This window comes from Streptomyces sp. 5K101, assembly GCF_046506645.1.
Lineage (GTDB): Bacteria > Actinomycetota > Actinomycetes > Streptomycetales > Streptomycetaceae > Streptomyces.
On sequence record NZ_JBKFFO010000013.1, the window covers coordinates 169642 to 226072 of the forward strand.

General features: G+C 72.6%; 51 protein-coding genes (2 of these 51 running past the window's edge). 14 read left to right on the forward strand and 37 right to left on the reverse strand.

Going from position 1 to position 56431, the window contains the following annotated elements; all coding sequences use genetic code 11:
* Positions 1 to 9: the final stretch of a protein kinase domain-containing protein gene (locus tag ACLB9X_RS24615; protein ID WP_410362555.1), read on the forward strand. The gene continues 1206 nt to the left of window position 1, outside the view; only the last 9 of its 1215 coding nucleotides appear in the window; the start codon falls outside the window, past its left edge; the stop codon is at positions 7 to 9.
* Between the two features lies 1 nt (position 10).
* Here ACLB9X_RS24615 and ACLB9X_RS24620 read toward each other — a convergent pair whose 3' ends face one another.
* The 9 genes from ACLB9X_RS24620 to ACLB9X_RS24660 all read right to left on the reverse strand — a co-directional run bounded on the left by ACLB9X_RS24620 (position 11) and on the right by ACLB9X_RS24660 (position 12661).
* Positions 11 to 829, reverse strand: coding sequence for a TrmH family RNA methyltransferase (locus ACLB9X_RS24620; protein ID WP_410362556.1), 819 nt, complete (start codon positions 827 to 829; stop codon positions 11 to 13).
* Positions 830 to 893: 64 nt separating this feature from the next.
* Complete coding sequence (cobA, locus tag ACLB9X_RS24625) at positions 894 to 2129, reverse strand: uroporphyrinogen-III C-methyltransferase (protein WP_410362557.1); 1236 nt, start codon at positions 2127 to 2129, stop codon at positions 894 to 896.
* Between the two features lie 362 nt (positions 2130 to 2491).
* Positions 2492 to 6235 (reverse strand): nicotinate-nucleotide--dimethylbenzimidazole phosphoribosyltransferase, encoded by a 3744-nt coding sequence (gene cobT, locus ACLB9X_RS24630; protein WP_410362558.1) that lies wholly within the window; start codon positions 6233 to 6235, stop codon positions 2492 to 2494.
* Positions 6236 to 6597: 362 nt separating this feature from the next.
* A complete protein-coding gene (gene cbiE / locus ACLB9X_RS24635) occupies positions 6598 to 7830 on the reverse strand; it encodes a precorrin-6y C5,15-methyltransferase (decarboxylating) subunit CbiE (RefSeq protein ID WP_410362559.1) in 1233 nt (410 codons plus the stop codon).
* Between the two features lie 251 nt (positions 7831 to 8081).
* A complete protein-coding gene (locus ACLB9X_RS24640; RefSeq protein ID WP_410362560.1) occupies positions 8082 to 8711 on the reverse strand; it encodes a GNAT family N-acetyltransferase in 630 nt (209 codons plus the stop codon).
* A gap of 252 nt (positions 8712 to 8963) precedes the next feature.
* Positions 8964 to 9824, reverse strand: coding sequence for a MetQ/NlpA family ABC transporter substrate-binding protein (locus tag ACLB9X_RS24645; protein ID WP_410362561.1), 861 nt, complete (start codon positions 9822 to 9824; stop codon positions 8964 to 8966).
* A 75-nt stretch (positions 9825 to 9899) separates the two neighbouring features.
* Positions 9900 to 10571 (reverse strand): methionine ABC transporter permease, encoded by a 672-nt coding sequence (locus tag ACLB9X_RS24650; protein ID WP_410362562.1) that lies wholly within the window; start codon positions 10569 to 10571, stop codon positions 9900 to 9902.
* The gene (locus ACLB9X_RS24655; RefSeq protein ID WP_410362563.1) at positions 10568 to 11629 is read right to left on the reverse strand and encodes a methionine ABC transporter ATP-binding protein; all 1062 of its coding nucleotides are present in this window, start codon (positions 11627 to 11629) and stop codon (positions 10568 to 10570) included. The genes ACLB9X_RS24650 and ACLB9X_RS24655 overlap by 4 nt, the downstream gene beginning before the upstream one ends.
* 384 nt (positions 11630 to 12013) lie before the next feature.
* Complete coding sequence (locus ACLB9X_RS24660; protein WP_410362564.1) at positions 12014 to 12661, reverse strand: HAD-IA family hydrolase; 648 nt, start codon at positions 12659 to 12661, stop codon at positions 12014 to 12016.
* 85 nt (positions 12662 to 12746) lie between these two features.
* Here ACLB9X_RS24660 and ACLB9X_RS24665 point away from each other — a divergent pair, with 85 nt between their 5' ends.
* Positions 12747 to 13106: a hypothetical protein gene (locus ACLB9X_RS24665; RefSeq protein WP_410362565.1), complete on the forward strand. Its 360-nt coding sequence runs from the start codon at positions 12747 to 12749 to the stop codon at positions 13104 to 13106.
* A 2-nt stretch (positions 13107 to 13108) separates the two neighbouring features.
* Entirely contained in the window at positions 13109 to 13537 is a 429-nt protein-coding gene (locus tag ACLB9X_RS24670; protein WP_410362566.1) for a hypothetical protein, read from the forward strand.
* Here the strand turns inward: ACLB9X_RS24670 and ACLB9X_RS24675 are convergent.
* The 3 genes from ACLB9X_RS24675 to ACLB9X_RS24685 form a co-directional block, all read right to left on the reverse strand.
* Positions 13534 to 14037, reverse strand: a complete 504-nt coding sequence (locus tag ACLB9X_RS24675; RefSeq protein WP_410362567.1) for a GNAT family N-acetyltransferase — start codon at positions 14035 to 14037, stop codon at positions 13534 to 13536. The genes ACLB9X_RS24670 and ACLB9X_RS24675 overlap by 4 nt on opposite strands.
* Before the next feature lie 36 nt (positions 14038 to 14073).
* On the reverse strand, positions 14074 to 14619 hold the full coding sequence (locus ACLB9X_RS24680) for a sigma-70 family RNA polymerase sigma factor (RefSeq protein ID WP_410362568.1): 546 nt from the start codon (positions 14617 to 14619) through the stop codon (positions 14074 to 14076).
* Between the two features lie 270 nt (positions 14620 to 14889).
* Complete coding sequence (locus tag ACLB9X_RS24685) at positions 14890 to 16041, reverse strand: glycerophosphodiester phosphodiesterase (RefSeq protein ID WP_410362569.1); 1152 nt, start codon at positions 16039 to 16041, stop codon at positions 14890 to 14892.
* A 247-nt stretch (positions 16042 to 16288) separates the two neighbouring features.
* Here ACLB9X_RS24685 and ACLB9X_RS24690 point away from each other — a divergent pair, with 247 nt between their 5' ends.
* On the forward strand, positions 16289 to 16960 hold the full coding sequence (locus ACLB9X_RS24690; protein WP_365991265.1) for a lysophospholipid acyltransferase family protein: 672 nt from the start codon (positions 16289 to 16291) through the stop codon (positions 16958 to 16960).
* Between the two features lie 431 nt (positions 16961 to 17391).
* Here ACLB9X_RS24690 and ACLB9X_RS24695 read toward each other — a convergent pair whose 3' ends face one another.
* Together ACLB9X_RS24695 and ACLB9X_RS24700 are read right to left on the reverse strand one after the other, a co-directional pair.
* The gene (locus ACLB9X_RS24695; RefSeq protein WP_410362570.1) at positions 17392 to 18936 is read right to left on the reverse strand and encodes an MFS transporter; all 1545 of its coding nucleotides are present in this window, start codon (positions 18934 to 18936) and stop codon (positions 17392 to 17394) included.
* The gene (locus tag ACLB9X_RS24700) at positions 18933 to 19484 is read right to left on the reverse strand and encodes a TetR/AcrR family transcriptional regulator (protein ID WP_410362571.1); all 552 of its coding nucleotides are present in this window, start codon (positions 19482 to 19484) and stop codon (positions 18933 to 18935) included. The genes ACLB9X_RS24695 and ACLB9X_RS24700 overlap by 4 nt, the downstream gene beginning before the upstream one ends.
* A gap of 402 nt (positions 19485 to 19886) precedes the next feature.
* Here ACLB9X_RS24700 and ACLB9X_RS24705 point away from each other — a divergent pair, with 402 nt between their 5' ends.
* Both ACLB9X_RS24705 and helR read left to right on the forward strand, forming a co-directional pair.
* Positions 19887 to 21134: a glycosyltransferase gene (locus ACLB9X_RS24705; RefSeq protein ID WP_410362572.1), complete on the forward strand. Its 1248-nt coding sequence runs from the start codon at positions 19887 to 19889 to the stop codon at positions 21132 to 21134.
* 89 nt (positions 21135 to 21223) lie between these two features.
* Positions 21224 to 23407: an RNA polymerase recycling motor ATPase HelR gene (gene helR, locus ACLB9X_RS24710; protein WP_410362573.1), complete on the forward strand. Its 2184-nt coding sequence runs from the start codon at positions 21224 to 21226 to the stop codon at positions 23405 to 23407.
* 123 nt (positions 23408 to 23530) lie between these two features.
* On the opposite strand, the gene argH is transcribed toward helR, so the two are convergent.
* Both argH and ACLB9X_RS24720 read right to left on the reverse strand, forming a co-directional pair.
* On the reverse strand, positions 23531 to 24964 hold the full coding sequence (gene argH / locus ACLB9X_RS24715; protein WP_410362574.1) for an argininosuccinate lyase: 1434 nt from the start codon (positions 24962 to 24964) through the stop codon (positions 23531 to 23533).
* A gap of 145 nt (positions 24965 to 25109) precedes the next feature.
* Positions 25110 to 26306, reverse strand: coding sequence for an argininosuccinate synthase (locus ACLB9X_RS24720; protein WP_410362575.1), 1197 nt, complete (start codon positions 26304 to 26306; stop codon positions 25110 to 25112).
* A 1610-nt stretch (positions 26307 to 27916) separates the two neighbouring features.
* Between ACLB9X_RS24720 and ACLB9X_RS24725 the strand changes: the two genes are divergently transcribed.
* A complete protein-coding gene (locus ACLB9X_RS24725; RefSeq protein WP_410362620.1) occupies positions 27917 to 28504 on the forward strand; it encodes a pyridoxamine 5'-phosphate oxidase family protein in 588 nt (195 codons plus the stop codon).
* Between the two features lie 61 nt (positions 28505 to 28565).
* Here the strand turns inward: ACLB9X_RS24725 and ACLB9X_RS24730 are convergent, their stop codons facing one another.
* From ACLB9X_RS24730 to ACLB9X_RS24765, 8 genes are all read right to left on the reverse strand, one after another.
* On the reverse strand, positions 28566 to 29111 hold the full coding sequence (locus ACLB9X_RS24730) for an arginine repressor (protein WP_410362576.1): 546 nt from the start codon (positions 29109 to 29111) through the stop codon (positions 28566 to 28568).
* A 7-nt stretch (positions 29112 to 29118) separates the two neighbouring features.
* The gene (locus tag ACLB9X_RS24735) at positions 29119 to 30315 is read right to left on the reverse strand and encodes an acetylornithine transaminase (RefSeq protein WP_410362577.1); all 1197 of its coding nucleotides are present in this window, start codon (positions 30313 to 30315) and stop codon (positions 29119 to 29121) included.
* A gap of 1 nt (position 30316) precedes the next feature.
* A complete protein-coding gene (argB, locus tag ACLB9X_RS24740; protein WP_410362578.1) occupies positions 30317 to 31216 on the reverse strand; it encodes an acetylglutamate kinase in 900 nt (299 codons plus the stop codon).
* Positions 31213 to 32364, reverse strand: a complete 1152-nt coding sequence (argJ, locus tag ACLB9X_RS24745) for a bifunctional glutamate N-acetyltransferase/amino-acid acetyltransferase ArgJ (protein ID WP_410362579.1) — start codon at positions 32362 to 32364, stop codon at positions 31213 to 31215. Before argJ ends, argB begins: the two co-directional genes overlap by 4 nt.
* A 118-nt stretch (positions 32365 to 32482) precedes the next feature.
* On the reverse strand, positions 32483 to 33511 hold the full coding sequence (gene argC, locus ACLB9X_RS24750) for an N-acetyl-gamma-glutamyl-phosphate reductase (protein ID WP_410362580.1): 1029 nt from the start codon (positions 33509 to 33511) through the stop codon (positions 32483 to 32485).
* A 219-nt stretch (positions 33512 to 33730) separates the two neighbouring features.
* Entirely contained in the window at positions 33731 to 34306 is a 576-nt protein-coding gene (locus ACLB9X_RS24755; RefSeq protein ID WP_410362581.1) for a histidine phosphatase family protein, read from the reverse strand.
* A 40-nt stretch (positions 34307 to 34346) separates the two neighbouring features.
* Entirely contained in the window at positions 34347 to 34778 is a 432-nt protein-coding gene (locus ACLB9X_RS24760) for a GNAT family N-acetyltransferase (protein WP_410362582.1), read from the reverse strand.
* Positions 34779 to 34810: 32 nt separating this feature from the next.
* Positions 34811 to 36271 (reverse strand): PLP-dependent aminotransferase family protein, encoded by a 1461-nt coding sequence (locus tag ACLB9X_RS24765; RefSeq protein ID WP_410362583.1) that lies wholly within the window; start codon positions 36269 to 36271, stop codon positions 34811 to 34813.
* On the opposite strand from ACLB9X_RS24765, the gene ACLB9X_RS24770 reads away from it, so the two are divergent.
* Complete coding sequence (locus tag ACLB9X_RS24770; protein ID WP_410362584.1) at positions 36270 to 37166, forward strand: DMT family transporter; 897 nt, start codon at positions 36270 to 36272, stop codon at positions 37164 to 37166. The genes ACLB9X_RS24765 and ACLB9X_RS24770 overlap by 2 nt on opposite strands.
* Positions 37167 to 37256: 90 nt before the next feature.
* Positions 37257 to 37448, forward strand: coding sequence for a DUF1918 domain-containing protein (locus ACLB9X_RS24775; RefSeq protein ID WP_410362585.1), 192 nt, complete (start codon positions 37257 to 37259; stop codon positions 37446 to 37448).
* A gap of 36 nt (positions 37449 to 37484) precedes the next feature.
* Here ACLB9X_RS24775 and ACLB9X_RS24780 read toward each other — a convergent pair whose 3' ends face one another.
* Complete coding sequence (locus ACLB9X_RS24780; RefSeq protein ID WP_410362586.1) at positions 37485 to 38777, reverse strand: glycoside hydrolase family 10 protein; 1293 nt, start codon at positions 38775 to 38777, stop codon at positions 37485 to 37487.
* Positions 38778 to 38950: 173 nt separating this feature from the next.
* Here ACLB9X_RS24780 and ACLB9X_RS24785 point away from each other — a divergent pair, with 173 nt between their 5' ends.
* Positions 38951 to 39811: a 3-hydroxybutyryl-CoA dehydrogenase gene (locus tag ACLB9X_RS24785; RefSeq protein ID WP_410362587.1), complete on the forward strand. Its 861-nt coding sequence runs from the start codon at positions 38951 to 38953 to the stop codon at positions 39809 to 39811.
* A 161-nt stretch (positions 39812 to 39972) separates the two neighbouring features.
* Complete coding sequence (locus ACLB9X_RS24790) at positions 39973 to 40230, forward strand: hypothetical protein (RefSeq protein ID WP_410362588.1); 258 nt, start codon at positions 39973 to 39975, stop codon at positions 40228 to 40230.
* 16 nt (positions 40231 to 40246) lie between these two features.
* Here ACLB9X_RS24790 and ACLB9X_RS24795 read toward each other — a convergent pair whose 3' ends face one another.
* The 9 genes from ACLB9X_RS24795 to infC form a co-directional block, all read right to left on the reverse strand.
* The gene (locus ACLB9X_RS24795) at positions 40247 to 40777 is read right to left on the reverse strand and encodes an NUDIX hydrolase (protein WP_410362589.1); all 531 of its coding nucleotides are present in this window, start codon (positions 40775 to 40777) and stop codon (positions 40247 to 40249) included.
* A gap of 51 nt (positions 40778 to 40828) precedes the next feature.
* Positions 40829 to 42169, reverse strand: coding sequence for a transcriptional regulator (locus ACLB9X_RS24800; RefSeq protein ID WP_410362590.1), 1341 nt, complete (start codon positions 42167 to 42169; stop codon positions 40829 to 40831).
* 708 nt (positions 42170 to 42877) lie between these two features.
* Positions 42878 to 45406: a phenylalanine--tRNA ligase subunit beta gene (gene pheT / locus ACLB9X_RS24805; RefSeq protein ID WP_410362591.1), complete on the reverse strand. Its 2529-nt coding sequence runs from the start codon at positions 45404 to 45406 to the stop codon at positions 42878 to 42880.
* Positions 45406 to 46527, reverse strand: coding sequence for a phenylalanine--tRNA ligase subunit alpha (pheS, locus tag ACLB9X_RS24810; RefSeq protein ID WP_410362592.1), 1122 nt, complete (start codon positions 46525 to 46527; stop codon positions 45406 to 45408). The genes pheT and pheS overlap by 1 nt, the downstream gene beginning before the upstream one ends.
* A 137-nt stretch (positions 46528 to 46664) precedes the next feature.
* Entirely contained in the window at positions 46665 to 47798 is a 1134-nt protein-coding gene (locus ACLB9X_RS24815; protein WP_410362593.1) for an ATP-binding protein, read from the reverse strand.
* 97 nt (positions 47799 to 47895) lie between these two features.
* A complete protein-coding gene (locus tag ACLB9X_RS24820; RefSeq protein ID WP_410362594.1) occupies positions 47896 to 48744 on the reverse strand; it encodes a TrmH family RNA methyltransferase in 849 nt (282 codons plus the stop codon).
* Positions 48745 to 48985: 241 nt separating this feature from the next.
* Complete coding sequence (gene rplT / locus ACLB9X_RS24825) at positions 48986 to 49369, reverse strand: 50S ribosomal protein L20 (protein WP_410362595.1); 384 nt, start codon at positions 49367 to 49369, stop codon at positions 48986 to 48988.
* A gap of 103 nt (positions 49370 to 49472) precedes the next feature.
* Positions 49473 to 49667, reverse strand: coding sequence for a 50S ribosomal protein L35 (gene rpmI / locus ACLB9X_RS24830; RefSeq protein WP_018848956.1), 195 nt, complete (start codon positions 49665 to 49667; stop codon positions 49473 to 49475).
* A gap of 121 nt (positions 49668 to 49788) precedes the next feature.
* Positions 49789 to 50430, reverse strand: a complete 642-nt coding sequence (gene infC / locus ACLB9X_RS24835; protein ID WP_410362596.1) for a translation initiation factor IF-3 — start codon at positions 50428 to 50430, stop codon at positions 49789 to 49791.
* Positions 50431 to 50783: 353 nt separating this feature from the next.
* Here infC and ACLB9X_RS24840 point away from each other — a divergent pair, with 353 nt between their 5' ends.
* Positions 50784 to 51161, forward strand: coding sequence for a DUF1844 domain-containing protein (locus ACLB9X_RS24840; RefSeq protein ID WP_410362597.1), 378 nt, complete (start codon positions 50784 to 50786; stop codon positions 51159 to 51161).
* 13 nt (positions 51162 to 51174) lie between these two features.
* Here the strand turns inward: ACLB9X_RS24840 and ACLB9X_RS24845 are convergent, their stop codons facing one another.
* The 3 genes from ACLB9X_RS24845 to ACLB9X_RS24855 all read right to left on the reverse strand — a co-directional run bounded on the left by ACLB9X_RS24845 (position 51175) and on the right by ACLB9X_RS24855 (position 54305).
* A complete protein-coding gene (locus ACLB9X_RS24845; RefSeq protein ID WP_410362598.1) occupies positions 51175 to 51909 on the reverse strand; it encodes an SseB family protein in 735 nt (244 codons plus the stop codon).
* A 297-nt stretch (positions 51910 to 52206) separates the two neighbouring features.
* Positions 52207 to 53454 (reverse strand): type VII secretion-associated serine protease mycosin, encoded by a 1248-nt coding sequence (mycP, locus tag ACLB9X_RS24850; protein WP_410362599.1) that lies wholly within the window; start codon positions 53452 to 53454, stop codon positions 52207 to 52209.
* Complete coding sequence (locus ACLB9X_RS24855; protein WP_410362600.1) at positions 53451 to 54305, reverse strand: hypothetical protein; 855 nt, start codon at positions 54303 to 54305, stop codon at positions 53451 to 53453. The genes mycP and ACLB9X_RS24855 overlap by 4 nt, the downstream gene beginning before the upstream one ends.
* Before the next feature lie 238 nt (positions 54306 to 54543).
* On the opposite strand from ACLB9X_RS24855, the gene ACLB9X_RS24860 reads away from it, so the two are divergent.
* Both ACLB9X_RS24860 and ACLB9X_RS24865 read left to right on the forward strand, forming a co-directional pair.
* Positions 54544 to 55302, forward strand: a complete 759-nt coding sequence (locus ACLB9X_RS24860) for a hypothetical protein (RefSeq protein WP_410362601.1) — start codon at positions 54544 to 54546, stop codon at positions 55300 to 55302.
* Between the two features lie 98 nt (positions 55303 to 55400).
* A protein-coding gene (locus tag ACLB9X_RS24865; protein WP_410362602.1) for an amino acid deaminase/aldolase crosses the window boundary here: on the forward strand, positions 55401 to 56431 show its 5' portion. 172 nt of this gene lie beyond the right edge of the window; only the first 1031 of its 1203 coding nucleotides appear in the window; the start codon lies at positions 55401 to 55403; its stop codon lies beyond the right edge, outside the window.

Below are 56431 nucleotides of genomic sequence, written 5' to 3' on the forward strand. Positions count from 1 at the left end.
CAGCTGTAGGTCAGGCTCCGGGGCGCCCGGTCGCCACCGCGTAGAAGGCGACTGCGGCCGCCGCGCCCACGTTGAGCGAGTCGACGCCGTGCGCCATGGGGATGCGCACCCACTCGTCAGCGGCCCGCAACGCCTTGGCCGACAGGCCCTCGCCCTCGGCGCCCAGCATGAGGGCGACCCGCTCCAGCCGGTGCGGGGCCGCCTCGTCGATGGAGGACGCCTTCTCGTCGGGAGTGAGCGCGAGCAGCGTGAACCCGGCCTCGCGGACCGTTTCGAGGCCCTTCGGCCAGCTGTCGAGGCGGGCGTAGGGGACCGAGAAGACCGCGCCCATGGACACCTTCACGGACCGCCGGTAGAGCGGGTCCGCGCAGTCCGGGGAGAGGAGCACGGCGTTCATGCCGAGGGCCGCGGCGCTGCGGAAGATGGCGCCGATGTTGGTGTGGTCGTTGACCGACTCCATGACGGCCACCCTGCGGGCCTCGCCGAGCAGGTCCGCGGCCGTCGGCAGGGGCTTGCGCTGCATGGAGGCGAGCGCGCCCCGGTGCACGTGGTAGCCGGTGACCCGTTCGGCCAGGCCCGGGTCGATGGCGTACACGGGCGCGGGGACCTCGTCGATGACGTCGCGCATGACGTCGACCCACTTGGCGGACAGCAGCATCGACCGCATCTCGTAGCCCGCCTGCCGGGCTCTGCGGATCACCTTCTCGCCCTCGGCGATGAACAGCCCCTCGGCGGGCTCGCGCCGGCGCCGCAGTTCGACGTCGGTCAGGCCCGTGTAGTCGGCCAGGCGCGGGTCATCGGGGTCGTCGACGGTGATGAGTTCAGCCACGGGGTGATACTGCCTTCTCGGTGGTGCGGTGCCAACGGCTCGCGCGGACTTCTGTTACCGCTGGTTACTTGATCGGCGGGACACCGACGCCGACGCCGACGACGTCGCCGATGACGATGACGGCAGGCGGGCGCACCTCGTTCGCCCGCACGGCCTCGCCGACCGTGGCGAGCGTCGCGTCGACCCGGCGCTGGGCGGCGGTCGTGCCCTCCTGCACCAGGGCGACCGGCGTCTCGGCCGCCTTGCCGTGGGCGATGAGCGCCTGGGCGATGGCACCGATCTTGTCGACGCCCATGAGGATCACGAGGGTGCCGGTCAGCTTGGCCAGGGACTGCCAGTCGACCAGCGACCGCGGGTCGTCGGGCGCGACGTGCCCGCTGACGACGGTGAACTCGTGGGCGACGCCCCGGTGGGTGACCGGGATGCCCGCCGCCGACGGCACCGAGATCGAGCTGGAGATGCCGGGCACGACCGTGCACGGGATGCCGGCCTCGGCGAGGGCCTGCGCCTCCTCCATGCCGCGCCCGAAGACGAACGGGTCACCGCCCTTGAGCCGTACGACGGACTTGCCGGCCTTCGCGTGCTCGATGAGCGCGTTGTTGATGGCCTCCTGGGCCATGAAGCGGCCGTACGGGATCTTGGCCGCGTCGATCACCTCGACGTGCGGCGGGAGCTCGTCGAGCAGGTCGCGCGGCCCGAGGCGGTCGGCGATGACGACGTCGGCGTCGGCGAGCAGACGCCGGCCGCGCACCGTGATCAGGTCCGGGTCGCCGGGGCCGCCGCCGACGAGGGCGACGAACGGGGCGCGGGTGCGACGGTGGGGCGCGGCGATGCTGCCGTCGCGCAGGCCCTCGACGATGGCGTCGCGCACGGCCGCCGAACGGCGCGGGTCGCGGCCGGTGAGCACGGCGACGGTGACGCCCTCGCTGCGGCCGGTGGCCGGGGTCCAGGCGGTGGCGGCCTCGGCGTCGTCGCTGCGGACGCACCAGGTCTTGGTGCGCTCGGCCTCGGCGGAGGCGCGGGCGTTGGCCTCGGGGTCGCTGGTGGCGACGAGGGCGTACCAGGCGTCGGCGATGTCCCCCTCCTCGTAGCGCCGCCGCGTCCAGGTGATCTCGCCGGACTCGGCCATCGCCTCGACGGACGGGGTCGCGGAGGGCGAGACCAGTGTGACGTCGGCGCCGGCCGCGACGAGGGCCGGGAGACGACGCTGGGCGACCTGGCCGCCGCCGATGACGACGACACGCCGCCCGGTCAGGCGCAGTCCGACGGGGTAGGCGGGATGCTCGGCGGGCTCGGGCATGGCGGTGCGGCTCCTCGTGCGGGTGGTGCGTGTACGGGGCCGCTGCGGCGGTGAAGCGGCTGGTGGGGGCGCTGCTGGCACCAGGGTACGGTTCCGCGGCCCGGTGCCGTAGCCGGCCCCGGAGCGCGCGTGGCCCTGGTGCGTCCTGCCGGTCCGGGGCCGGGTGCCGGTGGCCGTCCTACCGGTCCCGGGCCGGGGTTGGCTCGGTCCCGGCCGTCCGGGCAGGGGTGGGGCTCGTTCTCGGGCCACGGGCCGTGGCCCGTCCTGCCGGTCCCGGTCCCGGGTCACGGGCCCGGCTCGGCCGGCTGTGTGCCGGTGCCGGGCGTCCCGCGAAGATCCGCGGGGCGCCCGGGCGGGGTGCGCTACTTCTCCGTGACGCCGGCCGAGTCGAACGTGGCGACCTCGTGCATCGCGCGTGCCGCGCTCTGCACGACGGGGAGCGCCAGCAGCGCGCCCGTCCCCTCGCCGAGGCGGAGGTCGAGGTCGACGAGCGGGCGCAGGCCCAGCTTGTTGAGCGCGGCCACGTGGCCCGGCTCGGCGCTGCGGTGTCCGGCGATGCACGCGGCCAGCGCCTCGGGGGCGATGGCCCGGGCGACCAGGGCCGCCGCGCCGGTGCTGACGCCGTCGAGGACGACCGGCGTGCGCAACGACGCGCCGCCGAGGATGAGACCGACGAGTGCGCAGTGCTCCAGGCCGCCCACGGCCGACAGCACGCCGATGGGGTCGGCGGGGTCGGGCCGGTGGAGTTCGAGCGCGCGGCGCACGACGTCGACCTTGCGGGCGTGCATCTCGTCGTTGATGCCGGTGCCGCGGCCGGTGATCTCCGCCGGGTCGGCGCCCGTGTAGACGGCGATGACGGCCGCGGACGCGGTCGTGTTGGCGATGCCCATCTCACCGGTCAGCAGCGCCTTGTTGCCGGCCGCCACCAGGTCGCGGGCCGTCTCGATGCCCACTTCGATCGCCGCGACCACCTCGTCGCGGGTCAACGCGGGGCCCGTGGTGAAGTCGGCCGTACCGGGCCGGACCTTGCGCGGCAGCAGACCCGGGGTGGCGGGCAGGTCGGAGGCGACGCCCACGTCGATCACGCAGACCTCGGCGCCGACCTGGGTCGCGAAGGCGTTGCAGACCGCTCCCCCGCCCAGGAAGTTGGCGACCATCTGGCCGGTGACCTCCTGCGGCCAGGCCGTGACGCCCTGGGCGTGCACGCCGTGGTCGCCCGCGAAGATCGCGACCGCCGCAGGCTCCGGGATCGGGGGCGGGCACATCCGGGACAGGCCGCTGAGCTGCGCGGAGATGATCTCCAGCATGCCGAGCGCGCCGGCCGGCTTGGTCATCCGCTTCTGACGCTCCCACGCCTCGCCGAGCGCCTTGGCGTCCAGCGGGCGGATGGTGGTGACGGTCTCCTGGAGCAGGTCGTGCGGCTCCTCCCCGGGCAGCGCACGACGGCCGTACGTCTCCTCGTGGACGACCCACGACAGCGGACGGCGCTTGGACCAACCCGCCTGCATCAGCTCGGGCTCGTCGGGGAACTCGTCGACGTAGCCCACGCAGAGGTACGCGACGACTTCGAGGTGCTCGGGCAGTCCGAGCGTGCGGACCATTTCGCGCTCGTCGAAGAAGGAGACCCAGCCGACGCCGAGGCCCTCGGCGCGCGCGGCGAGCCACAGGTTCTCGACGGCGAGGGCCGAGGAGTAGGGCGCCATCTGCGGCTGCGTGTGGCGGCCCAGGGTGTGGCGGCCGCCGCGGGTGGGGTCGGCGGTGACGACGATGTTCACCGGGGTGTCGAGGATGGCCTCGATCTTCAGTTCCTTGAACTGCTTGGCCCGGCCCTTGGGCAGCGACTTGGCGTACGCCTCGCGCTGACGCTGCGCCAGTTCGTGCATGGTGCGGCGGGTCTCGGCCGAGCGGATGACGACGAAGTCCCAGGGCTGGGAGTGGCCGACGCTCGGCGCGGTGTGCGCGGCTTCGAGGACGCGGAGCAGGACCTCGTGCGGGATGGGGTCGCTGCGGAAGCCGTTGCGGATGTCGCGGCGTTCACGCATGACACGCAGGACGGCCTCGCGCTCGGCGTCGTCGTAGCCGGGCGCGGGAGCGGTCACGGCGTCGGCCTCGGGCTCGGCGGGCTCGTCCTCAGGGGCGGTGGACTCGGCGGCGACGGGCTCGACGGGAGGCTCGGCGGCGACGGGTTCGACGGTGTCGGGCTCGGCGGTGTCGGGCTCGGCATCGCCTTCGGCGGCGACGGGCTCGGCGGCGATGGGCTGGGTCTCCTGGGTCTCGGCGCTCTCCGGCGCGGGGGTGTCCGCGGGCGCGGGCGCGTGCTCCGGCGCGGCCTCGGCCGCGATCTCCTGAGCGGTTTCGGAAGCGGCCTCCGCGACGGCCTCGGTGGCGGCCTCGGGGGACGCTTCGGCCGAGGAGTCCGCCGGCTCGGGGGACGCCTCGGCCTCGTGTGCGGCCACCGGCTCGGCCTGCGCCGCCGGTGCGTGGGCACCGGCCACCGGCTCGGCCTCCGCCGTCGGCTCCGGCGCGACGACGGGCTCGTGCCCAGCCGGTTCGGCGGGCTGAGCGGCCTCGGCCTGCTGCGTCGCCGGCTCGTCCGTGACGGCGTCCCCCGCCGGCTCCGCGCCCTCGGCGGGGCCGGCCTCCGCGGGGATCACCGTCGCCGCCTCCGCGGTGTCCGCGGGCTGCTGCGGCTCGGATCCGCCGGCCCGCGGGGCGGGCACGGTGGCCTCCTGCGCGCTCGCGTTCACGGCTTCGTCGCTGGCTTCGGCAGTCCCCGCACCGGCGACAGCCTCCGTGGGCACCGACTCGGCGCCCGCTTCGGGGGCGACCGTTTCCGCCGGTGCGGCCGGAGCCTGGTGCGCCTGCTCCTGGGGCGGCTGCGGGTCCCAAGGGGCGCCGGCCTGCGGCGGGATGTCCGCGAGCTGCGGACCCGCAAGCCCGGCAGCGGCCTCCTCGCGCGGGACGTCGAGGTACTCCACACCCGTCGCGGCGGACTGCGCCGGGGCGGGCCGTACGACCATCGGGTGCGGCGGGGTCCCCGCGGGTCCCCGGTCGGCGAGCGAGCGCACCACGCCGCTGTTGGGCTCGGGCACCGGCGGTCCCATGTGGAGCGGGCGGCGCGCGGGCGGCGGAGTCGGCATGGCGGAGGTGGCGGCCGCGGGCAGCCGTACGGCTCCCAGGTCGACGGAGCCGGAGTCCCGGCCGCCGGCCTCGTGGGCGCCGGTCTCGTGCGGCGCCTGCCGCGCGGCGGCTGCGTGCTCCGGCGCGGACGCGGCGACGGCCGCCTGCGGAGCGGCGTGGGCGGCCTCCCCGGCCGGGGCGTCGACCATGACGGCGGCGTGGGCCTCGGCACCGAGCGGAGCGGCGTGGGCGGCCGCGGAAACGGGGTCGCCCGGCGCCACGCCGGGGACGACGGACATGGTGCCCTGGACCTGCGCCAACGGCTCCTGCTGCAGGGCCTCCTGGGACACCTGCTGCGACGGGACGCCGGACAGCGGAGCGCCCTGGGCCCCGGGCGCGTGGACGTCCTGTGCGGGGGCGTCCTGCGCGTGAACGGGCGCGGGCTGCTGGGCGTCGACCTCCTGGAACGCGGGCTGCTCCGGCTCCTGCTGCGCCTGGGGGTCGTGCGGCTGCGCCTGGTGCGCGTACGCGGCGGCGTCGGCCACCGGCGCGGGGGCGACCTCGACGAACTCCGGCGCGGGCGCCGGCTCGGTCACCGCCTCCTGCCCGACGGGCTGCGGTGCCCCGGGCGCGGCCGGGTACTCATGCGTGCCGTAACCGCCCGCCTGGTACTCCACCTGGTACTCGCCGCTTCCGTGCTGCGGAACGGCGCCCTGACGGCCCATCGGTTGAACGGAGACGGGCGCCGCCGCGTACTGGTCGGCGGCGGGTGCTCCGTGTGCCTGCGGCGCCTGCGCCATCGGCATGTGCTGCGGGTCGCTCCAGGCTCCCTGGGCTCCCGGCATCAGCAGGAGGTCGTCCTCTTCGGAGGCGTGCTCGGAGGGTTCGAGGTAGGTGTACGCGCCGGGGGCGGGGACGCCCGGCTGCTCCACCATGCCTGCGTTCTCCGGCAGCCCCTCGCCCGGGATCTGGCCGGTGTCAGTCATGCGTTCCCCTCGCCCATCGGTTTGCTCCTTCGCCCATCGCCGGGACGTCCGACCGGCACACCTGACGCCCGTGAACAACAACGAGCGTGTGCGCCGCGCGGCACGATCGACCCCGGACCCAAGCATTGTCGCCGTCGTTCGCCACCACGGCAGTAAGATCCGCCACGGTCCGCTGTGGGCTGCGCCACGTCGCGCGCCCCCCCGGTACCGACGTACCACAAACAGGAGCCAAAGTGACTCCCTTTTCCGGACATTGACGAACGATTCGACGAACGCCCGGCTGCGGTACGACGATCGTCCAGCCTACCCCCCACCGTCCGCGGCAGGAGGCGTGGGCCGGGGTTCGCCCGGAGCGGCCGGGTCTACGCGCGGGGCTCCGGGTGGCGGCCGCAGAGCAGGAAGACGACGGTGCGTTCGCGCTCCGTCCAGTCGGCGGTGTCCAGTTCGACGGCCTGGAGCAGTGCGCACTCGACGTCGTAGCCCCCGGCCGCCAGGGCCGCGCCGATCGCCTCCGCCTCGTCGCGGGTGGAGGCGTGGGTGACGATGCGCTGGGGCCTGCGGTCGGCGACGGCGGTGACGACGGGCACTCCTCCGCCGCCGATGCGTACGACGTCCGGTTCCGGCAGCCGTTCCAGTACGTGCGGGGCCCGTCCCTGGACGACCTGGAGCTGGACGCCGAGACGCCGTGCCTCGGTCACGCTGCGGCGGCAGGCGTCCGGGTCGGCGTCGACCGCGATGACCGCGGCGCCGAAGCGGGCGGCCTCGGCCGCGAGTGCGCCACCGCCGGAGCCGATGTCCCAGACGAGGTCGCCGACGCGGGGGCCGAGGCGGGCCAGCTGAGCGGCGCGCAGTCCCGCGTACTCGCCCTCGCCGGCCGGCGGTGCCTGCGGGTCGGCGGGCGGCAGGGCCCAGCCGCGCAGCTCGGGGGGATAGCCCGGTTCATGCCCGGCAATCCAGCCGGAACCGTTGCCGGAGGCGGCGGTGAGGCTGCCGGCGCCGCCGATGACGATGACGACGTTGGGGTCGCGCCACACGAGGTCGGCGACCTTGTCGGAGGTGAGGACGGTGACCTGTTCGCGGGTGGTGCCGAGCTCCTCGCAGATCACGAAGGTGCGGTGGACCCCGTCCAGGAGAAGGGCGAGTTCGGCGGGGCCCGCGCCCGGGGATGTGAGGACGGCGACCTTGGGGTGGGCCCGGCACACGTTGACGGCGCGGCGCAGTGTGCGGCGGTGGGCGACGACGATCCGGGCGTCGTCCCACGGCATGCCGGCCCGGGCGAAGGCGGTGGCGACGGACGAGACGGCGGGGACGACCTCGACCTCCAGGCCGTGCTCGGGTGCGCGCAGCGTGCGGACGACGCCGAAGAACCCGGGGTCGCCGTCGGCGAGGACGACCGCGCTGCCGCGGTGGCCGGCGATGCGCCGGGCGGCGAGGTCGACGCTGCCGAGGCGGATGCGTTCGGCGCGGAGCGGTACTTCGGGCAGGGCCAGGTGGTGGGCGGCGCCGGCGACCAGGGTCGCGGCCGACAGCGCGGACCTGGCCGCCTGGGTGAGCGGCGAGCCGTCCCAGCCGATCACCGTGACCCGGTCGGCCATCTCGTCAGTCTCCTGGAGTTGTTGCAGGTCGGGGATGCTTCCGCGGATGCGCGACGCCTTGTGGGGTCGCCTCGTGAGAGTACCCGGAGCGGTGCGCGGGCGATGAGGGTGTGTCCCCGTGTCCGGGCCGGCGGTCGGGTCCGGCGGCTTCGGCTTCCCGTCGGCCGGGCTCGCCTCCGGAGGGCGCGCCTCCGTTCCAGCCGGTCAGGCTCGGTTCCAACCGGCCGGCCTCGGCTTCACGCCCGCCGGCCTCAGTTCCAGTCGGTGTAGGAGGCGTAGCCCGCTTCGGTCATGCGGTCGGCCTCCAGGTCCTCGGGGAGCAGGCTCCACACGATCAGGTCGGTGCGGACGTCCGTCCAGCCGCCGTCGTCCGTCTGGGTGCGCACTATCCAGGCGTTGCGCAGGACGCCTTCGCTGATGCAGCCGATCTTCTGGGCGACCTGCTGGGAGGCGGTGTTGTCGGCGGCCGTGCGCAGTTCCATGCGCTCGAACCTCTGGTTGCGGAAGAGCCACTGGGCGACGGCGAGGACGGATTCGGTGGCGTAGCCCTCGCCCCGGGCCCAGGGCGCCGTGACGTAGGCGACCTCGGTGGCGAGCGTGCGCCAGTCGGTGTTCCGCAGGTGGACCGTGCCGACGAGCCGCTGGGTGAGGAACTCGGTGACGGCGAGGACGATGCCCCGGCCCGTGGTGCGCTCGGCAGGAGCGATCCTGCGCACCCAGTCCTGCGCGTCCTGTGCGGTGTACGGGTGGGGCACCGACGTCCAGGCCGTGGTCAGCTCGTCGTTCATCATCTCGGTGAAAGCCGGGATGTCGGCGTCCTCGAAGGGGCGCAGCACCAACCGCTCCGTGCTGATGGACACGTCCGGGAAGGTGTGAGTCATGCACTGCTCCATGCCGGGACCGTCGAAAGGGTCGTTGCCGTGTGGGCGTCGTAGTCGTAAAGGCACAGCATGCAACATCGGCTGCCTGCTGTGCATGGCCGGGTGCAGGCTTACGGGGTCGTGGATGACCGAGCCAGGAGGCGTTGGTGGTGGCTCCCGGTGGTGGGTTTCCACGGGGCTTGGCGGGTGCGACGCGGCCCCGCGCACCTTGGTAGGCGCCCGGGGCCGACGTCAAGGGGCGTGCTGCGGTGACTACTTGACCGTGCCGGAGGCGGCGACGACGGAGCCCTGGTAGGTGTCCTCGATGAACTTCTTCACCTCGGGCGAGTTCAGGAGCTTCGCGAGCTTCTGCACGCGCGGGTCGTCCTGGTTGCCGTCCTTGACGGCGAGGAAGTTGGCGTATGGGTTGCCCTCGGCCTTCTCCAGCACCAGGGAGTCCGAGGCAGGCTTGAGGTCGGCCTCGATGGCGTAGTTGCCGTTGATGACGGCGGCGTCGACGTCGTTCAGGGCGCGGGGCAGTGTGGCGGCCTCCAGCTCCTTGAACTTCAGTCCCTTGGCGTCCTCGATGTCGGAGAGCTTGGCGTCGTTGCCGGCGCCGTCCTTGAGGGTGATCAGGCCGTTGTCGGCGAGCAGCCTCAGCGCGCGGCCCTCGTTGGTGGTGTCGTTGGGGACGGCGACGGTCTGGCCGGCCTTGATGTCCTTGATGTCCTTGGCCTTCTTGGAGTAGAGGCCGAGGGGCTCGAGGTGGACGTCGACGACGGGGACGACGGTCGTCTTGTTCTTCTTGTTGAAGTCGTCCAGGTACGGCTTGTGCTGGAAGTAGTTGGCGTCGACCTGGCCCTGCTGGGTGGCGGTGTTCGGCAGTACGTAGTCCGTGAACTCCTTGACCTCCAGCGTGAGGCCCTCCTTGGCCGCGAGCTTGTCCTTGACGAAGTTCAGGATGTCGGCGTGCGGCGTCGGGGACGCGGCGACGACGAGGGCCTCGGACGCGTCGGCCTTGGCACCGGACTCCGTCTTGGCGCCCGGGTCGGAGGCCGTGCCGCAGGCGGTGAGGCCGAGGGCGAGGGCGGCGGTGGCGGCGGCAGCCGCGGTGAGCTTGATGTTCTTACGCACGAAAAGTGCCTCTTTCTGATGGGTGGAACAACGCCCGGACAAGGAGTGCGGGCTGTGTGGGTGGACGTCCGCGGCTCAGCCCGTGGTGTGTCCGCGCCGGGCCAGCAGCCGGACGACTCCGTCGCCGACGAGCTGCACGACGGTCACGATCGCGATCAGGATCACGACGGTGACGAGCATGAACTGGGTCTCGAAGCGCTGGAACCCGTAGGTGACGGCCTTGGAGCCGAGACCTTCGCCGCCGACCGCTCCGGCCATCGCCGAGTAGCCGACGAGGACGATCACGGTGGTGGTGACGGCCGCGACCAGGGAGGGCAGCGCCTGCGGGAGCAGCACCTTGCGGACGATGGTGGGGACCGAGCCGCCCATCGACTGGACGGCCTCGACGAGCCCGTGGTCGACCTCCCGGATCGCCGTCTCGACGAGCCGGGCGAAGAAGGGGATGGCTCCGACGGCGAGCGGCACGATCATCGCGGTGGGGCCGATGAAGGTGCCGACGACCAGGGTGGTGAAGGGGATCAGCGCGATCAGCAGGATGATGAACGGCAGCGAGCGGCCGATGTTCACGATCACGCCGACGACCTTGTTCACCGGAGTGTTCTGGAGCAGTCCGCCCTTGTCGGTGAGGACGAGCAGCACGCCGAGCGGGAGTCCGCCGGCGACGGTGACGAGGGTGGACCACAGCACCATGTAGAGCGTGTCGAGCGTGCCCTGGGTGAGCAGGGGCTGCATCTCGGACCAGGTCACTTCGCAACCTCCTCGACCAGTGCGGGGGCCTGGGCCGGGACGGCCGCGGCGGTGTCCGCGTCGACGACGTCGACCTGGAGGCCCTGTTCGCGCAGGAAGCCGACGGGCACGACGTTGTCCTCGTAGCGGCCGGGGAGTTCGATGCGCATCCGGCCGATCTGCTTGCCGCCGACGGTGTCCATGGCGGCGCCGAGGATCGAGATGTCGACGTTGTACGTGCGCGAGAGCTGGGAGATCACCGGCTGGGTGGCGGCCTCGCCGTGGAAGGTGACGTCGACGACGGTCCGGTCGGGGCCGGAGGCGTCGCCGCTCAAAGGGAACAGTTCGTGGGCGAGCTCGGAGCCGGGGGTCGCGAGCAGTTCGCTCACCGTGCCGGATTCGATGATCTTCCCCTTCTTCATCAGGGCGGCGGAGTCGCAGATGGTCTTGACGACGTCCATCTCGTGCGTGATGAGCAGCACCGTCAGTCCGAGGTGCCGGCCCAGGTCGCGCAGCAGCTGGAGGATCGACCGGGTCGTCTCGGGGTCCAGGGCGCTGGTCGCCTCGTCGGAGAGCAGCACCTTGGGGTCGCCGGCGAGGGCGCGGGCGATGCCGACGCGCTGCTTCTGTCCGCCGGAGAGCTGACCGGGGTACGCCTTGGCCTTGTCGGCGAGGCCGACGAGGTCGAGGAGTTCGAGCGCCTTGCGGGAACGCTCGGCGCCGGACACGCCGAGGATCTCCAGGGGCAGTTCGACGTTGTCCTTGACGGTGCGCGAGGACAGCAGATTGAAGTGCTGGAAGACCATGCCGATACGGCTGCGGGCCGCGCGCAGCTCCTTCGACGCGCGCGGGCCTCGGCCGGCGAGCGCGGTGAGGTCCTGGCCGTCGACGGTCACGGTGCCCGAGGTGGGTCGTTCGAGGAGGTTGACGCAGCGGATGAGTGAGGACTTTCCGGCGCCGCTGCGGCCGATGACGCCGAAGACCTCGCCCTCGCGGACGTGCAGGTCGACGCCGTCCAGAGCGGTGACGTCGCGGCCACGCGACGAGTAGACCTTGGTCAGGCCCTTGGTGGTGATCACAGGGTTTCCGTCACTGTCGAGTGCGCGGCGCGGTGTCCGCCGGGCACGGGGCATTCGGTTCAGACAGTTCTCCGCACCACGGCCTCCTCGGCTGGTGGCCGGGGGCAAGGCGTGCGCGGGGCAGGCTCGGTCCGGGGCGTTCTCCGTGGCTGCGGGGACGATCGGACGCGGCGCGGCTGTCGGTCTCGCTTCGGGGCGCGAGGCGCTCAGGGACCCTCAGAAGGCGCACATTCGACGCATACAACGAGCACCGGGCGTCGTGATCGCCTCGGTCGCAAGGGTGCGGCTGCTCGTCGTGGTCATGGCTGCAAGTAAAGCAGACACGTGCCTGAAGAAATCGGTGGTGTCCGCTATACGGACACCACCGACACATAATGTGGACGCTTACGCTCCGGTCCGGATCGTCACGCCGGCCGCCGTCACCTGCACGGACACCGCCGACAGGTCGGGGACGACCGTGTCGGCGACGAGCTCGTCGGCACGGTGCGTTGTGGTCAAGGCCACGGTGCGCATGCCGGCGGCACGCCCGGCGGCCAGCCCGGCCGGGGCGTCCTCGAAGACGACACAGCGCGCCGGGTCCACGCCGAGGCGCCGGGCCGCGAGCAGGTAGGGCTCCGGGTCGGGCTTGCCGCGGGTGACGTCGTCGGCGGCGACGGTCGTCTTGGCCGTGATGCCGGCCTCGTCGAGCCGCGCCTCGGCGAGCCGTCGGGTGGCCGAGGTGACGACGGCCCACCGCTCGGGCGGCAGCTGGGCGAGGAGCGCGAGCGTACCGGGCAGCGCGACCACCGACCCGGCGACGTCCTCGACCTCCAGGGCCTCGATACGGGCGACCGCCGCCGGCACCAGGTCGGCGGGCAGCAGGTCGGCGGCTATCTCGGCTGCGGTGCGGCCGTGCAGCCCGACGCGGGCGAAGTCCTCCGCCGTGATTCCGTACTCGTGCGCCCACGTGGTCCAGCAGCGGTCGACCGACTCCAGGGACGAGACGAGGGTTCCGTCGTTGTCGAACAGCAGGGCTTCGGCGTGGATCTCCATGGCCACGACCCTGGGTCCCGGTCCCGGGCGCCTCGGGCCGGGGTCGCGCGCGGGCCGCGCCTCACGCCGTAATACGCTCGAGCCCATGCTCGACGCCCTGACGGTCGCGGTCGCCGTGACCGCGCTCGCCCTAGCCTCCTGGTGCGGCTTCGCCGCGTACCGCGATCAGCCGACCAAGGACTGGCACTTCATCGGCATGGCCGTGGTGTCCGTCCTCACGCTCGCGCAGCTGGTCGTCGGAATCGTGCAGCTGGCGCGGGGGGAGAAGGCCGACGAGGGCACGGCCATCTTCCTGGCGTATCTGATCGGATCCGCGCTCGCGGTGCCCGCCGCCGGGTTCCTGTCGCTGGCGGAGCGCACCCGCTGGGGTTCGGCGACGGTGGCGGCGGGCGCCGTCGTGCTCGCCGTCCTCGAAGTACGGCTCCACGACATCTGGGGAGGCTGACGATGGCGGCGCCCACGACGGAGACCGAACGGACCCGGCTGGTGCAGGGCCCGGGGCTGCTGCTGGTGTGGCTGTACGGGGTGATGTCCGTCGGCGCCGTGTCGCGGTCCGCCTACCAGATCCTGACCGACTTCGGCAGTGCGCCGCTGGCGCATGTGCTGTCCGCCGTCGCCGCCGTGGTGTACGCGTTCATCACGTACACCCTGGTGCGCGGCGGGGAGACGGCCCGCAGGGCGGCGCTGGTGTGCTGCGCCGCCGAGCTCGCGGGTGTGCTGATCGTGGGGACCTGGACGCTGGCGGAGCCGTCCGCGTTCCCCGACTCGACGGTGTGGTCCGAGTACGGGATGGGCTACCTCTTCATCCCGGTGCTGTTGCCGGTGACGGGCATGCTCTGGCTGCGCCGTGCGCGCAGCCAGAGCGCGGCCGCCTAGGCGCTGGCGGCGTAGGCGGCCGGCGTCGGCGCCTTCTCCAGCGTGACGAGCGTCAGGCGCGGGCCGATCTGTTCGGTGGAGACCGGCACGTATCCGCGGCTGCGGTACAGGCGCAGGTTGCTCTCGCTGCGGTGGCCGGTGAAGAGCTGGAAGCGCTTGATGTCCGGATCACCGGCGAAACGGGCCTCGATGGCGTCGAGGAGCCGGCCGCCGAGACCGTGACGCTGCATCCGGGGGTGCACGATGAGCTTCGCGATCCTGGCCGTGCCGGACTCGTCGACCCGGGCGCGCACGGAGGCGACCACTTCGTCGCCGAGCCTGGCCACCAGCGCGTGGCCCTGGGAGATCTCGTCCCGCAAGCCGGCGAGGCTCTGCGTCAGGGGCTCGATGCCGTAGTCGCCGTAGAGCTCGGCCTCGGTCTGGTAGCACAGGTACTGGAGTTTGAGGATGTGCTCCGCATCGTGCTCACCCGCCGCTGAGATGGTCACGCTCATGCCCATGTGCGCATGCCTCCCGCTCACCTGTCCGCCGGTTGTCTACCGCTCCTTTCCCCGATGTTCAGGAGCTGCAACCTCTGCCGCGAGCATTCTGCGCAGACATCCCAGGCAACGGGAACGCATCGGCCCCAGACTCCCCTGTGAGATTCCCAACGTCCCTGCGATTTCCCGGTAGGTGGGGTCCTTCGGGGACAACATCGCGGTCAGCAGCCGGGGGCAGTTCCCCGGGGTGCGCGCGACGGCGGCGCGCAACGCGCGTCGGCGTTCCGCGCGCAGGGCGGCGCGCTCGGGGCCGCCGGACGGGTCGGCGGCGGGGCCGTCGGCGGGTTCGTGACAGTACGGCAGCTCCCGGGCGGCCGTGCGGCGGGCGCGGCGGGCCTCGGCACGGACCGCGGCCTTGACCCAGCGGGCGGCGTCCGGCGGCGGTCCGTCGTCGTCGAGCCGCTCCAGCAGCCGTACCCAGACGGCCTGTTCGAGATCGCCCGCCTCCAGGGCGGTGCCGGGCGCCTCCGCGGTGGCCTCGGCGCTGACGAGCGGGCCGAGGACGCTGACGACATGGGCGGGGGTTTCGTCGCGAACGGTCATGCCCGGCCTGACGTCCGCCCGCGGACGCGCGGTTTCGGGGAGCGGGCGGCATCACCCGTACGGGGCGGCCACCTGGGGCCGCGGCCGCCGGGCACCGGCGATCGGCCGTCAACGGGCGACGGTCGTCCGCCGCCGCGGCAATCGGGCGGGGGTGGAAGCGAAAGCGCGGGTACGACGGAAAGGACCCGGCAGCCCGTGACGGGCGACCGGGTCCGCGGGGTCCGGGTGTGGCGTGACCGGACCCCGCCGGCGTGACCGGCTGACCGTGCGTCAGCCGGTGAAGTCCGCCGCCGCGAGCAGGCCCGTGTCCGGATTGTCGGTGAAGATGCCGTCGATCCCGGTCGCCAGGTACGCCTTGTACGCGCCGAAGACGTCCCCGTAGGCGTTGGGGTCGGTGCCACGGCGGAAGTCGGCGGGCAGGAAGCTGTTCTCGTTGCGCATCGTGTACGGGTGCACCACCAGGCCCTTGGCGTGCGCGTCACGCACGAGCGTCGTGGGCTTGGTCAGGCGGCCGTTCGCGTCCTTGGGGATGACGAGGTCGAGCAGGGGGCCGATGCCCTGGGCGAACCCGGCGATCCAGGCCAGCCCCTCGGGCGTGACCAGGTCGGCGACGGTGCGCGGGTCGCCGGACTCCCGGAAGTCCCACGGGCGGTCGTCGGGGGTCCACAGCAGGACGACGCGCGGCGTGCCGACGAGCCCTGCCATGCGCCGCATGCTGGTCGGCTCGAAGGACTGCAGGAACGTCGGCGAGTCCGCACGGTGGCGCCCGTAGCGCCGCAGCAGCCTGGCCAGGCGCTCCTCCAGACCGAGGCCGATGCCGCGGAAGTAGGTGGGGTGCTTGGTCTCGACGTGCAGCCATACCGGGCGGCCCCTGCGTCGGCCCTCGTCCTCGGCCCAGCGCAGGACCTCCTCGAAGGTGGGCACGGTCCAGCGGCCGTCGTAGAGGGTGTTCTCCTGGCGGGTGCCGGGGATGCGCTCCTTGGCGCGGAGCGTCTTCAGCTCGGCGAGCGTGAAGTCCTCGGTGAACCAGCCGGTAATGCTGACGCCGTCGACGGACTTGGTGGTCCTGCGCGAGGCGAACTCGGGGTGCTCGGCGACATCGGTGGTGCCGGTGATGTCGTTCTCGTGACGGCATACGAGATGACCGTCCTTGGTGGGCACCAGGTCCTGCTCGATGACGTGCGCGCCCATGTCGAGGGCGAACTGGTACGCCCCGATGGTGTGCTCGGGCCGGTAGCCGCTGGCACCACGGTGCGCGATCACGGCGGGCACGGGCAGTCCCTTGTACGACGGGCGGCCGCCGGGGCGCTCTCCGGCCTGCGCCGCGCCCGCGCCCGCGCCGACACCAAGAGCGGCCGTACCCAGAACGGCGGCTCCCAGAAGCGTCCGGCGTGCCGGACTGCTGCTCGCACCCTGTGTCATGAAACGTTCCTCCATGTGATGTCCCGCACCTGTCGAGCGTCGCCCGATCGTAGGCAGCCGCCCCTTACCCGCGGCAGACCCTGGGCGAACACCGTGAAAACACGCGTCAACACCGCGTATCTCCTTCGTGAACCCGATGTGCGGTGGGCGCGAGCCGCGAGTATCGTCCTCACCTGCACAGACTCACGCATGCCACGCACCGGATGTACCGGCCATCACCTTCCGTCCCATGACACCGGAGGACCCGTTGTCCCGCTTGACGCTCATCAAGGCAGTGCTCGGGCCGTTCCTGCGCCTGATGTTCCGCCCCCGTGTGGAAGGCGCTGAGAACATTCCCGGAACGGGCCCGGTGATCCTCGCCGGGAACCACCTCACGTTCATCGACTCGATGGTGCTGCCCCTGGTGACCGACCGTCCGGTGTTCTTCATCGGCAAGGACGAGTACGTCACGGGCAAGGGTCTCAAGGGCCGCGCGATGGCGTGGTTCTTCACCGGCGTCGGCATGATCCCGGTGGACCGCGACGGCGCCAACGGCGGTGTCGCCGCGCTGATGACCGGCCGCCGGGTGCTGGAGGAGGGCAAGGTCTTCGGCATCTACCCCGAGGGCACCCGCTCCCCCGACGGCCGTCTGTACCGGGGCCGTACGGGCATCGCGCGCCTGACGCTGATGACGGGCGCGCCGGTGGTCCCCTTCGCGATGATCGGCACGGACAAGCTCCAGCCGGGCGGCGCGGGCCTGCCGCGCCCGGGCCGGGTGACGGTCCGCTTCGGCGAGCCGATGGAGTTCTCGCGCTACGAGGGGATGGACCGCGACCGCTATGTGCTGCGCGCGGTCACGGACTCGGTGATGGCGGAGGTCATGCGGCTGTCGGGCCAGGAGTACGTGGACATGTACGCCACGAAGGCGAAGGCGGCGTAAGCCTGGGGGGCGGTGGCGTGGCCCCTGCGGGGGCTGTTCCCCGCCCCGCCCCTTCCCCTAAACCGGGGCAAGCCCCGGCCCCCGCCCCGCGCTTCGCGCGGTGTCCTCAAAGCCCCCTACGGCCTGGCGGCCGTGGGACCGGACCCCCATCCAGGCCGTAAGGCCCCGGGGCTGGGGTAGCACCCCAACCGGCGCACCGCGCACACCCAACCGCCCGAGGCACCCCCACGGCCGCCAGGCCGTAGGGAGAGTGAGGCCCGGGGCATGTGCAGCGCCCCGAGCGGCGCGCCACGCAGAGCCAACCCCGCCGAGGCACCCCCACGGCCGCCAGGCCGTAGGGGGAGACTGAGGCCGGGGTCCGGGGGCGCAGGCCCCGGTTCGGGAAGGGGTGGGATGGGGTGGGGGAAGCAGCCGCCCGGTGGCACGCGGCGTCAGTGTTCTACGCTCTCCGCCAGCTTCTGGCCCCGCAGCAGGAACCACGCCGCGAGCGACGTCGCCAGGAGCACCGCCGCGCCCACGCCCGCCGCCGCCCGCAGGCCGTCGACGAACGCCTCCTGTGCCGCGGCCACCAGCGCCGCCGCCTCGGCGTGCGGCAGGCCCGCGGCCGCCTCCACCGCGCCGCCCAGTGACTCGTGCGCCGCGGACGCGGTAGCCGCCGGCACCCCGGCCGGGGTGGCGAACCCGCTGTAGACGCCGGTCAGGACGGAGCCGAGCAGGGCGATGCCGAGCGCCGCGCCAAGTTCGTACGCGGTCTCGGACACCGCGGACGCGGCGCCCGCCTGCTCCTTGGGGACACTGGAGAGGATCACGTCGGCGGTGACGGTGAACGAGAAGCCCGCCCCCACGCCGACGACCAGCAGCGCCGCACCCAGCAGCGGATAGCCCGTGGACTGGCCGAGGAACGTCAGTGCGGCCAGCGCGAGGCCGACGGCGGCGAGACCGCCCGCGACCACGGCCCGTACCGAGAAGCGCCGGGCCACGGAGCCCGCGACGAGTCCGGTGGCCACCGCGCCGATCGCGGCGGGCAACTCCGCGAGGCCGGCCTCGAACGGCTGCCTGCCCTGCACCAGTTGCAGGAACTGGGACAGGAAGAACACCAGGCCGGACAGGCCCAGAATGGTCAGCAGGTCGGCCAGGACCGCGCCGGAGAAGCCGCGGTTGCGGAACAGCCGCATGTCGAGCAGCGGTGCGGGCAGCGTCAGCTGCCGGCGTACGAAGCCGTACAGCGCGGCGGCACCGATCACCACGGCCGCGCCCGCGCCCAGGCCCGGCCCGTGGCTCGCCGCCTCCTTGATCGCGTACACGACGCCGACCATGCCGACGAGCGACAGCGCGACACTGGCCAGGTCCCACGGGCCGGCCATCGCGTTCCTGGACTCGGGCAGCAGCTTGACGCCGACGAGGACCAGGACCGCCATCACGGGCAGGTTGATCAGGAAGACGGAGCCCCACCAGAAGTGCTCCAACAGGAAGCCGCCGACCACGGGTCCGACGGCGGCACCGGCCGAGGCCATGGCGCCCCAGATGCCGATGGCGAGACTGCGCTCCTTCGGGTCGTGGAAGATGTTGCGGATCAGCGCCAGCGTGGAGGGCATCAGCGTGGCTCCCGCGACACCGAGCAGCGCCCGGGCGGCGATCATCAGCTCGGGGCTGGTGGCGTACGCGTTGAGCACGGACACCGCGCCGAACGCGACGGCGCCGCCGAGCAGGAGCCGCTTGCGCCCGATGCGGTCGCCGAGGCTGCCCATCGATACGAGGAGTCCAGCGATGACGAACGAGTAGACGTCGCCTATCCACAGGAGCTGGTTGCCGGTCGGTTCGAGGTCCTCGCTCAGGAACGGGGTCGCGAGGCCGAGGACCGTCGCGTCGACCGCCACCAGCAGGACGGCCAGCACCAGGACGGAGAGCGCCAGCCACCGCCCGGGGCGGTACACGGTCTCGTCCGCCCTGGTCGTGGGCCGAATGGTGCTGCTCATGTCCTCACACTCCGTCGGGCTCCGCCGAGCAGCAGCTCGGCGGTCATGTACTGGAAGTCCTTCTTGGCGACGCGGCCGTCCATGACGGCCCACGCGCAGGAGCCGATCAGCGCGTACAGCGCCTCGGTCAGCCATGCGGGCGAGAGGTCGATACGGAACTCACCCAGCTCCTGGCCGCGCCGGAAGAGCGCCGCGACCCGGGCGTCGAGCCGGGACCAGCCCTCGTTGACCTGGTCGCCCTCGAACAGCTGGTTCTCGGTGACCAGGAAGGCCAGCAGATCGGCGGCCGGCTCCATCTCGGCGATCAGTCGCCGCAGCCCGTCACTCGCGTAGCCCTCGTCGAGCCGCGCCCGGTCGAGCGCCGCCTCGAACTCCTGGATGCCCAACGCTTCGAGCGCCCTGACCAGCGCGTCGCGGCCGGCGAAGTGGCGGTGCAGCGTGGCGCGCCCGATGCCGGCGGCCCGGGCGACCTCGTCCATGGTGGCGGTCGACTTCCGGGACAGCAGGGCGGCGGCGGTACGGAGTACCTGTTCACGATCCATGGCCATGAGACGAGCATAACCCAAGTGAGACGTTGATGTCTCATTCCAGGCATGGGCGTCTCACAGGCGGTGTCGTGAGTCCGAGAAGGCAGCCGTGCGACGAGCAGCACGAGTGGAGGCGGCGGACAACCTCGGCGGGGCCGGCAGGAGGAGCCCACCCGGCCGCCGGGCGTCAGCGGCATCGGCCGCGATCGTCGGGCGGCCGTGCCCGCCAGGAGCACGCGGCCGAGCTCCGCGAACAGCGGGGTCGCGGCGGCGAAATCACGGGCGGCAAAAACAAAGGCAAGGAGTCACCCACTCCTTGCCACTCTCAACGTATAGCGCACTGGGGGGCTTGCGGCAAGGCCCTGGTCGTACCGCAGAATCTCCGGCCTGTGCCGGAATCTGCGGAAACGGGGAGTCGCAAGAATGCGTGTGCTGTTGTCGACGTATGGGTCACGCGGGGACGTCGAACCGCTGGTGGGACTCGCCGTGCGGTTGCGGGAACTCGGCGCCGAGGCCCGGGTGTGCGCGCCGCCGGACGAGGACTTCGCGCAGCGGTTGGCCGGTGTCGGCGTACCGCTGGTGCCGGTCGGCCGGTCGGCGCGCGCGCTGACGACCGGCGGACCGCCGCCGACGGCGGCTGATCTCCCGAGGCGTGCGGCCGAGTTGATGGCCAGTCAGTTCGACGTGGTCACCGAGGCGGCCGAGGGATGTGACGTGCTGGTGGCGACCGGCATGATGCCGGCCGCGGCCGGCGCGCTGTCGGTGGCCGAGAAACTGGGCATCCGCTCCGTGTCCGTGACGTTCCAGCAGCTCACCCTGCCGTCGCCGGGCCGGCCGCCGCTGGCGTACCCGGGCCGGCCGCTCCCGCCCGACGTGACCGACAACCGGGTGCTGTGGGACCTGGACGCCCGGAGCATCGACGCACTGTTCGGTGAGGCGCTCAACACCAACCGGGCATCGATCGGCCTGCCCCCGGTGGTCCACGTCCGCGACTACGTCATCGGCGACCGGCCGTGGCTGGCCACGGACCCGACCCTGGACCCGTGGCAGGAGACGCCCGACCTCGACGTCGTGCAGACCGGTGCGTGGATCCTGCCGGACGAACGCCCGCTGCCGGACGAGCTGGTGGCGTTCGTTGAGGCCGGCGAACCACCGGTGTACGTGGGCTTCGGCAGCATGCCCATGCGCGCGTCGGCAAACGCCGCCCAGGTGGCCGTCGCGGCGATCCGCGCGCAGGGCCGCCGCGCACTCGTCGGGCGCGGCTGGGCCGACCTGGCACTGATCGACGACCGGGACGACTGCTTCGCCGTCGGCGAGGTCAACCAGCAGGCGCTGTTCGGACGGGTGACCGCCGTCGTGCACCACGGCGGCGCGGGCACCACGACGACGGCCGCCCGGGCCGGCGCGCCTCAGGTAGTGGTGCCCCAGGCGGCGGACCAGCCGTACTGGGCGGGCCGGGTCGCCGAGTTGGGCATCGGTGTGGCACACGACGGTCCCACGCCGACCTTCGCGTCCCTGTTTGCCGCGCTCGATGCGGCCCTGACCACCGAGACCCGTGCACGAGCGAGGGCCGTGGCCGGCGCCATCCGTACCGACGGGGCGACGGCGGCCGCGCAGCTCCTCGTCGACGCGATCGGCCACGGCCGGAAAGGGCAACCCGTCTCCGCGTGAACCACGAGAGACCGTCGAGCCGACCACCGGAACACGAGACGCCTTGCCGCACGCAGTGGCCGCCGGCGACCTCAGATCGGACTGATGCGATGAATCCCCTGACCACCAGCGTTTTCGACCTTCCCGACCACCTCTCCGCCAAGGCCGACCCGACACTGATCGCGGGCGACGAGCAGCACTTCGCAGCCCTCGCCGAGTGCCTGGAGCAGGCGATCGCGGAGGTGTCCGACCGCCTCGACGCCGAGCGCAGGGCGCCCGGCGGGGTGGGCCGGCAGGCGATGGACCGGGACGCGGAGATCCACCGGCTGACAGCTCGCCTGCGCGCACTGCGTCGCTTCGGTCTGGACCTGTGCCTCGGACGCATGGTCGGCGCGGACGACGCCGAACCGGTGTACGTCGGACGACTCGGCCTCACGGACAGCGCGGGGCGTCGGCTGCTGGTCGACTGGCGCTCCCCCGCGGCCGAGCCGTTCTTCGGAGCCACGCACGCCAACCCGATGGGTCTGGCGAGCCGCCGCCGGTATCGGTGGACCCGCGGCCGGATCAGCGACTACTGGGACGAGGTGTTCACCGCAGACGGGTTCGCCGGGCACGCCGCCCTCGACGACCAGTCCGCCTTCATCGCCAGCCTGGGCAGCAACCGGTCACCACGGATGCGCGACGTGCTCGGCACCATCCAGGCCGACCAGGACGCGATCATCCGGGCGGGATCCCGCGGCGCTCTCGTCGTCGACGGCGGTCCGGGCACGGGGAAGACCGTCGTCGCCCTGCACCGCTCCGCCTACCTCCTCCACTCCGATCCTCGCCTCGGGCACCGTCGGGGCGGTGTGCTGTTCGTCGGTCCGCACCGGCCCTACCTGAACTATGTCGCCGATGTCCTCCCGAGCCTCGGGGAGGAGGGCGTGCAGACCTGCACCCTGCGGGACCTCGTCGCCGAGGGAGCCGCGGCAGCGATCGAGGCCGACCCGGACGTGGCCCTCCTGAAGTCGTCCGCGGACATGGTGAAGGCGATCGAGACGGCCGTCAGGTTCTACGAGGAGCCGCCCGCCAAGGGGACGACGGTCACGACCCACTGGTCCGACATCTGGCTGAGCGCCGACGACTGGGCGGTGGCGTTCGAGGCGGCGGAGCCCGGTACTCCGCACAACGAGGCGCGCGACCAGGTCTGGGAGGAGCTGCTCACGATCCTGGTGGACAAGCACGACGGCGACGTCTCGCCCGACCTGCTCCGCACGGCGCTGATGCGGAACAGGGAGCTGCGCACGACCTTCAACGGCGCCTGGCCCCTGCTCGAAGCCGCCGACCTCGTCGGCGATCTGTGGTCGGTGCCCGCCTACCTGCGGATGTGCGCTCCGTGGCTCGGCCCGGACGACGTCCGGAAGCTGCAGCGCGGGGACGCGCAGGCCTGGACGGTGTCCGACCTGCCGCTCCTGGACGCGGCACGGCAGCGGCTCGGCGACCCGGAGGCGGCCCGGCAGAAGCGCCGGCACGAGGCCGTCATGGCCGCCCAGCGTGAGTGCATGGCGCAGGTGGTCGACAACCTGATCGAGGCCGCGGCCGTCTCCGGCGCCGACGGGGACGACGGCGAAGGCCTGGTGACGATGCTGCGCGGCGAGGACGCCCGGGTCAGCCTGGTCGACGAGGCCGAACTGCCGACCACCGACCCGGACCTGCTCGCCGGACCGTTCGCGCACATCGTCGTGGACGAGGCGCAGGAACTCACCGACGCGGAGTGGCAGATGCTGCTGCTGCGCTGCCCGTCCCGGAGCTTCACCATCGTCGGGGACCGCGCCCAGGCCAGGCACGGGTTCACGGAGACGTGGCGGGAACGTCTCGAACGGGTCGGGCTCGACCGGATCCACCTGGCGTCCCTGAGCGTCAACTACCGGACGCCGGAAGAGATCATGACGGAGGCCGAGCCGGTCATCCGGACCGTGCTCCCGGACGCCAACGTGCCCACCTCCATCCGCAGCGGCGGTGTCCCCGTCGTCCACGGGTCCGTTGCGGAACTGGACTCGATCCTCGACGCCTGGCTCGCCGCGCATGCCGAGGGCATCGCCTGTGTCATCGGCGCCGGCGGCATCCAAGAGGGCACGTTCCGGGCGACGGACCGCGTCCGGTCACTGACCCCGGAGCTGTCGAAGGGGCTCGAGTTCGACCTGGTGGTCCTCGTCGATCCGGAGGAGTTCGGCGAGGGCGTCGAAGGAGCGGTCGACCGCTATGTCGCGATGACCCGGGCGACCCGGCAACTCGTCGTCCTCACGAGCTCCTGACGCCGGCCGGGACGAACGCCCGCTCCGGCGCAACAGCACTTCGCCGCCGCCCTGTCCCTGCGCGTCGTTCGACGCGCTCGCGAACAGGGCGGCGGCGGTGCGGTGCTGCGGTGCTGCGGACCGTTACGGCTTGGCCTTGGCGGCGGCCCAGGCGTGCTGGATCACCAGATCGGCCTTGACCTCGTTGAGCTGGACGGCGACCGCCGAGGGGGCCGTACCGCCGCGGCCGCTGCGGGAGGCCAGCGCGCCGGGGACGTTCAGGACGGTGCGGACCTCGGGGGTGAGGTGCGGCGAGATCTTCGCGAACTGCTCGTCCGTCAGCTGGTCGAGCTCGATGCCCTGCTGCTCGCACGCCTTGACGCACTCACCGGCGACCTCGTGCGCGACCCGGAACGGCACGCCCTGCTTGACCAGCCATTCGGCGATGTCGGTGGCGAGCGAGAAGCCGGCCGGGGCGAGCTCCTCCATGCGCTCCCGGTTGACGGTGAGCGTGGCCATCATCCCCGTGAACGCCGGCAGCAGGACCTCGAGGGTGTCGCAGGAGTCGAAGACCGGCTCCTTGTCCTCCTGGAGGTCGCGGTTGTAGGCGAGCGGGAGGGCCTTGAGGGTGGCCATCAGCCCGGTGAGATTGCCGATCAGGCGTCCCGACTTGCCGCGCGCCAGCTCCGCGATGTCGGGGTTCTTCTTCTGCGGCATGATCGACGACCCGGTCGAGAAGGCGTCGTGCAGGGTCACGAAGGAGAACTCCTTCGTGTTCCAGATGATGATCTCCTCGGCGATCCGGGAGAGGTTCACACCGATCATCGCGGTGATGAAGGCGAACTCGGCGACGAAGTCGCGCGAGGCCGTGCCGTCGATGGAGTTGCCCGCGGAACCGCGCTCGAAGCCCAGGTCCCTGGCCACCGCCTCCGGGTCGAGCCCGAGGGACGAGCCGGCCAGCGCGCCGGAGCCGTACGGGGAGACGGCGGTACGGGTGTCCCACTGGCGCAGCCGCTCGGCGTCGCGGGACAGGGACTGCACGTGCGCGAGGACGTGGTGCGCGAACAGCACGGGCTGGGCGTGCTGGAGGTGCGTGCGGCCCGGCATGGCGACGTCCGGGTGCGCCTCGGCGAGGCCCACGAGGGCGTCCTGGAGGTCGGCGATGAGGCCGCCGATGATCCGGGCGTGATCCCGCAGGTACATCCGGAAGAGGGTGGCGACCTGGTCGTTGCGGGAGCGGCCGGCGCGGAGCTTGCCGCCGAGGTCCGGGCCGAGCCGCTCGAGGAGGCCCCGCTCGAGTGCGGTGTGCACGTCCTCGTCGGCGATGGTGCCGGTGAACTCGCCGGAGGCCACGTCCGCCTCCAACTGGTCCAGGCCGGCGAGCATGCGCGTCAGCTCGTCCTCGGTGAGCAGGCCCGCCTGGTGCAGCACGCGCGCGTGGGCGCGGGATCCGGCGATGTCGTACGGCGCGAGACGCCAGTCGAAGTGGACCGACGCGGACAGCTTCGCCAGCGCCTCGGCGGGGCCGTCGGCGAAGCGGCCGCCCCAGAGCCGGACGTCACCGTTGTTGCTGCTCACAGCTGTTGCTCCTTGGGAGGGGTTCTGATGTGCGGCCTCCCCCGGGCGTCGCCCGGGGGTGTGCCCCGGGGTGTGCCCGGCCTTGCCGGACGGTCCGGGGAGGCGGTCTGTACAACGCGTGCGGGTTGCGCGAGGTCCCGTCGGGCTACGCCCGCAGGTGACGCTTCGCCGCGATCTTCTGCGACAGGCCGAAGATCTCGATGAAGCCCTGTGCCTTGGACTGGTCGAAGGTGTCGCCCGAGTCGTAGGTGGCGAGGTTGAAGTCGTACAGCGACTCGTCGGACTTCCGGCCGGTGACGACGGCGCGGCCGCCGTGCAGCGTCATCCGGATGTCGCCGCTGACGTGCTGGTTGGCCTCGTTGATGAAGCCGTCCAGGGCCCGCTTGAGCGGGGAGAACCACAGGCCGTCGTAGACCAGCTCGCCCCAGCGCTGCTCGACCTGCCGCTTGTACCGGGCGAGCTCGCGCTCGACGGTCACGTTCTCCAGCTCCTGGTGCGCGGTGATCAGAGCGATCGCGCCGGGGGCCTCGTAGACCTCGCGGGACTTGATGCCGACGAGCCGGTCCTCGACCATGTCGATCCGGCCGATTCCCTGGGCGCCGGCCCGCTCGTTGAGCTGCTGGACGGCCTGCAGGACGGTGACGGGCTTGCCGTCGAGGGCGACGGGGACGCCTTCCTTGAAGGTGATGACGACCTCGTCGGCCTCCCTCGGCTCCGCCGGGTTCGAGGTGTACTCGTAGATGTCCTCGATCGGCGCGTTCCAGATGTCCTCCAGGAAGCCGGTCTCGACGGCCCGCCCGAAGACGTTCTGGTCGATCGAGTACGGCGACTTCTTGGTGGTGGCGATCGGGAGCTGCTTCTCCTCGCAGAAGGCGATCGCCTTGTCCCGGGTCATCGCGTAGTCGCGGACCGGGGCGATGCACGTGAGCTCGGGTGCGAGGGCGACGATGCCCGCCTCGAAGCGCACCTGGTCGTTGCCCTTGCCGGTGCAGCCGTGGGCGACGGTGGTGGCGCCGTGCTTCTTCGCGGCGGCGACGAGGTGCTTGACGATCGTCGGCCGGGAGAGGGCGGAGACCAGCGGGTAGCGGTCCATGTAGAGCGCGTTGGCCTTGATCGCGGGGAGGCAGTACTCCTCGGCGAACTCGTCCTTGGCGTCGGCGACCTCGGCCTCGACGGCACCGCAGGCGAGCGCGCGCTTACGGATGACGTCCAGGTCCTCGCCGCCCTGACCGACGTCCACAGCGACGGCGATGACCTCGGCGCCCGTCTCCTCCGCGATCCAGCCGATGGCGACGGAGGTGTCCAGGCCGCCCGAGTAGGCGAGTACGACGCGCTCGGTCACGGGGTTCTCCTCACGGTGCGAACACTGATGGGTATAACTATGCAGAGTTCCGTATGTTTTGTCAATTGAGAGAGAAAATGCGCTGGTCCGGGCCGCACCGCCTCCCTAGGCTCGGCACGCACCACTGTCGACCAGGGGGAGGACTGATGAGCCGGGGCAAGCGATGGGACGATGCGGCCGGCCGCGAAGCCGTGGGTCACTTGGTGCGGGGGCTCCCGGCGAGCCACGTTCTCGACTTCGACGACCCGGCCTGCTGGACGGCCCTCGACCACGCGGTGCGCGACCTCGGCCGGTACGGCAGCGAGCCGGACCACCGGCTGAGGTCTCAGCCGGAGACCGCTCTGTGCCATCCGGACGGGCGGGTGCGCGAGGCGGCCCTCGCCGCGGGAGGCCGCACCCCTGCCTTCTGGCACCTCACCGTCATCAGGTGCGCCGACTGGGTCGAGCCGGTGCGGCTGCGGGCCCGCCGGATGCTCGCGGAGCGCTTGGCGGCCGAGCCCGAGGCCGCACTGCGCACCCTCACCCCGCTGGCGCTCCGGGTCGGCCGCCGCGAGCTGGGGGTATGGGCGCGTGAGCTGTTCGAGGAGGCCCTGCGGGCCGCGCCGCACCTCGCGCTCGCCCTGCTCGGCGACTTCGGCCGGGACACCGCCGCCCGGCGGCTCTCCGCACGCGTCGTCCTGGACCACGGCCTGCTCGGGGTACGCGAGCTCGCGCGGCACGCGGCCGACGACCTGGACCCCGTCCTGTGGCGGTGGTGGTCGGACGCGACGCTCGCCGTGATGGCGGCCGAGGGGCCGGACGACGAGGCCGTCGACATCCTGCTGGGCGCGCATGCGCCGCTCGTACGGTCAGCCGGGGTGACCGCGCTGCGGCGGGCGGGCCGAGCGCACGAGGCGGTCCGTCACCTCGCCGACCGCTCTTCTCTGGTGCGCGCCTGCGCCCGCTGGCTCGTGAGCGGGAGCGGCGGGGACGCGCACGCCGCCTGCGCGGAGCTCTGCGCCGATCCCGCCGCGCTCGTGCCATGGGCCGTGACAGGTCTCGCCGAGTGCGGCAGGCGCGAGGACGCCGCTCTGCTGCGCGGCTTTCTCACGCACCCCGTCGCGGGGGTGCGCGCCCAGGCGGTCGTCGGTCTGCGACTGCTCCAGGCGGTCCCCCAGGAGGACGTACGCGCGCTGCTCGACGACCCGTCGGCGGCCGTGGCCCGCGAAGCGGCTCGCGCCCTTCTGCCGTTCGCGCACCGGCTGCCGGTGGAGGCGCTCTTCGAGCGGCTCTCGCCCGAGCGGCCCGCGCAGACGCGCCGGGCGGCCTTCCGCCTGCTGAAGGAACACGGAGGTGTCACGCAACTGCGCGCTGCGGTCCGCCTGTTGACCGACGCCGACCCTGGGGTGCGGCGGAACGCGGCGGCCACCGTGCAGGAGCGTCGGTGGCTCGAGGGGCTGCCGTACGCGGACCTCCGGGCGGCGAGGGGGTGTGCGGGCGGAGTTGGACGCGCTGCTGGGGCGGTGCACGCATCTGTTCAGCGACTACGTGATGAACGTGATGCGCGGTCACCTGGGTCTCAGGGCCTGAAACCCCGGTGGGCGCCGCGGTCGCGCGGCGATAATTCCCCCATGGGAAAGACGCATGAGCACATAGACGGACGACTCCGTGCCTTCATCGAGGCCCAGCCGGTGTTCTTCACCGCGACCGCGCCGTTGTCGGGGGACGGCACGGTCAATCTCTCCCCCAAGGGCCTGAAGGGATCGTTCGCCGTCATCGACGAACGGACCGTCGCCTACCTCGACTTCGCCGGCAGCAACGCGGAGACGATCGCCCACCTCCGCGAGAACGGCCGCATCACCCTGATGTGGTGTGCCTTCCAGGGGCCGCCCAACATCGTCCGGGTGCACGGGCGCGGTGAGGCGGTCTTCCGTGACGACGAGCGCTGGGCCGGGCTGCTCACGCACTTTCCCGGGATCGATCCGTCACCGCACGGGCTGCGCGCCGTCATCGTCGTGACGGCCGAACTGATCCGGGACACCTGCGGGTACGCCGTGCCGTTCATGACGTACGACGAGGACCGCGACCTGCACGGCAAGCGGTTCGCGCGCGAGGACGACGCCTCGCTGGACGCGTACTTCACCAAGAAGGAGCACATCGCGGCCAGCATCGACGGACTTCCGGGACTGCCGCTGCCCCTGCCGCCGCTACCCCGGTGACCACGAGCCGGGCAACAGTACGGCGCGGCACCCGTCCGGACGGGTGCCGCGCCGTATCGGTTCAGCGCTCCTTCTGCGCGAGCCGCAGCAGATGGTCCGCGAGGGCCTGGCCGCCGGCCGGGTCGCGGCTGATCAGCATCAGGGTGTCGTCACCCGCGATCGTGCCGAGGATGTCGTGCAGTTCGGCCTGGTCGATGGCCGAGGCCAGGAACTGGGCCGCACCCGGCGGCGTCCGCAGCACCACGATGTTCGCCGACGCCTCCGCGGAGATCAGCAGCTCGGCGGAGAGGCGCCGCATGCGCTCCTCCTTGGCGGACTCGCCCAGCGGGGCCTGCGGGGTGCGGAAACCGCCCTCGCTGGGCACCGCGTAGATCAACTCGCCGCCCGTGTTGCGGATCTTCACCGCGCCCAGCTCGTCGAGGTCCCGGGAGAGCGTCGCCTGTGTGACGCTCAGCCCGTTGTCCGCGAGGAGCTTGGCCAGTTGGCTCTGTGAGCGCACCGGCTGGCGGTTGAGGATGTCCACGATCCGGCGGTGGCGGGCCGTGCGGGTCTGCGGTACGGCGGGGCCGCCGTGCTCAGCACTTTCGGGGTACCGCGCCTCTGTCATCGTCGTCTCATTCTCCGGCTCGTCCTTCCCCGTTGCTCGCGTCGAGGATGCCGGGGAGCGCCTGGAGGAACGCATCCACCTCGGCGTCACCGATGATCAGGGGCGGCATGAGCCGTACGACATCGGGCGCGGGGGCGTTCACCAGGAATCCCGCATCCTGGGCCGCCTGCTGCACCTTCGGTGCGAGCGGTCCGGTGAGCACGATACCCAGCAGCAGGCCGCTGCCACGGACGTGGGAGACGGCCGGGTGCCCGAGACCCTCGATTCCGTCGCGCAGCTTCTCGCCGAGCCGCTTGACGGAGTCGAGGACTCCGTCGGCCGCGAGCGTGTCGAGGACGGCGAGTCCCGCGGCGCAGGCGACCGGGTTGCCGCCGAACGTCGTGCCGTGCTGACCGGGCTTCAGCAGGTCCGCCGCCTCGCCGAAGACGACGGTCGCGCCGATGGGCAGCCCGCCGCCCAGGCCCTTGGCCAGCGTGACGATGTCGGGCTCGACGCCTTGGTGCGCCTGGTGCTCGAACCAGTGGCCGGTCCGGCCGATGCCGGTCTGGACCTCGTCGAGGACGAGGAGGGTGCCGGTGGCCCGGGTGATCTCCCGCGCGGCCTCGAGGTAGCCCCTGGGCGGTACGACCACGCCGTTCTCGCCCTGGATCGGTTCGATGATCACCAGCGCGGTGTCCTCGGTGACGGCCGCGCGCAGGGCCTCGGCGTCACCGTAGGGGACGTGGGTGACGTCCGGGGGCAGCGGCAGGAACGGCTCCTGCTTGGCGGGCTGTCCGGTGAGCGCGAGGGCGCCCATGGTCCGGCCGTGGAACCCGCCGCTGGTGGCGACCATGTGCCCGCGCCCGGTCAGCCGGCCGATCTTGAAGGCGGCCTCGTTGGCCTCGGCGCCGGAGTTGGAGAAGTAGACCCGGCCGGGCCGGCCGAAGAGCTGGACGAGCCGTTCGGCGAGCGCGACGGGCGGTTCGGCGACGAAGAGGTTGGAGACGTGGCCGAGGGAGGCGATCTGGCGGCTGACGGCCTCGACGATCGCGGGGTGCGCGTGGCCCAGCGCGTTGACCGCGATGCCGCCGACGAAGTCGGTGTACTCGGTGCCGTCGGCGTCCCACACCCTGGCGCCCTCGCCGCGGACCAGGGACAGCCTCGGCGTGCCGTAGTTGTCCGTCATCACGCCCTGCCACCGGTGCGTGAGTTCCTGGTTGCTCATGTCAGTCCCCCTGTCCGTCCGGCACGACCATCGTGCCGATGCCCTCGTCGGTGAAGATCTCCAGCAGGATCGAGTGCTGTACCCGGCCGTCGATCACGCGGGCCGTGGTGACCCCGTTGCGCACGGCGTGCAGGCAGCCCTCCATCTTGGGGACCATGCCGCTGGAGAGGTCGGGCAGGAGCTTCTCCAGCTGGGTGGCGGTGAGGCGGCTGATGACCTCGTCGCTGTGGGGCCAGTCCTCGTACAGGCCCTCGACGTCGGTGAGGACCATCAGTGTCTCGGCGCCCAGCGCCGCAGCGAGTGCCGCAGCCGCCGTATCAGCATTGACGTTGTAGACATGTCCGTCGTCCTCGGAACGGGCGATCGAGGAGATCACCGGGATGCGTCCGTCGGCGAGCAGTGCCTCGATGGCGCCGGTGTCGATGTCGGTGATCTCGCCGACCCGGCCGATGTCGACGAGTTCCCCGTCGATGGTCGGCTGATGCTTGGTGGCGGTGATGGTGTGGGCGTCCTCGCCGGTGAGGCCGACGGCGAGCGGCCCGTGCTGGTTGAGCAGTCCGACCAGCTCGCGCTGGACCTGGCCGGCGAGCACCATCCGTACGACGTCCATGGCCTCGGGCGTGGTGACCCGCAGCCCGGCCTTGAACTCGCTGACCAGCCCGTGCCGGTCGAGCGCGGCGGAGATCTGCGGGCCGCCGCCGTGCACCACGACGGGCTTTAGGCCTGCGTGCCGCAGGAAGACGACGTCCTGGGCGAAGGCGGCCTTGAGCTCGTCGTCGATCATGGCGTTGCCGCCGAACTTGATGACGACGGTCTTGCCGTTGTGGCGGGTCAGCCAGGGCAGCGCCTCGATGAGGATCTGCGCCTTGGGCAGTGCGGTGTGCTTCCTCGTGGTGCTCATGAGCTGTACGCGCTGTTCTCGTGGACGTAGTCGGCGGTGAGGTCGTTGGTCCAGATGACCGCGGATTCGGTGCCGGCGGCGAGGTCCGCGGTGATGCGCACCTCCCGGTAGCGCATGTCGACCAGGTCGCGGTCCTCGCCGACGGAGCCGTTCTTGCAGACCCAGACGCCGTTGATGGCGACGTTGAGCTGGTCGGGCTCGAAGGCGGCCTTGGTGGTGCCGATCGCGGAGAGCACCCGGCCCCAGTTCGGGTCCTCGCCGTGGATGGCGCACTTGAGGAGGTTGTTGCGGGCGATGGAGCGGCCGACCTCGACGGCGTCGTCCTCGGTCGCCGCGTTGACCACCTCGATGCGGATGTCCTTGGAGGCGCCCTCGGCGTCGCCGATGAGCTGCCGGGCGAGGTCGTCGCAGACCGTGTGCACGGCGTCGGCGAACTCCTCGTACGCGGGCTTCGCGCCGGACGCGCCGGAGGCGAGCAGCAGCACCGTGTCGTTGGTGGACATGCAGCCGTCGGAGTCGACCCGGTCGAACGTCTGCCGGGTGGCGTCCCGCAGCGCCCTGTCGAGGGTGGCCGCGTCCAGGTCCGCGTCCGTGGTGAGGACGACCAGCATGGTGGCGAGGCCCGGGGCCAGCATGCCCGCGCCCTTGGCCATGCCGCCGACGGTCCAGCCGTCGCCCGGCGCGACGGCCGTCTTGTGGACGGTGTCGGTGGTCTTGATGGCGATGGCGGCCTTCTCGCCGCCGTGCTCGCTGAGCTGGGCGGCCGCCTGCTCGATGCCGGGCAGCAGCTTGTCCATGGGGAGCAGGACGCCGATCAGGCCGGTGGACGCGACGGCGACCTCGCCCGCGCCGATGCCGAGGACGTCGGCCGCCTTCTCGGCGGTGGTGTGGGTGTCCTGGAAGCCCTTGGGGCCGGTGCAGGCGTTGGCGCCGCCCGAGTTGAGGACCACGGCGGTGACCTCGCCGCCCCCCAGGACCTGCTCGGACCACAGGACCGGCGCGGCCTTGACGCGGTTGGAGGTGAAGACACCCGCGGCGGCGCGGCGCGGCCCGTTGTTGACCACGAGGGCCAGGTCCGGGCTGCCGTTCTCCTTGATCCCGGCGGCGATGCCCGCCGCCGTGAATCCCTTCGCTGCGGTCACGCTCACTGTGCTTCTCCGTTCTCCCCCAGAGCTGACGCCTGGGAGGTACCCCCATCTCCGCCCGCGCGGCTCAGGGGTGTGGGCATCGTCGTCATCCGCGGACCGGCAGCTGCGCGCGCGTCGCTCACGGCGCAACTCCAATCGTGGAAAGACCCGTGCCCTCAGGGAATCCGAGGGCGATGTTCATGCTCTGCACCGCGCCACCCGCGGTGCCCTTGGTGAGATTGTCGATGGCGCTGATGGCGATGACGCGACCGGCCGCCTGGTCGTACGCCACCTGGATCTGGACGGCGTTCGATCCGTAGACCGAGGCGGTGGTGGGCCACTGCCCCTCGGGCAGCAGGTGGACGAACGGCTCGTCCGCCAGCGCCTTCTCGTACGCGGCGCGCACGTCGGCCGCGGTCGTGCCCGGCTTCGCCTTCGCGGAGCAGGTGGCGAGGATGCCCCGCGGCATGGGCGCGAGCGTCGGAGTGAAGGAGACCGTGACACGCTCCCCCGCCACCGCGCTCAGGTTCTGGATCATCTCGGGGGTGTGCCGGTGGCTTCCGCCCACGCCGTACGGGCTCATCGAGCCCATCACCTCGGAGCCGAGCAGATGCGGCTTGAGGGCCTTGCCCGCGCCGGAGGTGCCGCTGGCGGCGGTGATCACGGCCTCGGGCTCGGCGAGTCCCGCGGCGTAGGCGGGGAAGAGCGCGAGCGAGACGGCCGTGGGGTAGCAACCGGGCACCGCGACACGCTTGGACCCCTCCAGCGCGGCGCGGGCACCCGGTAGTTCGGGGAGGCCGTACGGCCATGTGCCGGCGTGCTCGGAGCCGTAGAACGCCTCCCAGTCGGCGGCGTCCGTGAGCCGGAAGTCGGCGCCCATGTCGACGACCAGGACGTCGTACCCGAGCTGCTCGGCGACGGCGGCGGACTGGCCGTGCGGGAGGGCGAGGAACACGACGTCGTGGCCGGCGAGGACGTCGGCGGTCGTCGGCTGGAGCACCCGGCCGGCGAGCGGCAGCAGGTGCGGTTGCAGCGCGCCGAGCGGCTGGCCCGCGTTGGAGTTGGCCGTGAGGGCGCCGATCTCCACCTCGGGGTGCGCCAGCAGCAGTCGGAGCAACTCTCCGCCCGCGTACCCGCTCGCCCCTGCCACCGCTGCTCGAACCGTCATCGAAAGCCTCCTCATCGATGGCATGACTATACGCAACTATGCAGAGGTATGCAAAGGCCGAGGCTTTCGCGGGCTCGGCTGCACGATCCAGCGTGCCTGGCCCTTCCGTCGCCGACCGCACGCGTGGCCGCCCGGTCGCGCCGGAACGGGTGCCCCGGAGGGCGTGGGTTTCGCAGGGGCCGGGCGCTACCGTGGGGGCGGCGAGGCACCGCGGCCGGTTCAGGCGGCCGCCTCCAGGCACAGGTGCCAGCGGCCCGGCTGCCCGGTGAGGGTCACCGTCGACAGCGGGCGGACGTCGACGTTCCAATACGTCGTGGGATGGGCGCGCAGTGCGTACACGAAGGCCGCCCGCACCACGGACGGTTCGGCCACGGCCACGATCGCGCGGCAGTCGTCCGCGGGCCGGGTGTCGAGCCAGCCGCCTATCCGTGAGATGAACGTGAGCAGCGGTTCGCCGCCGTGGGGCGCGCTGCGCGGGTCGGCGAGCCAGGCGTCGACCGCTGCGGGCTCGCGCGCGGTCACCTCGGCGAGCGTGCAGCCGCGCCAGCGGCCCATGTCGCAGCCGCGCAGGGCCGGCTGGGCGATCGGGGCGAAGCCGAGCGCCTCGCCGGTGGCACGGCTGCGGGTGGTGGGCGAGCAGTAGCGCAGTTCGGCCGCGCTCAGCGGCACGAGCGCGTGCGCGGCGAGCTGTACCTCGTGCCAGCCGGCCTGGTCGAGCGGCCGGTCGTCGTCGAACCGCTCCGTGAGCAGCGGGGAGCTGCGCGCGGCGGCGACCAGGGTGACCCGGACAGTCATGGCGTGATGGTGATGGGGAAAGCGTCGCAGGTCAAGGGGGTCACTCGAACGTCAGGTTGAGCCAGTTCCCGGGGACGGCGAGCTCCGTGAAACCCACCTTCTCGTAGACGCCGTGGGCGTCGTCGGTGGCGAGCAGGATGCGGCGCAGCCCGAGGGGGGCGAAGTGGTCGCGGACCGCGGTGACCAGTGCGGTGCCCAGCCCCTCGCCGCGGGCGGACCGGTCGATGTAGACGTCGCAGAGCCAGGCGAAGGTGGCGTGGTCGGTGACCACACGCGCGAAGCCGGCCATCTGCCCCGAGACCGTCTCGTACGCGCCGAAGTTGACCGATCCGGCGATGGCCCTGTCCTGCTTCTCCCGGCTGCGGCCGAGTGCCCAGTACGCCTCGGTGGAGAGCCAGTGGTGGATGCGGTCCTGGTCCAGCCGGGCCGGGTCGGTGGAAATGGTGTACGCGCCATGCATGATCTCGGTCATCCCGGGAGCGTCGCACAACGGTGCCGGGGCTGTCATCGCGGTAATCCCGGGCCGCCCGTCACCGCGTCAGCCTCGTAGGCGGCGCGCAGCCGGCGCACCCCCTCGGTGATCTCGCCGACGCCGGCGACGCCCGCGAAGCTCAGGCGGATGTGGCCGGCGGTCGGTTCGGCGGAGAAGTACGGGCGGCCGGGGGCCACGGCGACGTCGGCCCGCAGGGCCGCGGCGACGAGCGCGCTCTCGTCGACCGTGTCGGGCAGGCGCAGCCACAGATGGTATCCGCCGGAGGGGATGTGCGGCAGGGCGAGGTGGGGCAGCTGGAGCCGCAGCGCGGCCGTCATGGTGTCGCGGCGGACCTTCAGCTCGGCGGTTACGGCGCGCAGGTGGCGGTTCCAGGCGGGTGCGCCGACGAGTTCGAGTGCGGCTTCCTGGAGGGGCCGGGGGACGAAGAAGGTGTCGACGACGTGGATGGCGCGCAGCCGTTCCAGCACCGGTCCACGGGCGGCGAGCATGCCGACGCGCAGGCTGGGCGAGGTGGCCTTGGTGAGCGAGCTGACGTGGACGACGACACCGTCGTGGTCGTCGGCCGCGAGCGGCCGGGGCAGCGGGCCCGCGTCCTCGTGGACGAGGCGCCGCGCGAAGTCGTCCTCGATCACGAACGCGCCCGCCTCGCGGGCGACGCGCAGCACCTCCGGGCGGCGCTCGGACGTGAGGACCGCGCCGGTCGGGTTCTGGAAGAGCGGCTGGCAGACGAAGACGCGGGCTCCGGTGGCGCGGAAGGCGGCGGCGAGAAGGCCGGGGCGCACGCCGTCGGCGTCCAACGGGACGGGGACGGGCCGCAGCCCGGCGGCACGGGCGATGGCCAGCATGCCGGGGTATGTGGGCGATTCGACGAGGACGGGCGAGCCGGGCGGGGCGAGCGCGCGCAGGGCGGTGGTCAGCGCGGACTGGCCGCCGGCCGTGACGAGGACGTCCGCCGGGCCGACGGGCTCGCCGATCGAGCGGGCGAACCATTCGCGCAGTTCGGGCAGGCCGTCGATGGGCGGTCGGCTCCAGGCTCCGGGGCGCCGGCCGGCCCGGGCGAGGGCCGCGGCCATGGCGCGTTCGGGCTGGAGCGAGGCGTGCAGGTAGCCGCCGTTGAACTCGACGACGCCTGTCGGGGGCACGGCCAGGGTGACGAGGACTCCCGACGCGTCGACGGCGCGCGGTACGGCCTCGGCGGCGGCGTCGGCGCTGAGGGTGACCTCCTGCCAGGAGGTGTCGCCGGCCGGCCGGGTGTCGGTGCGCGGGTGTGCGCGAAAGGCCCCGGAACCGGGCCGGGTGACGACGAGTCCTTCGGCGACGAGCTGCGCGAGCGCCCGGGACACGGTCACCGGCGAGACGCGGTAGCGCTCGACGAGCGCCCTGCTCGACGGCAGCTTCCCGCCTGGTGAGTAGCGGTCCAGCTCCCGCTTCAGCGAGTTCGCCAGTTCAGCCACACTGCTACGCTCTTGCATGACAGCACAGGATAGCGCTACTTCCATCACCGCGATAGCGGTCAGCAGCGGCACGGTCCTCGCCGCACTCGGCGTCGTCGCCTTCTCGCTGACCTTCCCCTCCACCGTCTGGGGCCTGGACAGCTTCGGCCCCTGGTCCCTGGTCGCTGTGCGCGGTGTCCTCGCGGCGCTCGTCGCGGGCGGGTTCCTGCTGGCGCTGCGCGTCCGTGTCCCGGAGCGCCGCCACTGGGTCGGCCTCGCGGTCGTCGGCGGCGGGGTCGTCGTGGGCTTCCCGCTGCTGACGACCCTGGCCCTGCAGACCTCGACCACCTCGCACGCCGCGGTCGTCGTGGGACTGCTGCCGCTGACCACGGCGGTGTTCGCGGCCCTGCGCACGGGGCGCCGGCCGTCGCCCACGTTCTGGGCCGCCGCGCTGGCGGGAGCCGTGGTCGTGATCGCCTTCACCGTGCAGCAGAGCGGTGGGGCCCTGCAGACGGGCGATCTGTATCTCTTCGGCGCCCTGCTGGTCTGCGCCGCCGGCTACACCGAGGGCGGCAGGCTCGCCTCGGTGATGCCCGGCTGGCACGTCATCGGCTGGGCGCTGGTCATGTGTCTGCCGCTGAGCGCGGCCGGGGCCGTCGTCGCGCTCTCCGCCGAGCCGGTGCACCTCACCGCCAAGGGCGTGACCGGACTGGTCTGGGTCGCGGTGGGATCGACCTTCCTCGGGCTGTACGTCTGGTACCGCGGCATGGCCGAGATCGGCATCGCGCGCGCCAGCCAGCTCCAGCTCGCTCAGCCGCTGCTCACCCTGGTCTGGTCGGTGGCCCTGCTCGGCGAGAGCCTGTCCCCCGCGGCCCCCGTCGCCGCCGTGGGCGTCCTCGTGTGCATCGCGGTCACCCAGCGGGCCCGCACCTGAGGTCCGCGGCCGGGGATGCGCGACGCACCCCCGGCCGTAGACTCGAAACGACCCACCCAAACGGACCGGCTGTCGAGGAGGTCACTCCCGATGCAAGCAAACGAGGGCGACACGCTGCTCGTACACGGCAGAATCGTGGGGCAGCACGACAAGCACGCCGAAGTCCTCAAGGTGCTGGGACCCGACGGCACTCCTCCGTACCGCGTCCGTTTCGACGACGGGCACGAAGCGGTGCTGTCTCCCGGACCGGACTGCGTGGTCCAGCACCACGAGAAGACCTGACCGCACCATCCCCGGCCGGGAGCGCGGGCGCCGGGGTCAGCCCCCCGTCCGCACCCGGGTCGGATAGTGGTCCTCCACCACCTTCGTCATGGCCCCCAGGGGATCGGCCCCCACCTCCAGTGCCGAGAAGAAGCAGTGACCGCGCACCTGCGGGTACTGCGAGGCGTACGTGAGGTGGCGGGAGAGCTCCGCGGGGTCGTGCCATGCCGCGGGCTGGCCCTGGACTCCCACCTTGTACAGCGCCTCGCCGATGTACAGGTCGACTCCCGTGCCGTCGGCGACGGCGGACCACCAGGGCACCAGCGTCGAGTAGTCGGCGGCGGCGAAGCCCATGTGCCAGTAGACCTGGGGGACGACGTAGTCGATCCAGCCCTGCCTGACCCACCTGCGCGTGTCGGCGTACAGGTCGTCGTACGTCTGAACGCCCGCCGTCGTGCGGGACCCGGCCGGGTCGGTGGAGGCGTTGCGCCACACGCCGAAGGGGCTGATCCCGAAGCGGACCTGTTTCTTCATCCGGGTGATCCGCGCGCCCGTCTCCCGCACCAGCAGGTTGACGTTGGCCCGGCGCCAGGCGGCCCGGTCCCGGTATCCCCTGCCGTAGCGGGCCCAGGCCGCGTCGTCGTCGAAGTACTGGCCGGCGACGGGATACGGGTAGAAGTAGTCGTCGAAGTGCACGGCGTCGATGTCGTAGCGGCGGACGGCGTCCAGAATGGCGTCCTCGACGAAGGCGCGGACCTCGGGGATGCCCGGGTTGTAGTACAGCCTCCCGCCGTACGGAACGATCCAGTCCGGGTGCTGCCTGGCCGGATGGCAGGGCACCAGCCGGGACGGGTCCGCGTGGATCGCCACCCGGTACGGGTTGAACCACGCGTGCAGTTCCAGGCCGCGCCGGTGCGCCTCCCGCACCGCGGTGCCGAGCGGGTCCCAGCCGGGGTGCCGCCCCTGGACGCCGGTGAGGTACTGGCTCCACGGCTCGTACGGCGACGGCCACAGCGCGTCGGCCGTCGGCCGCACCTGGAACATCACCGCGTTCAGCCGGCGCTCCACCGCGGTGTCGAGACGGGCCAGCAGTTCGGCGCGCTGCTCGGCCGCGCTCAGCCCCGGCACGGAGGGCCAGTCGCGATTGCCGACGGTCGCCAGCCACATCCCGCGGAACTCCCGCGTGGCCCGCTTGCCCTGTGCGGCCCTGCCCATCGGCACCCCTCCCCCTGGTGTCCCGGCCCCTGCCGAGGAGCGCGTCGCGGAGGCCGCCGCTTCCCCGGTCGTCGCGAGTGCGGCCAGCGCTCCGGCCGCCGCGACCACAAACCCTCTTCTCCCGATACGACCCATATGCTCACCTTTGTCACTGACGGTAGCGATTGTGGTGTCCCGCAGAGCATGCCCGCCCCTGCGGCTCGGCCACCCACACATCCGGAGTAACGTCGGGGGGTCGGCGGGCGCCGGAACCGTACGGGGGACCTGCCGACCGAAGGACCAGCGAAAGGCATGAGGTGACGGACTCAATGGCCGACATTGCACGCGTCGGAGTGGTGGGCTGCGGCCAGATGGGCGCGGGCATCGCGGAGGTGTGCGCCCGCAGCGGCCTCGAGGTGAAGGTGGCCGAGACCACGGGCGAGGCGCTGGAGATCGGCCGCACCCGACTGTACAACTCCCTGACCAAGGCGGCCGAGCGCGGCAAGATCACCGAGGAGGAGCGCGACGCCACTCTGGAGCGCCTGTCCTTCACGACCGACCTCGGGGAGTTCGCCGACCGCGATCTCGTCATCGAGGCCGTCGTCGAGAACGAGCAGGTCAAGACCGAGATCTTCCAGGTACTCGATCAGGTGGTGACCCGGCAGGACGCGATCCTCGCCTCCAACACCTCCTCGATCCCGCTGGTGAAGCTGGCCGTCGCGACCTCGCGTCCCGACCAGGTCATCGGCATCCACTTCTTCAACCCCGCCCCGGTGCAGAAGCTGGTCGAACTGATTCCGGCGCTGACCACGTCCGAGGAGACGATCAAGCGCTCCGAGGCCGTGGTGCAGCAGGTGCTGGACAAGCACCCGATCCGGGCGCAGGACCGCTCGGGCTTCGTGGTGAACGCCCTGCTCATCCCGTACCTGCTCTCCGCGATCCGGATGTTCGAGTCGGGCATCGCCAGCCGCGAGGACATCGACAACGGCATGGAGATGGGCTGCGCCCACCCCATGGGCCCGCTGAAGCTGTCGGACCTGATCGGCCTGGACACGGTCGCCTCGGTCGCCGACTCCATGTACGCCGAGTACAAGGAGCCGCTGTACGCCGCTCCTCCGCTGCTCCAGCGGATGGTCGACGCGGGCCGGCTCGGCCGGAAGACCGGCTCGGGCTTCTACACGTACTCCTGACGCACAGCCGGCAGGAGAATTCGAACAAAAATTCACACGGGGTGCGCGGGGCGTGCCCGCATATGCCATGCGCGCACGCTCCCGCCCTCCCGTCAGGGCGAGTTGACTCGGTCCCGCTCAGCAAGGGTCCGCGTACGACTACCCGAACAGGAGAAGCATCCGTGTCCACCGACCCCGATCACTTAGTGGCCGTCGAGGAATTCGCCGAACTCCGCCGCAGCATCGACGTGGGACTGGCCCGTATCGACGGCCAACTGGCACTACTGGCCCAGCGCGGCGACCAGATCGACCGGGAACTGGCCGATCTGACCGCCCGCGTCGGGGCGCTCGAACACGCCCGCTGGCCCCTGCCCGCCGTCGCGGCGCTCACCGCACTGGGAGCGCTGGCCGTCGCGGTGTGGCAGGCGGTGAGCCCCTAGGCCGGGCCCGTGGCCCCTATCCCAGGCGCAGATGGTGGAGCATCAGCAGTCCGGCCGCCATGTTGGCGGCCGGTACCTCACCGCGGGCGATCATGTCGGGCACCAGCTTGAGCGGTACCCACTCGCGGCGCGAGGACTCGAAGTCGTCCTCGGGGTGGCCGATGTACGTGGCGTCCTCGGTCCAGTAGAGGTGGTGCCGGGCATCGGTGAGGCCGTTGGACGGTTCGACGGTGAGCAGATGGCGGAGGCGACCGGGACGCCAGCCGGTCTCCTCCTCCATCTCGCGGGCCGCCGCGTCGGCGACGCTCTCGCCGTCCTCGACGACTCCCGCGGCGAGTTCCCAGCCCCAGCTGTCGGTGATGAAGCGGTGCCGCCAGAGCATCAGCACCTCGTTGGCCTCGTTGACCGCGGTCGCGACGGCGACCGGGCGGAGGCGAATCAGGAAGTGGTCCAGGTGTCGGCCGTCGGGGAGTGCGACATCCGCCAGATTGACCCTGAACCAACGGTTCTCATAAACAGTTCGTTCGCTTAAGTTCGTCCACTGCACGTTTGTGCCACCTTCCGTCAAGTCGATGGCAATATGGCAGCAGGACCCGGCTCAGAGGGGAACGCGCAGCGCTCCGTCGATGAGGTGGGCCGCCTCGGCGGCGTCGGCACAGTCACTGGTCACCAGATGCTCGCGCACGGCCCGCAGCCGGTCCCGCAGCCGCTGCGACTCCATCCCCTTGGCCCGCTCCACCATCCGTGCCGCCGTCCGCGCCGCGCGGTCCGCCTCGCCCTGGCGCAGCTCGATCTGGCTGAGCATCGCCAGCCGGTGCACCCGGCCGCGGTCGTGCGCGGGGGTGTCCACCGCGGCCGCCGCGTGCTCGCGGGCCGCGGCCAGGTCACCCAGGCTGAACAGCGCCTCGGCCACCTGGACGTTGACCAGTCCCGGCTGGACGTAGCCCGTCTCGTCCGGCTCGTGCCCCGGACGAATCCGCTCCGCCTCCGACTCGGCCCGGCGGATGCAGCGCAGGGCGCTCGCCGCGTCGCCGAGGTGGGCGTACGCCTTGGCCTGCATCGCGTACAGGTCGGCCGCGAGCGCCGGGGTGATCTGGCGCCCGGCGGCGCGCAGCGCGGCCTCCGCGAAAGCCACGGCCTGGCGGTACTCGCCCATGAACAGCGACTGGTTGACGAGCAGCGCGATCACGTACGCGCCGAGCCCCCGGTCGCCGCTGGCCTTGGCCAGGCGCAGCGCCTGGTGGAAGTAGCGCTGGGCGAGCCCGTGGGCGTCGGAGTCGTACGCACAGATCCCGGCGACGGCGACAAGTCCGCCGGTCGCGCGGTGCAGTTGGCGGCCGAGGGTGTCGCTGTACGATCCGCGCAGCAGCGGGGCGGTCTCGGCGTTGAGGAAGCCGACGACGCGGGAGCGGGTCGCGATCCCGCCGGCCTTGCGGTACATCAGCTCGTAGTGCGCGCGGGCGGCCTTGAGCATCTCGATGTCGGCCACGCTCACGTGTGTCCGGCCGGCGCGGGAGACGTCCGCGTCCTCCGGAGGGTTCTCCCACTCCCAGACCGGCATCACGGCCGGGGTGCCGGTGACAGCGGGGGCCTCGACGATGTGCGGACGCTGCTGCTCGTCGGAGCGCCACAGGGCCGTGGCGCGCTCCACGAAGCCGGACAGCGACGCCCCCTGCGGCGGCGCGAGCTCGCCCGGTACGCCGAGACCGATGTCGTCGAGCGTGACGACCCGGCGCAGCCGGGCGGCGAAGACCTCGCAGATCAGATCGGGCACCTGGCCCCGCGGGCGCTGGCCCTTCAACCAGCGGGCGACCGCGGTGTGTTCGTAGCGCAGCGACAGTCCTCTGGCCCGGCCGGCCTGATTGACGCGCGCCGCGAGACCGGCGTGGGAGATGCCCGCTTCGTCGAGCAGGGCGTCGAGCAGGGTGTTGGGCTGCATGGGCCCCTCCGGTGCCTCGGTCCGCCTCAGCCTAGTGGAGGACGATTCGCACGGGGTGTGAAACAAGTGCCCCGTTCCGCACCGTGCGTGCTCTCCCGGCGCACACCGGGCGCCGGTTGACTGAACTGCCTCTCACAGAGGCGGCCGGGCCGCCGGCTCCCCCTCGTACAGTGCGGCGGCCCCCCTCGCGCCGTCTGCCCTGCTGATCTGCCCGACACTCCGCGGCAGGGCGGACGGCGCCGGCCGCGCCGGCAGTCGAGGCAGCACAGGCCCTTGGGCGATTGGAGGGTTCCGGACGGTACGGCGCAGTGCTTCCCCCGACTGCGCCGGCCCCGCACGCGGTCGTGGAATGGGGGGCGATGCCGCGTCGACCGTGAAGTAGCCCCCACCCCGCCCCTTCCCGGACCTGGGCTCCGCCCCGGCCCGCGATACGTCCGGAGGCGGGTGCCGCCCCGGCCCCGCAACGGCTGAGGGGGTCCGCCCGGCCTCGCCGGCAACTGAGGCACCCGGCCCGGGGCAGAGCCCCGCCGAAGGCGTCGCAGCGGGCGAACGCCGTCAGGAAAAACCGGCCCCGCCGGCGATTGAGGCGCGGGATCCCAGGTGGAGCCCCGGCGCGGCGGGCGTCGAACCCACGAACACCGCCAGAAAAAACCAGCCGCCAACGGCTGAAGCGGGGGCCCGGGGGCAGTGCCCCCCCGCCCCGGGGCGTCACGCGCCCCGCAGCACCGCTCCCGTGCGGTCCGCCGCCAGCGACACCGCCGCGTCGCGCGCGGCCGACGCCTCGTCGACCGTCAGCGTGCGGTCCGGCGCACGGAACCGCAGCGCGTACGCCAGCGACTTGCGGCCCTCGCCGATCTGCTCGCCGGTGAACACGTCGAACAGCCGGACCGCCTCCAGCAGTTCGCCCGCGCCCTCGCGCAGCGCGGCCTCCACGTCCGCCGCGGGCACGTCGTCCGCGACGACGAGCGCCACATCCTGCGTGGCCACCGGGAAGGTGGAGATGCTCGGGGCCCGGACGGCACCCTCGGCCGCCTGCTCCAGGAGGTCGAGCTCGATCTCCATCGCGCAGGTGCGGGCCGGCAGGTGCAGTGCCTTGAGGACGCGCGGGTGCAGCTCACCGGCGTGGCCGACGAGAATCTCCTCGCCGTCGACCGTCGCGTAGAACGCGGCACAGCGGCCGGGGTGCCACGGCGCGTGCTGGTCCGCGCGCACGGTGAGCTCGGCACCGGCCTCGCGGCCGAGCAGCCGCGCGGCCTCGATCGCGTCGGCCCAGTCGGCCGGGCGGCCCTTGCCCCACCAGCCGGCCTGCTCACGGGCGCCGGCGAGGACGACCGCGGCGCGCCGCGGCTGGCGCGGCAGGGCCCCGTTCAGCGAGGCGATCTCCTCGTCGGTGGGCCGGCGGTCGACGGGCAGCTGGGCCGCACGGACCTCGTCACCGGTCGGCCGGAAGACGAGGCCGGTCTCGAAGAGCGCCAGGTCGTGGCTGCCGCGCCCGTCGTTGCGCCGCAGGGTCGCGAGGAGTCCGGGCAGCAGCGTGGTGCGCAGCGCCGGCTCCTCGTCGTTCAGCGGGTTGACCAGCTTGACCACGGTGCGCCGCGGGTCGTCGGCGTCGAGGCCGAGCTGGTCGAAGACCTGCTCGGAGACGAACGGGTAGTTCGGCGCCTCGACGTACCCGGCACCGGCCAGCGCGCGGCCGACGCGGCGGTGCAGCCGCTGACGGGCGGTGAGGCCGCGGCCGGACGGCGGCGTGGGCAGCGTGGAGGGCAGGTTCTCGTAGCCCTCGAGCCGGATGACCTCCTCGGCGAGGTCGTTCGGGTGGGCGAGGTCGGGACGCCACGACGGGACGGTGACGACGAGCTCGTCCTGGCCCAGGACGTCGCAGCCGACCTCCTGGAGGCGGCGCACCACGGTCTCGCGCCCGTACGCGACGCCCGCCACCCGGTCGGGGTGGTCGGCCGGCATCGTCACGGTGCGCGGCGCGGCGGCCGCGGTGATCTGGGTGACGCCGGCCTCGGCGGTGCCGCCCGCGAGCAGTACCAGCAGGTCCACGGTCCGCTGCGCGGCGGCGGCCGCTGCCTGCGGGTCGACGCCCCGCTCGAAGCGCTTGGACGCCTCGGAGGACAGCTTGTGGCGGCGCGCCGTGCGGGCGATGGCGACGGGGTCGAAGTGCGCTGCCTCGATCACGACCTCGGTCGTGCCGGCGATCCGGCCGGTCTCGGGGTCGGGCTGGGCGTCCGCGATCTCGGTGTTGGCCCCGCCCATGACGCCCGCGAGGCCGATGGGGCCGCGGTTGTCGGTGATGACGAGGTCCTCGGCGTCGAGGACGCGCTGGGCGCCGTCGAGGGTGGTGAGCTTCTCGCCGGGCCGGGCGCGGCGCACCCCGATCGGCCCGTCGACACGGGAGCGGTCGTAGGCGTGCAGCGGCTGGCCGAGCTCGAGCATCACGTAGTTGGTGATGTCGACGGCGAGGGAGATCGGGCGCATCCCGGCCTTCTGCAGCCGGCGCTGCAGCCAGATCGGGGAGCGGGCCTCGGGCTCCAGGCCGACGACGGTGCGCGCGGTGAAGCGGTCGCAGCCGACGGGGTCGGAGACCTGGACCTCGTAGCCGTAGGAGTTGGGCGCGGGCACGTCGAGGAGTGCCGGGTCGCGCAGCGGCAGCCCGTAGGCGATGGCCGCCTCGCGGGCGACACCGCGCATCGACAGGCAGTAGCCGCGGTCCGGGGTGACGGCGATGTCGAGGACCTCGTCGACGAGCTTCAGGAGCTCGATCGCGTCGGTGCCGACCTCGTGCTCGGGCGGCAGCACGATGATGCCGCCGCTGCCGTCGTCGCCCATGCCGAGCTCGTCGCCGGAGCAGATCATGCCGTGGGACGTCTTGCCGTACGTCTTGCGGGCGGCGATCGCGAAGTCACCGGGCAGCACCGCGCCGGGGAGCACCACGACGACCTTGTCGCCGACGGAGAAGTTCCGGGCGCCGCAGACGATCTCCTGCGGCTCGCCCGTGCCGTTGGCCTGGCCGACGTCGACGGTGCAGAAGCGGATGGGCTTCTTGAAGCCGTCGAGCTCCTCGATGGTCAGGACCTGGCCGACGACGAGGGGGCCCTTGAGCCCGGCGCCGAGCTGCTCGACGGTCTCGACCTCGAGGCCGGCGGAGATGAGCTTGGCCTGGACGTCACGGCCGGTCTCCGTCGCCGGCAGGTCGACGTACTCCCGCAGCCAAGAAAGCGGGACCCGCATCAGATCTCCATCCCGAACGGCCGGGTGAACCGGACGTCACCCTCGACCATGTCTCGCATGTCTTCGACGTTGTGGCGGAACATCAGCATCCGCTCGATGCCGAACCCGAAGGCGAATCCGCTGTACTTCTGAGGGTCCACACCGCAGGCGATCAGCACCTTCGGGTTGACCATGCCGCAGCCGCCGAGCTCGATCCAGCCCTCGCTGGAGCAGGTGCGGCAGGGCCGGTCCGGGTTGCCGACGGACTCGCCGCGGCACACGTAGCAGACCATGTCCATCTCGGCGGACGGCTCGGTGAACGGGAAGAAGTTCGGCCGCAGCCGGGTCTTCATGCCCTCCCCGAACAGTGCCTGGACCATGTGGTCGAGCGTGCCCTTGAGGTCGGCCATGGTCAGGCCCTCGTCGACGGCGAGCAGCTCGACCTGGTGGAACACCGGGGTGTGGGTGGCGTCCAGCTCGTCGGTGCGGTAGACGCGGCCGGGGCAGATCACGTAGACCGGCGGCTCGCGGTCCAGCATCGACCGGACCTGGACGGGCGACGTGTGCGTGCGCAGCACGACGCCGGAGTCCGACTTCCCGTCGGCGTCGGCGACGAAGAAGGTGTCGTGCTCACCGCGGGCGGGATGGTCGGCGGCGATGTTGAGCGCGTCGAAATTGAGCCACTCGGTCTCGACCTCGGGACCTTCGGCCACCTCGTAGCCCATGGCTACGAAGACGTCCTCGATGCGCTCCATGAGCGTGGTCAGCGGGTGGCGGGCACCGGCCGGGACGCGGTCGTAGGGCAGCGTGACGTCGACGGACTCCTCGACGAGCACCCGGGCGTCGCGCTCCGCCTCCAGCTCGACCTGGCGTGCGGCCAGCGCCTTGCTGACGGCGCCGCGGGCCTGGCCCACGCGCTTGCCGGCCTCGGCCTTGGCCTGCGGCGGCAGCGCGCCGATCTCGCGGTTGGCAAGGGAGAGCGGCGAGGTGCCACCGGCGTGCGCGGACTTCGCCTGCGCGAGCGCTTCGAGGTCGGCGGCGGCGGCGAAGGCGGCGAGCGCCTCGTCCCGCATGCGCTCGATCTCTTCCGGTTTCAGTGCCTCGACCTCAACAGGGTCGTACGACTTATTGGGTGCGGACATCTCTTCCCGTACTTCCGAATGGGCTGGCTGGGGACCCCGCACGTCGACCAGGGACGACCGAGGACGCAAAGGTGCCAAAGGCCGAGTCTAACGGGGTGCGGGGGATGCGGATGAGCCCGTGGGCCGGCCGGCGGCCTCTACAGGAGGTGGGCCGGAGTGCCGACGGGCAGGATAAATCGGAACTCGGCGCCGCCGCCGGGTCCCCGGCCGACGGTGATCGTCCCGCCGTGCGCCTCGACGATGCCCTTGACGATGTAGAGGCCGAGGCCGGTGCCGCCGCGCTTGCTCCCCCGCCAGAAGCGGGTGAAGACACGGGCCATCGACTCCTCGGGGATGCCGGGGCCCTCATCGCTCACGGTGACTGCCGTGCCCTTCTCGTCGTCCTTCGCCGGTGCCGGCGCCACCTCGATGGTGACGGTTCCCTCCCCGTGGCGCACCGCATTTTCCAGCAGGTTGCCGAGGACCTGGTCGATCTTGTCGGGGTCGGCCCACAGGTCGGGCAGTCCCGGCCGGATGCGGACGAGGAACCGGTCGGGCGCCTGGCCGGCGGCGGTGTGCGCCTGGACGTGGCGGACGACGGCGGCGGCGATGTCGACGGGCTGGCGGCGGACCTCAAGCCGGCCGGAGTCGATGCGGGAGATGTCGAGGAGCTCGGCGATGAGCCGGGTGACCCGGCCCGCGTCGGCGTCGACGGTCTCCAGCATCAGCCGCTTCTGGTCGTCGGTGAACCTCTCCCACTTGGCGAGCAGGGTCGCCGTGAAACCTTTGACGGAGGTCAGCGGGGAGCGCAGTTCGTGGGCGACGGTGGCGATCAGTTCGGCGTGGCTGCGTTCGGTACGGCGCCGGGCCTCGGTGCCGCGGAGGCTGACGACGAGCCGGCGCAGCGGCCCGGTGGGTACGTCGCGTACGTAGCGCGCGGACACGAGGACCTCGCGGCCGCCGGGTAGCAGGAGGTTGCGCTCGGGCTGGCCGACCCGGATGGCGAGTCCGCCGTAGGGGTCGGTCACCGTCCACCAGCGGCGGCCCTTGAGATCCTCCAGTGGCAGCGCGCGCTCCAGCGGGGCGCCGATGGCGTCGGCCTTCGAGACGGCGGTGATGCGCACGGCGGCCTCGTTGAAGCAGACGACGCGGCCGGTCTCGTCGGCGACGACCAGCCCGTCGGGGAGGTCGTCCGGGTCGACCGTGGACACGGCCCCGGACACCTCGGGACCGCCGGTGCGGCACAGGGCGGCCTCCGGTGTCCGGTTCGGCCTGCTGGTCCCGACGGTCATGTCCCCGTACCCCACCTCTCTGCTGCCGAGTGGGCCCCCGAGCCCGTCACCCTACTAGCTGAACGTGACGTGGCGGACCCCCTGAGCGAGTAGTCCCTCAGCGGGTGGTGTCCCGCGCCCCGGACCGCTGGGCGCGCGCCGAGGCGTACAGACATACGGCGGCGGCGGTGGCCAGGTTCAGACTCTCGGCCTTGCCGTGGATGGGGACGCGTACGACGGCGTCGGCCAGGGCGCGGGTCTCCTCCGGGAGGCCCCATGCCTCGTTGCCGAAGATCCACGCGGTGGGGCCGCCCATGGTCCCGGCGTCGAGTTCGTCGTCGAGGTCGTCGTCGCCCGCGCCGTCGGCGGCGAGCACGCGCACGCCGGCCTCCTTCAGCCCTCGGACGGCCTGTTCGACGGGGACGCCCACGGCGACCGGCAGGTGGAAGTGCGAACCGACCGACGCGCGTACGGACTTGGGGTTGTACAGGTCGACGGAGGCGTCCGTGAGGACGACGGCGTCGGCGCCCGCGGCGTCGGCGCAGCGCAGCACGGTGCCCGCGTTGCCGGGGTCCCGTACATGGGCGAGGACGGCGACCAGCTTCGGCCGGGCGGCGAGGATGTCCTCGAACGGCGAGTCCAGGAAGCGGCAGACGCCGACGAGCCCCTGGGGGGTGACGGTCTGGGACACGTCGGCGAGCACGCTGTCGGCGGCGAGGTGCACGCGGGCGCCGGCGGCGCGGGCCGCGTCGACGATGTCGGCGTATCGCTGGGCGGCCTCGACGGTGGTGAACAGCTCGACGAGGGTCGGTTCGCCGCCGGGGCCCCGGTGGGTGACGGCCTCACGGACGGCCTGCGGACCCTCGGCGATGAACAGCCGGTCCTTCCCCCGGAAGTTCCGCTTGGCGAGCCGCCGGGCGGCGGCGACACGCGGGGAACGCGGGGAGATCAGCTCGGGGGTGGGCATGGGCGCCTGTGGCTCTCTTCCTCGGTCGGCTGGGGGTCGGTCGGGGCGGTCGGTCGAGGGGCTCGGTCGCCGCGGTCACTCGCAGCGACCGGTCGCGGTATCGATCGCACGGGGGTCGGTCGCGGGATCCGTCGCCGCGGCACTCGCAGCGGTCGGTCGCGGCGTGGCTGCCGGGGGTCGGTCAAACACACCGGACCCGCAGGCCCAAGGGCCTGCGGGTCCGGTCGGCTCGGTGCGGCCGTCAGGCAGCCTTGGGCGCGTTGACGTCGCTCGGCAGCGCCTTCTGGGCGACCTCGACCAGCGCGGCGAACGCGCCTGCGTCGTTGACCGCGAGCTCGGCGAGGATCTTGCGGTCCACCTCGATGCTGGCGGCCTTCAGACCCTGGATGAAGCGGTTGTAGGTGATGCCGTTGGCGCGGGCAGCGGCGTTGATGCGCTGGATCCACAGCTGACGGAAGTCGCCCTTGCGCTTCTTGCGGTCGTTGTAGTTGTAGACCAGAGAGTGGGTGACCTGCTCCTTGGCCTTGCGGTACAGGCGCGAACGCTGGCCGCGGTAACCGCTGGCCTGCTCGAGGATCGCCCGGCGCTTCTTGTGGGCGTTGACTGCCCGCTTGACGCGTGCCACTTGTTAACTCCTTGTAGCGGGGCCGTGGTGGGTGATCACACGGCCCGGAAACGAATAGGTCCCGGTCCCGGCGTCCCGTCCCCGGTGTGGGGGACGGCGGACGTCACTTGCCGAGAAGCTTCTTGATCTTCGCGGCGTCGCCCGGGGCCATCTCGGCGTTGCCGGTGAGGCGGCGCGTCAGACGGGACGACTTGTGCTCGAGCAGGTGGCGCTTGCCGGCGCGCTCACGGAGCACCTTGCCGGAGCCGGTGATCTTGAAGCGCTTCTTGGCACCGCTGTGCGTCTTGTTCTTCGGCATCGCGCCGTATCTCCTCATCAGTGGCGCTCCCCCGGTGCGGGCACCGGACTGCGGGAGCGTCAGATCTTCGTTGTGGGTTCCGGGCGGGACCGGGGGCCGCCTTTCGGGCAGGCCTCGCGGGTCACCCCTCGGAGGATGTGTCGGCCGAGGCGTCGGAGTCCTGCGAACCCTGGCGCTCCGCCTTGCGTGCGGCCTGGGCCTCACGCGCCTCGGCCATGGCCTCGGTCTTCTTCTTGTGCGGGCCAAGAACCATGATCATGTTCCGGCCGTCCTGCTTCGGGTTCGACTCGATGAAGCCGAGGTCCTCGACGTCCGCCGCGAGACGCTGCAGAAGACGGAAGCCAAGCTCGGGGCGGGACTGCTCACGACCACGGAACATGATCGTGATCTTGACCTTGTCGCCCTGCTTGAGGAACCGGACGACGTGACCCTTCTTGGTGTCGTAGTCGTGCGGGTCGATCTTCGGCCGGAGCTTCATCTCCTTGATGACCGTGTGCGCCTGGTTCTTGCGCGCCTCACGGGCCTTCATGGCCGACTCGTACTTGAACTTCCCGTAGTCCATGAGCTTGCACACGGGCGGACGGGCGTTCGCCGCGACCTCGACCAGGTCGAGGTCGTACTCCTGCGCAAGCTCCAGGGCCTTGGCAAGCGGAACAATCCCGACCTGCTCGCCGCTGGGACCGACAAGTCGCACCTCGGGAACGCGAATCCGGTCGTTGATGCGGGGCTCGGCGCTGATGGATCCTCCTAAGTAGCACCACACGACCGCCTGGCAGACAGCCGCGTAACGTCTGTTTCGTCAGACCAACCGCGCCGGAACACGAAAAATGCCCCGGACGGGACACAGGCGGCTGCTCCATGAATACCGGAGCACCGCCGCGGTGGACCGCGGGGCGCACATCGGGCGACTTCCATCGTCCGTACGGAACGATGGGCGCCGCCTGACCGGTGACCCGCCGCCCGCGAGGGCGGCCAGGTGGGAGATCGGAGCCTCCACTTGTGGGCTGGGCACGGAGGTGTCCAGCCGGTCGTCACACAAGGCTAGCAGCTCCGAGAGGATGCGGCTAACCGGTGGCCGCGGCGGTGACCTGCGCGGCGGGGCATATCGTGTGCGTCATGAGTGACGCGACCTCCCCCCAAGAGCCCTCCGCCCAGGAGGCACCCGACTTCGACGCCATGACCCGCGACATCGCCGAGGTCCCCGCGGTCGAGGTGATCGTCACGGTCGCCGTCAACCTGATGAGCGCCGCCGCCGTCAAGCTCGGTCTGACCGAGGACGGCGATGACCACAAGGACCTCGACGAGGCCCGCAAGCTGGTGCACGCGCTGGCCGGCCTGCTCGACGCGAGCGCGACCGAGATCAGCTCCTTCCACGCGGCTCCGCTGCGCGACGGGCTGAAGTCGCTGCAGCTCGCCTTCCGCGAGGCGTCACTGGTGCCGGACGAGCCGGGCCAGGGACCGGGCGAGAAGTACACCGGACCGGTCTACGGCTGACCTGTCCGGCGGCTCACTCCCTGACGTAGAAGGGCCCGCCCGGAGGGGTGGCCCCGGCCGGCAGCAGTGCCAGGTCGAGGCCCCGCACGAGGCGGGCCCTCAGCACGTCGTGGGCCGCCAGCGCCTCGGCGACGCGACGCCCCGCCTCGGCCGGGACCGCGCCCGGCGCCAGGACGAGCGCGAGCGTGCCGTCGGCGTCACGGCCGGGCCCCAGGTGCGCGCGCAGGACGGCGGGCTCGGCGGCCAGCGCATCGCGCACGGCGGCGGTGACGGCCGGGTCGGCGAGGGGGTCGGTGCTGGTCCGGCCCTCGGCGAGGGCGAGCAGGGCGTGTCCGGTCAGCTGGTACGGGACCGGGCCGGCCAGGTCGATGACGAGTGTGTCCGCCTTCTCGTGCGCCGCGGCCTGGAGCGCCTGGTGCAGCGGGACGGCCACGGGACGGGCCTCGGGGTCCCACAGGGCAAGCGAGGCGATCGACGTGAACGCGGGCAGGGCGCGGCGGTCGCCGGCCGTCAGGGTCGGCACGGCCATGTCGCTGGTCTTCTCGCGGCGCAGCCCGTTCTCGTCCTCCTCGACCTCGCCGAGGACGGCGACGACGGGGACCAGGAGCCGTGCGCTCCTGAGAGCCTCCAGCACCGGCCCTTCGGCGGTGCGGTCCTCGGCCCAGGCGGCGAGCGCCGCCTCCAGGGCGGAGTCGGCGGTGCCGTCGTCGTCGGAGAAACCGGGGTCCGGGATGTTCTTGAGCGCCACGCGTCGAGCCTAACGTCCTGCTCATGCCCCCCGGCGCGCGCCTCTCGCCTCGGGGCGGGGCCGTCGCGGGGCGTGGCTCGGCCCGTGGCCGGGGCATGCCCCCCGGCGCGCGCCTCTCGCCTCGGGGCGGGGCCGTCGCGGGGCGTGGCTCGGCCCGTGGCCGGGGGCACGCCGTTGCGAGGTGCGACTCGGCTCAGAAGGGGCGGCGTTGCGAGGCGTGGCTCGGCTCAGAGGGGCCCCGCGTTGCGGGGCGTGGCTCGCGTCATAAGGAGCCGCCTCTGCGAGGCGTGGCTCGCGTCAGAACGAGCCGCCGTGGGGCCGGCGGCCTCCGCTCCACAGGACGACGGCCGCTGCGAGCGTCAGCACGCCAAGACCGCCGGCGACGGGGGCGAGCCAGCCCGCCGGTTCGACGCCGTCCTCCTCCGGCTCGGGACCCCGGCCGAAGTACCGCTTGTCGTAGCCGGACGCGGCCGCCTTCAGGTCGCCGGGCCGCAGCCGCGCCCCTTCGGTGATCGCCGCCGCCGGGTCGACGAAGCCGTAGCCCCGGGAGTCGTCACGGCCGCCCTTGGGCGCGTTGCGGGCCGTGTCCCGCAGGAGCTTCTTGATCTGGGCCGGGGTGAGGTCCGGGTGGGCGGACCGGACGAGGGCGACCGCGCCCGAGACGAAGGCCGCGGCGGCGCTGGTCCCCCAGCCCTGGTAGTACTTCCGGTCGGGATCGGCGAGCACGATGTCGACGCCGGGCGCGCTGACCGTGGCGTACCAGCGGCGGGTGGAGAAAGAGGCGTGCGTTCCGAAACGGTTGACGGCCGTCACCGCGATCACGCCCGGGTAGGCGGCCGGGTAGGAGATGTGGTCGCCCTTCTCACCGCCGTTGCCCGCCGAGGCGACGACGACGGCTCCCTTGGCGAGGGCGTACTGGACGGCGGCGTCCTCACCCGCCTCGGGGTGGGCGGACTCACTGTCGTCGCCGAGCGAGAGGTTGATGACGTCGGCACCCTGGTCGGCCGCCCAGCGGATGCCCTGGGCGAGGGCCGTGCCACGTGACTTGCGGGCCCGGTCACGCGCCTTGTCCCCGCCTTCGAGGATGACTCGGACCGGAAGGATCTTCGCCTCCGGCGCGATGCCCATCACGCCGGCCTCCTGGCCTACGCCGTGTCCGTGGGCGGCGATGATGCCGGCCATCGCGGTGCCGTGGCGGGCCCAGGCACGGTCGCCGCGCTGAGCGCCGAAGCCGATGAAGTCCTTCCCGGGCAGCACGGAACCGGCGAGGTCCGGGTGCTGGTCGTCGACGCCCGTGTCGAGGACGGCGACCGTGATTCCCTCGCCTTTGGTGGTCTGCCAGGCCTGGGTGGTGTGGAGGGCGTCAAGGGCCCACTGCCGGGCGCGGATCGTGTCGGCGTGCGCGGGCGTCGCGGCGGGCAGCACGGTGAAGGCCGCGGCGACCAGCGCGGCGACGAGACGGCGCCGGCGTCCGTGAAGGGGGCGTGGGCGGGTGCGGCGCGGGTCGAGGCGGCGCAGGCGGAGGCAGCGGGGGGCGAGGCTCATTCGGTCTCCTCCGCGGCCCGGCCGACGGCGGTCCGCAGGCCCCGTTCGATGCGGTCGGCGATGCCCGCGGCGTCGTGGCCGAGGCCGGACTGCGCGGGGGCGGTCGTCGCGCCGTCGGTCTTGGCCTCGTCGGCGGGCTGCGGGTCGGGGACGGGGCGGCCGTCGGCGAACCCGGAGACGGCGTAGACGACGACGGGCGCCTCGGTCACCACGTCGACAGTCCAGCTGGCACGCTGCTCGTCGCCGAATCCGGCCGCGACCGTGCCCTCGGCCGGCAGCGTGCGGGGCATCAGGTCGGTGCGCTCGCCGAGACCTTCGGTCGTGAACCGGTTGTGCAGCGCGAGCATGCCTTCCTGCTCGGCCTCGGTGAAGACGAGGCCGACCGTGGTGACGTTGCTCGCGGTGGCGTCCGTGTAGGTGGCGCGCAGGACACGGGCGCAGCCGACCGGCTCCAGCGTCTTGACGAGCAGCGGGTCGAACGCGGGTGTGCAGCCGCTGTCCGGGGCGACGGCGATCCGCGTCCAGACGCGGTCGGCCCCGCCGGGACCGGCTCCCTTGCCCTTGAGGGTGCGCGGGAACAGCGTGTCCACGGGGACGCTGTGCCACATGGTGCGCACCTTCGCGTAGGTGTCCTGCTCGGTGGTGTCGGCGCTGGAGTCGCCGGTGAGCCACAGACCCGTCACGGCGCCGCCGATGAGCCCGAGCCCGAGGACGACGCAGGCGATGGCGCCGACGGTGCGCGCGGGGTGCCGAGTGCGCACGGGCCGCAGCCGCGTGGTCATCTCGGCCGGGGCCTCGGGCGGGGCCCAGTGGTTGAGGGGCGGGCGGGGCGCGCCGGGTCGCGGCGTCATGTCGACGTGCCCGACGGGCCGCCGCCGTGGCACGGGCGGCACGATCGGCGGCTGCACGGCGGCGGCGGGCGCCGGTCGGGGTCCGGGTGCCGGGGCCATGGGACGCAGGCGGGTGGTGGTCTCGACGTCCGGTATGCTCCCGTCCCCGTGCGGTGCCAAGGAGGCGCCGCCGGTAGCGGGGGGCGCAGCGGGCCGAGGCGGGCTCGTCCGGGGCCGGTCCGGGGCGGATGTCGGCTGCGTGACCGCCGCGCCTGCGGCAGGGACGGGCGTCGGGTGCTTCGCTGACGGTGCCGCCGGCGCGGGCACGGCCCGGGTGGGCTGCGCCGTCGCCTCCGTCGAGGACACGGCGGCGTCGCGAGCGGCGGGCGGCGTGCCCCGGTGCGCGGACGCGCCGGGACGCGGCGCGGCCGACGTGGGCGCGGCGGGGTGCGGCGTCGTCGGACCCGCGGGGGACACCGGAGCAGCGGCCGTGCCGGATGCGGCCCGGGTGGGCTGCGCGGTCGCGCGAGGCGCGGTCCGCTGGGGTGCCACCGCCGGGTCGGACAAGCCCGACCGGCCCGGGGAGCACCCAGCAGGCGCGGGCCCGGCCGGAGCGGGCCCGGGGGCGGGCGAGGCAGACGCGGACGGCGCGGGCGCGGGCGGAGCCGAGGGCGACCCCGGAGCGGGCGCGGACGGCGCAGGCGACACCGGCGTGGCCGACGGCGCGGCCGGCGTGGGCGCGGGCGGAGCCGACGGCGACGCCGGCGCGGGCGGAGCCGACGGCGACGCCGGCGTGGGCGGCTCGGGCGACACCGGCTTGGCCGACGGCGGGGCCGGCGTGGGCGGCTCGGGCGGGAGGAGGGCGTCGGTGATGCGGGAGCGGGGCGGGGGCTGGGCGCCGGAAGGGCGTTGTGCCTCCGTGCTCATTCCGCCCCCCTCGACACGTACCACCGACGGATCACCGTTCGGGGCAGGCCCGTTCGCCACCTCGTGCAGGCCACTGTGCATGTCACTCTAACGGGCTGCGCCGGCCCGGACGGCCATGCGGAGGTGGTCCGGGGCATCTGCCCAGAACATCCCCTACCCCGGGGTAATCGAGTCTGGCAAGCTCGGGCCATGACTCCCCGTGCCGCAGACCGGGCCCGCTACGACAAGGCCACCGCGCATCTGGACGCCCCTGTCGCGATCGTCGACCTCGAGGCGTTCGACGCCAACGCCGACGACCTCGTCCGCCGGGCCGGGGGCAAGCCGATCCGGGTGGCGAGCAAGTCGGTCCGGTGCCGGGCCCTGTTGGAGCGCGTTCTGGCACGCGAAGGCTTCAGCGGGATCATGTCGTTCACCCTGGACGAGTCCCTGTGGCTGGCGCGGGCCGGTTTCGACGACGTGCTGCTCGCGTACCCGTCGGCGGACCGGTCCGGTTTCGCGGAACTCGCGGGCGATCCCAAGCTCGCCGGAGCCGTGACGGTGATGGTCGACGACCTCGCCCAGCTGGAACTCATCGACCGGTCCCGAGGCGGCGGCAAGGAGGAGATCCGGGTCTGCCTGGAGCTGGACACGGCGCTGCACCTGCTCGGCGGCCGGGTGCGGATCGGCGCCCGCCGTTCGCCGCTGCGCGAGCCGGCTCAAGTGGCCGAGATCGCCCGGTCCGTCACGCGGCGGCCCGGTTTCCGGCTGGTGGGCCTGATGGCGTACGAGGGGCACATCGCGGGGGTGGGTGACGCGGTCGTCGGCTCGCCGTTGCGGTCGCGGGCCGTACGGCTCATGCAGCGCGCGGCGCGCGTGGAGCTGGCCGCCCGGCGCGCGGCGGTGGTGCGGGCGGTGCGTGCGGTGGAGCCCGATCTGGAGTTCGTCAACGGCGGCGGGACGGGGAGCGTCCAGCACACGGCGGCGGAGGACGCGGTCACGGAGATCGCGGCCGGTTCGGGCCTGTACGTGCCGCGGTTGTTCGACAACTACACCTCTTTCTCCGGGCGTCCGGCGGCGCTGTTCGCACAGCCCGTCGTCCGCCGGCCGGGCGTGGGGGTCGTGACCGTGCTCGGTGGGGGCTATCCGGCGTCCGGCGCGGCGGGACCGGACCGGCTGCCGGTCCCCCATCTTCCGGAGGGCTTGCGCTACGACTCCCGGGAGGGGGCGGGCGAGGTGCAGAC

What these genes read in the sequence shown, in the direction of transcription:
- cobA (WP_410362557.1), bottom strand. Translation starts at nt 2,129, where the DNA reads ATGCCCGAGCCCGCCGAGCATCCCGCCTACCCCGTCGGACTGCGCCTG.
- cobT (WP_410362558.1), bottom strand. Translation starts at nt 6,235, where the DNA reads ATGACTGACACCGGCCAGATCCCGGGCGAGGGGCTGCCGGAGAACGCA.
- cbiE (WP_410362559.1), bottom strand. Translation starts at nt 7,830, where the DNA reads ATGGCCGACCGGGTCACGGTGATCGGCTGGGACGGCTCGCCGCTCACC.
- ACLB9X_RS24640 (WP_410362560.1), bottom strand. Translation starts at nt 8,711, where the DNA reads ATGACTCACACCTTCCCGGACGTGTCCATCAGCACGGAGCGGTTGGTG.
- ACLB9X_RS24660 (WP_410362564.1), bottom strand. Translation starts at nt 12,661, where the DNA reads ATGGAGATCCACGCCGAAGCCCTGCTGTTCGACAACGACGGAACCCTC.
- ACLB9X_RS24665 (WP_410362565.1), top strand. Translation starts at nt 12,747, where the DNA reads ATGCTCGACGCCCTGACGGTCGCGGTCGCCGTGACCGCGCTCGCCCTA.
- ACLB9X_RS24670 (WP_410362566.1), top strand. Translation starts at nt 13,109, where the DNA reads ATGGCGGCGCCCACGACGGAGACCGAACGGACCCGGCTGGTGCAGGGC.
- ACLB9X_RS24675 (WP_410362567.1), bottom strand. Translation starts at nt 14,037, where the DNA reads ATGGGCATGAGCGTGACCATCTCAGCGGCGGGTGAGCACGATGCGGAG.
- ACLB9X_RS24680 (WP_410362568.1), bottom strand. Translation starts at nt 14,619, where the DNA reads ATGACCGTTCGCGACGAAACCCCCGCCCATGTCGTCAGCGTCCTCGGC.
- ACLB9X_RS24685 (WP_410362569.1), bottom strand. Translation starts at nt 16,041, where the DNA reads ATGACACAGGGTGCGAGCAGCAGTCCGGCACGCCGGACGCTTCTGGGA.
- ACLB9X_RS24695 (WP_410362570.1), bottom strand. Translation starts at nt 18,936, where the DNA reads ATGAGCAGCACCATTCGGCCCACGACCAGGGCGGACGAGACCGTGTAC.
- ACLB9X_RS24700 (WP_410362571.1), bottom strand. Translation starts at nt 19,484, where the DNA reads ATGGCCATGGATCGTGAACAGGTACTCCGTACCGCCGCCGCCCTGCTG.
- ACLB9X_RS24705 (WP_410362572.1), top strand. Translation starts at nt 19,887, where the DNA reads ATGCGTGTGCTGTTGTCGACGTATGGGTCACGCGGGGACGTCGAACCG.
- helR (WP_410362573.1), top strand. Translation starts at nt 21,224, where the DNA reads ATGAATCCCCTGACCACCAGCGTTTTCGACCTTCCCGACCACCTCTCC.
- ACLB9X_RS24725 (WP_410362620.1), top strand. Translation starts at nt 27,917, where the DNA reads ATGGGAAAGACGCATGAGCACATAGACGGACGACTCCGTGCCTTCATC.
- ACLB9X_RS24730 (WP_410362576.1), bottom strand. Translation starts at nt 29,111, where the DNA reads ATGACAGAGGCGCGGTACCCCGAAAGTGCTGAGCACGGCGGCCCCGCC.
- ACLB9X_RS24735 (WP_410362577.1), bottom strand. Translation starts at nt 30,315, where the DNA reads ATGAGCAACCAGGAACTCACGCACCGGTGGCAGGGCGTGATGACGGAC.
- argB (WP_410362578.1), bottom strand. Translation starts at nt 31,216, where the DNA reads ATGAGCACCACGAGGAAGCACACCGCACTGCCCAAGGCGCAGATCCTC.
- argC (WP_410362580.1), bottom strand. Translation starts at nt 33,511, where the DNA reads ATGACGGTTCGAGCAGCGGTGGCAGGGGCGAGCGGGTACGCGGGCGGA.
- ACLB9X_RS24755 (WP_410362581.1), bottom strand. Translation starts at nt 34,306, where the DNA reads ATGACTGTCCGGGTCACCCTGGTCGCCGCCGCGCGCAGCTCCCCGCTG.
- ACLB9X_RS24760 (WP_410362582.1), bottom strand. Translation starts at nt 34,778, where the DNA reads ATGACCGAGATCATGCATGGCGCGTACACCATTTCCACCGACCCGGCC.
- ACLB9X_RS24770 (WP_410362584.1), top strand. Translation starts at nt 36,270, where the DNA reads ATGACAGCACAGGATAGCGCTACTTCCATCACCGCGATAGCGGTCAGC.
- ACLB9X_RS24765 (WP_410362583.1), bottom strand. Translation starts at nt 36,271, where the DNA reads ATGCAAGAGCGTAGCAGTGTGGCTGAACTGGCGAACTCGCTGAAGCGG.
- ACLB9X_RS24775 (WP_410362585.1), top strand. Translation starts at nt 37,257, where the DNA reads ATGCAAGCAAACGAGGGCGACACGCTGCTCGTACACGGCAGAATCGTG.
- ACLB9X_RS24780 (WP_410362586.1), bottom strand. Translation starts at nt 38,777, where the DNA reads ATGGGTCGTATCGGGAGAAGAGGGTTTGTGGTCGCGGCGGCCGGAGCG.
- ACLB9X_RS24785 (WP_410362587.1), top strand. Translation starts at nt 38,951, where the DNA reads ATGGCCGACATTGCACGCGTCGGAGTGGTGGGCTGCGGCCAGATGGGC.
- ACLB9X_RS24800 (WP_410362590.1), bottom strand. Translation starts at nt 42,169, where the DNA reads ATGCAGCCCAACACCCTGCTCGACGCCCTGCTCGACGAAGCGGGCATC.
- pheT (WP_410362591.1), bottom strand. Translation starts at nt 45,406, where the DNA reads ATGCGGGTCCCGCTTTCTTGGCTGCGGGAGTACGTCGACCTGCCGGCG.
- pheS (WP_410362592.1), bottom strand. Translation starts at nt 46,527, where the DNA reads ATGTCCGCACCCAATAAGTCGTACGACCCTGTTGAGGTCGAGGCACTG.
- ACLB9X_RS24815 (WP_410362593.1), bottom strand. Translation starts at nt 47,798, where the DNA reads ATGACCGTCGGGACCAGCAGGCCGAACCGGACACCGGAGGCCGCCCTG.
- ACLB9X_RS24820 (WP_410362594.1), bottom strand. Translation starts at nt 48,744, where the DNA reads ATGCCCACCCCCGAGCTGATCTCCCCGCGTTCCCCGCGTGTCGCCGCC.
- rpmI (WP_018848956.1), bottom strand. Translation starts at nt 49,667, where the DNA reads ATGCCGAAGAACAAGACGCACAGCGGTGCCAAGAAGCGCTTCAAGATC.
- ACLB9X_RS24840 (WP_410362597.1), top strand. Translation starts at nt 50,784, where the DNA reads ATGAGTGACGCGACCTCCCCCCAAGAGCCCTCCGCCCAGGAGGCACCC.
- mycP (WP_410362599.1), bottom strand. Translation starts at nt 53,454, where the DNA reads ATGAGCCTCGCCCCCCGCTGCCTCCGCCTGCGCCGCCTCGACCCGCGC.
- ACLB9X_RS24855 (WP_410362600.1), bottom strand. Translation starts at nt 54,305, where the DNA reads ATGACGCCGCGACCCGGCGCGCCCCGCCCGCCCCTCAACCACTGGGCC.